The following is a 57,671-nucleotide window of genomic DNA, read 5'->3' on the forward strand; positions in this document are numbered from 1 at the left end:
AAAAAGGGGGTCAGCTTAACGCGGAACTAGGGGACCAGTTTGCGCGTATTCTCCATTAAGACAGCGCTTTCGGGTAAAGAGGGAATTAAAATGGCCATGGCCGAATCGCCCGATGTTATCCTGCTTGATTTGTCTATGCCGGAGATGGACGGGTTCGAAGTGTGCAGTGTCATTAAAAAAGATGACCAATTAAAGCGTATTCCAGTTATTGTGCTGACAGCACTTAGAACAGACTCATTGAGCAGGGTAAAGATTCTGAGCCTTGGCGCTGAGGCCTTCCTGTCAAAACCGATTGACCGTACTGAGCTGGTTGCCCAAGTTTCATCAATGGCCCGCATGAAGCAGTCGGAAGATGTTGTAAGAACCGAGAAAGCACTTTTGGAAACTGTGGTAGCTGAACGCACCCGCGAACTTTCGGCAGAGCTTGCAAAGAGAGAAAAGACCGAACATGAACTTAAAGCTCTGATTAGAGAACTGGACGAGAGCAGAGAAGCTGCATTTAACCTTACCGAAGATCTTATTGCCGAGAATAAAGACCGCAGACTGGCCGAGGAAAATGTACTAAAACTCAATGAAGATCTTGAAAAAAGAGTGTTGGAAAGAACGGCCCAGCTTGATGAGGCAAATAAAGAACTTGAATCTTTTTCATATTCGGTGTCTCATGACCTCCAAGCTCCGCTAAGGCACATTAACGGATTTGCCGATATGCTGGCAAGCGATTATAAAGAACAACTGCCGGAGGAGGCACAGCACTTTCTTGATACGATAATGCGTAACGCCAAAATGATGTCGTTATTAATCGATGGACTGCTCGATTTTTCCAGAAACAGCAGAAAAGAACTCGAGGCAACAGCCTTCGATATGGGAAAGGTTGTGGAAGCTGCCCGCCTCCAAATTGTAGAGATGTCAAAGAAAAACAACATTTCATGGAATGTGTCTGAATTATTAACGGTAAATGCGGACTATAATCTTATAATGATGGTTTGGATGAACCTTATCAGCAATGCTGTTAAATATTCAGGCGAGCGGAGCCTAGCCATTATTGATATCGGATGTTTTGAAATTGAAAGTGCCGTAATTTTTTACATACGCGATAATGGAATTGGATTTGATATGAAATATGCGCAGAACCTTTTTGGGGTGTTCCAAAGATTGCACTCATCAAAAGGATATGAGGGAACGGGCATTGGATTGGCAAATGTGCGCAAAATAATTATTCGCCACGGCGGTAAGATATGGGCAAAATCTGAACCAGACAAAGGCGCCTGCTTTTATTTCTCACTACCTAAGGCTAACAGCCTAAGCTGATTATCAATATTCAAAATACATGATAAACAGGTCTATTAGCTCGTTTATATGCAAATAGATATGTAGTACCTTCATAAAATATTAAAATTTAATAATTTATAATGAAGTGAATCAATTATAGTAATGTCCGATTGAGAAATGAATTTTGTGTCAAGCGTGAACCATTATTTAAGCACTACAAAAATTTCAATTTTAAAACAGGGAACACATTAATAATTAAAAAGGAAAAAATGTTAGAATTCTTTTCAGCCAGCACACGAATGGTAAATGCCAGAAGAGGCATTACCGAATGCATGGAAGTTGCCATGGGCAACAAATACAGTAGCTGTGATTTGGTAATTTTACACGCTTCTGTAGGACACAATTTTCCGGAACTGACTGACCAGATAAAACAATTGGCGCCAAATGCAAAAATTGTCGCCTCATCATGCTGTGGTATTGTAGGCAGAGAAGGCGTAAGCGAATCTATGAAAGATATTGCGATTATGGCAATTCGGGGAAAAGAATTCGCTGTTTCCCACGCCGACGGAGTTTTTGGCTATAATTCCTATGAAAAGTGTGTTGAAATTGCTCAGGACCTTTATAAAAAAGATGCCGGCGTAAATATGATCTATTTCATGGCTTCAGGAATAGATATTGCAAACGACCAATGCATAGCAGCCATAGAATCTGTTTTCGGGTCAGATGTTACAATTTTCGGGGCAACATCATCCGACAATATGCACGGAGCAATCAGCTATCAGGCCGTTGACAACACCGTTTTTGAGCACGCTGCCTTTATGGTTGGTTTTTCCGATCCAAGCTTAGTGATAGATACCCAGGCAACGCATGGATTTGTTGCCGTTGGGGAACCCATGACAGTAACAAAAGCAGATGGATACAGAATCTTAGAGTTGGATAACAAACCCGCTTGGTCGGAATTTATACATCGACTTGGATTACCTGATACGGCAGGCTGCGGAGATACAATTCCGATCGGGGCTCTTGCCGAACAACTTTCGCCGGAACTGGCAGCGGAATACGGAAATCAGCACATTCTCAGGGTAGTAACCCGGCATAAAGATGAAGCCATCCTCTATCCTACCACCATCAGCGAAGGAACTAAGTTGTGGCTGACAACGCGTAACGAAATATTGATATTCAATGAAATGGATAATATGGTGGAGTCTATGATTGAACGCATGAAAGGCAAAACGCTCGTGGCAATGTTCCATGCCGATTGCCTTGCACGTGGACGCTTTTTATTCAACAGGGTGCTTAAAGAAGAAATTGTGAGTCGCATGCAGACACCATTCAGCGAGAACGGAGTATGCCCGCCATGGCTCGGAATGTATGGTTTCGGTGAGTTCGCACGGTTGGGCGGAAAAAACACCTACCATAATTACACAACAGCATTGTATGCAATATACAGGAAATAATGGACGGGAACGAGAGTACTGATATTCGCACATTTATACCCATGGAGTCCGAGGGAGCGCGGGCGGAGCTCATCAGGCGATATAATGAATTGCAGCTTAAAGTTACCCGCTTTTCAGCCATTGAGCAAGAACTGATTAATACCAGAAATAGCCTGGATAATGAGATTGTTATACACAAACGAATGCATGCGTTCAACAGGAATGCTCTCAAAGAAATATCGGACGGCGCATTTCTAAAATTAATAGCAGAGGCAATCGTTGATATTTTTGAGGTTGAAACAGGATTGGCTTTCTTTGGCAATTTTGATGAGCCGGCGTCCATTCTATTCGGTATAGAAGGTGCTTCGGTTGCTGAACATGAATATTTGAAAATAAAATCTGTTTTAGTTTCATTGTACCGCATCCTAGGTCAGGGAAAGATCCTGCAGCCGTTACCTGCCGAAATGCAATTGCTCGGACCCGATTTTCCTTTATCAGAAGCGTATATAACGCTTCTTGATGAACCGAAAAATGGTATTTCGCTAATGATTGTTGGCGGTAATTTGGTAACAAACAATGTAATTTATGAAAAGCTGGAGGAAGAAAGGAACATCATTTTTGACGTGTTTGGCCAGCAAGTTCTTGCGCAAGCAGTGAATCGTAAGAAGAACCGCGAGATACTTGAAGCCAGAGAAAGTGTACGAAAACTGAATGAAGAGCTGGAACAGCGCGTTATTAAACGTACTGAACAACTGGAACTTGCCAACAAAGAACTCGAGTCGTTCTCCTACTCCATTGCGCATGACCTGCGCACGCCTCTGAGGCATATCAGCAGCTTTGCACAGCTCATAACATCCGAACATGCCAACAATATCCCGGAAGAAGCACAGCATTTTTTGGATACCATCGTCAGAAATACGAATCTCATGTCGTCTCTTATGGACCGACTGCTCGAGTTTACAAAGAATAGCACGCAACCGCTGGTTACAACTCAAATTGAAATAAAGAAAATAGTTGAAACTGCACGCATGCACGTTGAATCAATAGCCGGCGATGTAACCGTAGAATGGCGTATTGCTGATCTGCCTGTAATAAAAGCTGACAACGCATTGTTGCATTTTGTATGGATTAATCTGCTTGACAACGCCTACAAATTCAGCAAAGGCAGAAATCCTGCAATTATTGAGGTGAATTTTTATGAAACAATTGATGATGTTGTCTTTTATGTTCGTGATAATGGCGTTGGGTTTGACATGAAGTATTCACAAAAACTTTTTGGTGTGTTCCAACGACTGCATTCATCGGTTGAATTTGACGGAACCGGAATTGGTCTTGCAAATGTTCGTAAAATAATCACACGCCATGGCGGTAAGGTGTGGGCTGATTCTGAGCTTGATAAAGGCTCGACTTTTTATTTCTCAATACCGAAATAACAGTATAACTTTAATATCATGAAAACACTCGTACAGCATTCAAAATCAGATATTATTGGTGTCTTTGAGGGCTTAAATGTTGCCGTCCTACTTTTAGATAAAGATCTGAATATCATGCAATACACAAGCTTGATTCGGAATTATATGAATATCAGTGCCGATGATATCGGGCAGCCCTTTATGAATGTTATTTACATTACAAAATATGCCGAGATTGGGACCGAGACACGCAGTGTAATGAACTCAAAAATTCCCTTTCAAACCAAAATTGAACTTCCTACTGAAAAGAACGTATTTGTGAGCATAATGCCCTTGACGGGACCCAGTAATGCCCGCGATGAAATTCTTGTAAGCTTCAGTGATGAAAAAAATACGAATATTCCAATGGGCTCGCCGACATCCATAGAAACCCGTTATAACAACGTACTTTCAACCCTCAATGATGGGGTAATCATTTTCGCACCTGATTCAACCGTTATTTCGATAAATAATCAGGCGGCCAAAATATTCGGCGTAACCGAGCAAAATATGGTTGGCAAATTAATGGCCGACTCGGAATGGAACATGTTTTTCAAAGACGGAAGGCCGATTCCTTTGGAAGAAAGTCCGTATGCCATCGCCCTAATGACCAAAGAACCTATTGTAAATCAGGTAATAGGAGTTCAGGCGCCGGACAGCAGCGAAATAAAATGGGTAGAGGTCAATGTTTCTCCTGTTGTTGACGAACAAGGCACTGTAATTGAAATCATCGCCGGATTTAATAATATTTCTGAAATTGTTAAACTTCAGGATCACTATCAGGCCACAGAAGAGCGTTACCGGTCCTTCTTTCATACGAGCCGGATCCCCATGCTTGTGATAGAAACCGCCAGTGGCAGCATTGTAGATGCGAACGACGCTGCGTGCAAGTTTTACGGTTGGACAATGCAGAAAATGACGAACAAGAATATTTCTGAAATAAATACCCTTCCCAGGGCCGAGATTCTCAAGCAATTGGCTCGTGCCGGAAATTCACAACAGAATCATTTTTACTTTCAGCACAAAGTGGCATCAGGCGAGATCCGCGATGTTGAGGTTTTCACAGGGCCCTATGAAATAAATGGCAGCGTATTTATTCAAACAATCATTCATGATATTAGCGAACAAACCAATATAAGAAAAGCCTTTGAGGAAACAACCATAAAGTTGATGAATGCGAACAGGAATGTTTCAAAAGTTCAGAAACGGGGTAAGATCGGTTCATGGATTTTCCAGCCCGACACCGGCTATTGTCATGGTTCGGAAGAAGCCATCCGTCTTTTCGGTCTCGGAAGCAACGACAACCTCACCTACGAGAAGATTCAATCCTGCATTCAGGAAAAAGAAAAAATTCATCAGGACCTGATGAATCTTATTGAGCATGGAGTAACATTAAACGACGAGTACAATGTATATCCCGCCGATGGATCTGCTCCACGGATTATCAGGGCAATTGCCGATTTGGACAAAGAATTCGAAAATGCAAATATTACGGTCGTCGGAACCATTCTGGATGTTACCGATGTAAAGGCCTCGGAAGCGATGTTGGATCAGTCGCGCAGGAATTTTGAAACCCTGTTCAACACTATTGGTGAAATGCTTTTTATACTTGACGAACAAGGGATTATTAAACACGTGAATGACTCTGTATGCAAGCGTCTTGGATATACCATTGAAGAAATTACCGGGCAATCTGTGTTTAAGATACATTCTCCTGAAGACAGAGAAGATGTTGCACAGGTTTTCGCTGAAATATTAAGCGGGATACGAATGAATTGCCCGTTCAATTTAATTACTAAAACCGGTGAGCCGATAGTTGTTGAATCAAGGGCTTACAAGGGCACATGGGATGGAAATCCTGCTATTTACGGAATAACGAAAGATATTTCGGAAATAACACTTTCGGAAGAGAAATTTTCAAAAGTATTTCATTTAAACCCGTCGGCCTGCGGATTTACGGATCTGGCAACGGAGAAATATTTAGAAGTAAACAAGGCATTCTACGATTTACTCGGATATGAGGAACATGAAATAATTGGGAAAACGCCGCTAGAGGCAGGAATTATGACGATGGATGACCTCATTGCAGTGACGGCTCAAATACCTCCCGGGGCATCGAAAATACCCAAACTGGAAGCAACACTGACAGCCAAGAACGGAGATAAAAAAATGGTAACATTGGGTGGAGAAGATTTCAACATCAACGGAAAAAGATTCAGGTACACCGTAGTCAATGACCTGACGGATTATAAAAACGCCATAAATTCACTTCATGAACTGAACGACACACTGGAGCAACACGTTCAATCGCGCACCAATCAGCTTGAAAGTGCCGTGAAAGAGTTGGAAGCATTCAGCTATTCCTTGTCGCACGACCTCAGGGCACCACTCAGGGCCATCAATGGATTTTCGGCGGCACTCATCGAAGATTATGACGCCCAACTTGACGAAACAGCCAGAAACTATTTGAACCGCATGGCAAGCAGTGCACAGCGCATGTCGCTATTAATCGACGACCTGCTGAACTTGTCTGTAATTACCCGCAAAGAAATTGAAATCGGTAGAATTGATATAAAAAGACTCGCCTCCGACATCATAGAAACAACGAATTCCGAGAATAATTTCGGCGTCGAAATTGAAGATGGTCTGATAATAAGCGGTGACCATGGCCTGGTGCGTATCGCATTCGAAAACCTTATAGGAAATGCCATAAAATATTCGGCTCAAGTGAGCTCACCAATGATAAAAATAGGCCGCATCATAAAAAATGGGAAAGAGTATATCTATATCAAAGATAATGGAGTTGGGTTCAACATGGAATACGCTTCAAAGCTTTTCATCCCATTTCAGCGGTTGCATGCCGATACTGATTTTACAGGCACAGGTATAGGTCTGGCCATTGTTTGGCGAATTGTGAATAAGCATGGGGGCGATATCTGGGGCGAGTCTGTTGTGGGTGAAGGCGCAACATTTTACATACGTCTTGAAAGATAAACAGAGGAGTGCTCTGATATATTTGAAAATATAAGGACTCTGGCCGGCCGTTGCCAAGAAAAGTTTTTTCTGGTTTAAAACTGCCAAACATCAGCCGACCGGTCTTTAACATACTATTATTCAAAACAATATGCATATGTTGTTTTTGATAAAAAATAAGAATAATTATATTTACCTTTGTATTATATTATTATGAATACAATAAAAAATACGAGCGGATTCCGAAAAGCTATATGAGTAGGAATAATTTAATAATGAGCGTATTATGAAATTTTCTGTAAGAATATTTAGTGCTTTTTGTGTGATGCTGTTTTTTACGGCTTTTTCACCTTTTGAAAAGTCAGGGCCATCAGATCCCGGAATAAATCCATTTAGCAATGGTGGGAACGAGCGGAATATGATCGTTGTTATCAGCGATATTCATCTTGGTGCCGATATTGCCTACGCTGAGTGTAAACATAACCTTGAACATCTTGAAAAACTGCTAAAACAAATCAAAGAGTCGCCCAATGTTAAAGAGCTGGTTATAGCCGGAGATTTGGTTGATGAATGGTTTGTGCCGGCCACGGTTAACACTTATCAGGGAAAGGATCAGGCCGATTTTGTAAAGCGGGTTGCAACCACCAACAAAGTCGTAATTGACGCTTTAAACAGCATCATTCAAGAAGGTAAGATTTTGGTTACTTATGTGCCCGGAAATCATGATTTAACCATTTCACCAGCAAACATTGAAAGTGTTCTTCCGGGGATAAACCAGGCAAGGGATGCAGGCTTGGGCTTAGGCACTTATTCTCCGGTTGACTATCCCCAAATAGCTATTGAGCATAGTCACCGCTATAATTTTTTCTGTGCGCCTGACCCGTTTTCAAATCAGGATATCGCACCGGGCAACATAATGCCTCCCGGATATTTTTTTACAAGAATAGCAGCACTTTGGGTAGTACAAGGGCGCCCGGCACCAAGCAACATAATACCATTGGTTGCCCCGAATATTTCGGGTAATGAAAGCCAGGATTTATTGTTTCGCTATTGGAAGGATTGGGCATTAACCTTGAATTTCTTCCCGGTTGCAAATAAATTTGATGAGAAAATTATTGTAACGAATGTTAATGGATACACAGGGACTTATTCTGTAAACGACCTTCTTCCCTATCAAACGAAATCAGGCGGATTGATTGATGTGAATTTTTACAAGGGAATTCAAGATAATTGGGACGCAAGACAAACGGCCAATTATGTAGCTGTACATACGGGCGCTTCTCGTGCAATCGATTCAGTAATGTCAGCTACCGAGACCGACTATCAGTCAAGTTTGCAGTATTTTATGAATCCTAAATCAAATAAAAGGATCGTTGTATTTGGTCATACGCACGACCCTAAAATTGTCGGGGCAAAAAGTTATGAAAACAAAAAATGTGTTTATGCGAATTCGGGAACATGGATTGATCATAACCCGGGCAAGACCACTATGAATTTTGTAGTTATAACAGCACAGAAAAAGGATGCGACTTCTCAAACATTTGTAAAGCTTTATAATTTCGAAAATGAAGTTGTAACAAAAATGGCCCAAGACTCATTACGCTATTAATAGAACACGCACACACCTTGTTTGATATTGGCAGTGATACTTATTGATACTTATTTTATGAGCATGCAGGCAAGAAACAAGCCTAACAGATAAAAGATAATGAATGAGGTTAACTGCAGACGAAATCCGCCTGTGGCAGAACGAAAAACAAATAATATCAAAAGAAAACAAGATGGATAATAGTTTCCGAGATTTTTTCAAAAATAACATAGACTTTCTTTTCATACTTGATATGGAAGGAAATATCATTGAAATAAATGATGCCGTGACCAAGATTCTTGGATACTCATCAGAAGATTTAATCGGAAAAAATGTATTGTTGGTGCATCCACCCGAATTCAGGGCACAAGCAAAAATTACAGTGCTGGATATGATTACTGGTAAAGCGGCAAGTTGCCCCTTGCCGCTGCTTGCCAAAGACGACAGTTATGTCCCTGTAGAAACGAGAGTTTACAAGGGTATATGGAACTCAAAGGAAGCTTTGATTGGCGTTAGCCGGAACATGACCGATTTGAAACTGTCTGAAGAAAAGTTCTCAAAAGTATTCAATTTTGCGCCGGTACTCATGGCCATCAGCACACATAGCAGTGGTGTTTTAATAGATGTCAATCAACAATTTTTGAAATCTACCGGCTATACAAAAGACGAGGTTATCGGCAAAACTTCAAAAGACTTAAACTTGTTTCACGACTACTGGCAAAGGCAGAAAGCGCTTGAGCTGATTGCTAAAAAGGGTGAAATACGGAATCTTGAAGTTTCCGTGAAGACCAAATCAGGCGAGCTGATGGACTGTTTGTTTTCAATGGACAATATTAAAATACAAACCCATGAATTCCTGTTAACTTCGGCTATTGACATAACTTCCATAAAACAAGCAGAGAACAAAATCAGCCAACTGTTCAAAAAGCAGAAAATGATGGCCGATATTCTGATGTTGCTCAACGGTTCAACCAATGTTGATTATGCAATTCAAAATATCTTAAATCTGATATTGCAACAGAACGAATACAGCAGGGTTTATATTGTACAGGATTCGCCGGATATCGATTTAGATCCGACTATTATGGAGGCATACAATCTGCGCACTTCCGGCCAGACCAAGAATTTGCTTAAATTGAATACGGTGGCCACGGATGAGTGGAAAGAAAAACTGATGAAAGAGGGCGTAATCTGCTATAAAGATATTACCGCGCTTCCGCCCGATTTTTCGAAATTACTAAGGCAGAGGGGCGCAAAATCTGTGGCGTATTTCCCTTTGCATATCCAGAATACCTATTTGGGTTATTTAGGTATTGACATTTCGAATCCACTTATTGAATTCACCGATTCCGAACTTATTTTTGATAAGACCATTACCAATGTACTTTCGAGTGCCCTGGAGCGGAAAAATGACATTCAGAAAATAAAGGACAGTGAATTGAGGCTGAAGCTTGCCATTGAAAGCGCCAGAGAGGGTATTTGGGATTGGAACAACGTGACAGGTCATGTATATTTTAGCGATACATGGTGTAAAATGCTTGAATATGGAACGGGAGATATCAAGCCACATGTTTCGAGTTGGGCTAAATTGGTTCATCCTGACGATTTGCAAAGTGTAAATGCAGAACTGTCAAAGCATCTCAAAGGCGAAACGGAATATTACGAAACGGTGCACCGTATTCTGACAAAAAGCGGGAAGTGGAAATGGATATTGGATCACGGACGCGTTGTTGAACGGAATCACAAAGATCAGCCGCTGCGGACAATGGGAACCCATATTGACATAACCGATCAGAAACATACTGAAGAGTTGCTTATTGAGGCACTGAGCACTAAGGATAAGCTGATGTCTATTATTTCACATGACCTCCGCGGGCCGATCAGCAACCTTTTGCCCACGCTTGAGCTGCTTACCGATGGTGTTAAACTGGAGGAAGGCAAAAGAGCCAAATATATGCTCAGCTTAAAAAGTTCGGCCTTAGGCACTATGGAACTGCTTGACAACCTAATGACGTGGTCAATAGAGCAGGCAGATGCGATTCAATTAACACCAGAGCCCATAAAAATCAGTGACCTTATTGATGAATGTGTTGCCCAAACAGCACACATGCAATTCCAAAAGTCAATAACCATAGAGTTGAGGTCGCCCAAAGCGGTAAAAGTATTTGCAGATCAGGAAACAACCAAGATTGTTCTCCGGAATCTGCTTTCAAATGCGCTTAAATTCTCGCCTAGCAAGGATACGATTATTATTTCAGTCAGAAACTGCGGAGCCTACGCGGAAATTGAATTTGCTGATAACGGACCGGGAATGTACAAAGATGAAATCGAGAACCTATTCAAATTAGTGCCTGCCGATGAGGGTGCACAGCGGTCAAGTAAAATCGGAACCGGTTTGGGCCTGTATTTGAGCAAGGAATTTACAGAAAAGAACGGTGGAAAGATACACGTAAAAAGCGAGCCCGGAAAAGGCAGCAAGTTTACTTTTTCTTTGCCTGTAGCTAACTCATCCACCTCCCAACTCTCGCATCATATATCCTTGCACCGAAGTCATAATCACTTCCAGTAACTCCCGTAATTTCATCATCTTTTTCCTGGCCATTGAAACCGAAACGGTAGCTATTAGATGAGGACGACCTTTTTTGCATCAACATGCCAAAAGGATAATAATCCTGCGACGATATTTTAACTGCCGAATACGCTGTGACGAGCCCGCCATTGGAAGTCCCGTAGGCATACCTGCTATCAGAAACAGTGGTCAATATATTTCCCAAGTGATTTGCCAATTCGTAATCCTTTTTGAACGGTAAATATAATGAAAAATTGTTAAACTATCTAACGCCTGATTGTTTTTACACCAAGGCTTTAGAACCATAGTGGGTCATACTTATAATTTAGGGCGAGTTTGCCTCCAGTTGAAACAAATATTGAATCGATTTTTCCGTCGGTGCGCTAAGCTATTGCCTTAATACCCAGTTTGCTTAGCTGTTAATATTTTCAATTTCATCATACTTGTAATTGCCTTCACTCTGATTATCTCTATCGGAGTTATTGTCATTGCTATGCGCCGCATCTGCAATACAGTCCAATCGGCCAGTGCCATAGTAGTTATAACATTTTTGGTAATCAAAAGGTCCTCCGCTCATTTCTCGCTTTAGAGTCTCAATATTACCGTTAGCATCATAAATGTATGATGCGCTGAAGGCACCGTCTGTTTGAATGGTCTTGCTATTGCCAGTACGAAGATTTCCTGAAGCATAAGCATTCATTTTCTTAATCCTGTTTAGTTGGTCATATTTATATTTGCGAAGCAACGGCATCATATTTTGTGACGAGCCAATCGGGCAAATTAATGACACCATTGCCTGGATATTTCTATTGTAAAGATTATTGGTACGATGGCCTCACTTGCAATGAAATGATCGACAGTAGTAAAGTTTTTCCACTCATCCCTTGACGGTATTCCACGGCATTATTCCTTCCCCTGGATCTGCATCAAATATTTTATATTTTCGGCCCTTCTCTAAAAAGCGGTTTTTAACTGTTTCAGCAATGCCACCTGACACGGAAACCGCAATATCTGAATCATGCACTATTTCATATGAGCCACGCATTTTTCCTTCTTTGGTAGATTGGGAAATAGTGACCAACGCAGAATTCATATAGAGCTTGCGGAGTTCCTTAAGTTCTAATGCCCCGATGCGCATGTTATCCAGACTGTCAATAAAGATGAAGTTAAAGGTGTTAGGCTTTACCTCATTCACCAAATCCTGATAAGTGCGCAGGTCGGCCAGAAATAGGTTTTCCGTTGCTGCATTGTTATTGATGAACTTGTCTTTCATGGTTTTGGAAAAGCCCTCTTCGCCACTGATATATATAACCCTTCCAAAGTTTACTGCTAGGTAATTAGCAAACTGTATGGCGAAAGTGGATTTGCCTTCACCGGCCATTCCGTGCAGGGCGCAATGGAAGTTCAGTGATGGCAGACCAAAAAAATACTGCCAGCGGCCTTGAAAATTAAGTGCCTGATATTCCATTTCAGTCAAGTGGGCACTGCTGATGATTTTACTACCTGGATTAACGTTATCAGCCGTCTTTGCAGGAGTTGTTAGCTGTTTATAAACGTTTAGCTCACGTTTCGGCGCGGTATTTACGGCAGATTTTTCAAGTGGGAGGCGGAGGTTCGGGACAGTTTTTATTATGACTTCTTTTTCGATAGTTAATAGCCGCTTAGTCTTACTCAACATGGCTTTCAGCTCATCAATTTCAGTATCAAGTAACGTTAGCTTAGCGTTTATATCCTGAATTCTAACGTTTAACTCACGGATTTCCAATTGTTGCTGCTTTTCGCGACGCTCTTTGGTCAGCAACTCAAACGCAATACCACTAAGGCACCCCCAAATTCCACCTTTAAATGCCCCGGCTAAACGTTTATTTGGGTCACGCTTATCTTCTTTAGCGTGGCTATAGCCAATCAAAGTTCCTGCACTTGCGCCAAGGAGCACAATATTGCCTGCCCCCATATTCTTTAGAATTTGTAACTCTTTGGTAATTGCCATCTTTTGCTGCTGCAATTTTTTAGCATCTTCTTCCTTTTGTTTCAATTTTAATTGCAGGGCAATGAATTCCTTATTAGGGACTACCTCAGTAATCGTTTTTATGACTGGCTCTGGGTTGTCATTCACTAGCCCTTTCAATTGCTTCTGGAATTCTTCTTCTGCTTTTTTTTGAGATTTGTTATTTTGCCAGAATAAAGACCGGCAGGACGAGCTGCAAAAACTTGCATCGTCTCGCTGTGCAGTAAACTCTTTGCTGCAACGTTTACATATTTTTGTTTTCATAATTATTATCAATTATCAAGAAGGCGGGAGCAAACATGTGTCACTCCCGCCGGTTTATAATTATAGTTACTCATCATCGGATACTGCAAGCTCTTCAAGCTCTTCTATGGCACCACGGTCATTTTTGTTGTAATGCACATCAATCAGAAGCTCGCCTTCTATCGTTGCTCCGGTGATTTCATTTTCCAAATCGTGAGCATTCAGTATCTCTGCAAACTCAACGATGTTGTCCGTATGGACTGTAAATTCAATTTTCATATTTTTAAAATTATAAGGTTATATATTCGAATTATTTCCGGGAAACTGCATTGTTTGCTGGTGGCGATTTGTTGGATATGGAATAATTGAAGTTTTTCATAATGGGGATTTTAAGCTGAATTTTTATGTGTGCTGCTTTTTTTAAAATTTCTGCGTCCTTACGTCCAGTTTTAAGGGTTTAGGTTGGACTCAGAAATGGATGTTTTAAGTTTTGTATAAATCGCTGATTATCTTCTTTTAATATTTTTTTGGATTTAGTGGACGTAGAAAAATAAAAAAATATGATACACTCTCAGGGTGGTGGAAAAGTAATATACCGTACATTACCGCTTTTCCTTTCATTCGCATCGGGATCCACAGCAGAGAAATGCCCGGAGTACTTGGCATAAGTTCTTAGGCACTCGGTAAATCGTCGCTGTTTGAAACTCTTGATATCGGCAAATTCAGGGGATTCCAACAGAAAACGGTCAAATAGTCCTTTTTTGTCATACTCGATTCCGGGCTTGATTTCGCCCTCTTTCACTTGACTGTCCATGAATTCAACAAACTCCTGGTTTGTGTTTTCAAGAAGTTTCCGCCGGTTCAGATTTACCGGAGCGGCCACAACGATTCCAGTTTTTAAGTATGAACTAATGCAAAAAAGACAGAAGTTGAAAAATTTCATCCATTCCGTTTCGTCCCAGTCGCGAAAAAACCAATGGTGAAATTCATCTTCCGGACTAAATTTTTCATTGTAATAGTCTGCAAATTCAAACTCAATAGCTCTGTCACGGGCGCTGGCTCCTTCAATGCGGATGGTCTTGTTTGTGGAGATGATCATTTTTGCTTTGACCTTAAAAGGCTTGATATTCTTTTTATCGACAACAATGCCTTCGGTAATATCATTAAACAGACTTTCAAAGTCAAAGCTCTTTTTAACATCGTTCAGGTGGACGATCTGCGTATCAAGATCTAATTCCTGATACTTGTGTTTATTGGCAGAATCAAAGTCTTTCCCGTTAAGCTCAGTGTATTTTTTGGCATATCCCAGCCCCTGCCCAAGTAGGGTCTTTCCCGTTCTTCCGCTGGGCACGTCCGAAATCTTACTGTCGGTTAGGACCACTGCTTTGAGCTTGCCAGAAAAATGGCTATGAAGCAAATAGCCGATGATTGAAGTTAATGATTCGTAGCGTTCAGGGTTTTTGCCGCATAGGTTGAAAGTAAAAAATGAAAACTCGCCCTTTTCTTGTGGCGACGACGACATAAAATCCAAAAAGGTAAAACCCCGGTCAACTATCTGATTTTTCCATATCAAACCGGCTAGCTGTTCATATGGTAATAATTGGTACCCGTCACGTGTGCAGCGGACAAAACCATTTTTAAAGTAGATAAAGCATGTGTCTTTTGTATCCTCTGTAAATTGAAATTGCTCCTTTGGCCGTAGAAGATTCAATCTATTCTCGCAGAAATAGTGGGATGGATTACGATAGATTTTGCCAATCAGAAATTCCCTCGAGACACCGCCCGGCAGATTTTCAGGTAGGCTCTCAAGGAAGTGTATGAACGCATCCTGAATATGCGTCACGCTAACTTCTTCAATGATCTGATCAACCACCCTTACAAATACGAAGTTTTTACCTATATCAAACCTGCGAAATCCAAGTCCGTACAATACTTCAATCCACTTCGTATAATCAATTTTTAGGTCTTTAAGGTTCCCGTCCTTGTCGTAGGATGGAGTATAGAATATTATGTCTTCAAGTGGCTTTATTCCTCGTGTTACATCAGGAATTTTTGATTCTTGCTTGCCGAGTTTACCCGTAACAAAAGAGATCAGGCTTTTTATTGATATATTTCTACTCCCGGATTTCATGCACTCGTGATACTGTTTTGAGCAATCTTTCTGGTTGTAGCCGGGATAAAATTTGCTGATTCGGTGAAAGTATTGTTCACCGGCGGCACCGAAAGCGTCGGTAAGTGCAAATGCCAGCATGATCCAATCATTGTAGTTTGTGGTAACATCAATGCTTGCAGCTTCTAATTTTGAAATGAGGTGCTCTATATCTGGCGTAAGCTTTTTTGGACTGTCATCTGGCTTATTAACCACAGCGACAAATTCGATGGCGTTATCATTTATGAAGATATCTGGATCATAGGAGTAAAAGCACAAGCGGCTTTCGTCCTTAACCTGTTTATCTACCTCAATAGCATATTGCTCCTTAAAATAACTGCAAATGGATTCAAATAAGTGATTAGGAGGGGAGCTGCCAATTTTCAAGATACACTTCAACCCATTACCGCTTGGGCTGACGAACATTATTTTAATAAATGGATCATCCTTTAACTGTTCCTTCTTCTTGTCGACATCTTCTAGCTTATCAATATCAATTTGAATAAGTCCAGTTGTGCTTATGATATTAGCTTTTTTGTGCCCCCCTGAACATTCAGCGGAAAGCGTTACCGCAGGAAGAGTCCGTTTGAGTTTAGATCTTTCGTTGCTATCTGCTGCGCTTCGGATATGCTCAATGGTTTTTTTTATTGAGCGACCATGGATTTTCCCAGATTTGATGGATCTAACAAAATCATCAATACTAATAGAGGACGGATGCTTATCCGCGATGCTTTCAAAATGTGATATTTTTTCAAATTCTTCCATAGGGCCTATTTAATTAATCCCAGCTCTGAGGCCAGATCTTGGGTGTGCATTTTTGAAACGTCTCTAATTCCTCTTGTTTTTGGCGGGTAGTTGTACATTTCTTCCATCAAACAATTGAAGAAATTTGCCAAGACTGCAAGATGACCGGCCGGCATTTCGTAGTGCTCAGTAGCCTTGGTATAGATGTATTTTTCAAAGGTCCGTGGGTTTATGCCAAGTAGTTTTGGCAGAATCCTTTTCGCCAGTACGTATTCGCCATGAGGGAAAAAATCAATTTTTTCTTTGATTTTGTACTTTAGTACACTTTTATTACGTATCTTTGTCATGTTTTACGAATGTAATTTCCAAATAATGTAAAATATATTCGTTACAAATGTAAAGTATTATCTGTATATGGCAAGATTTAATTTGCTTTTTTATTAACAATAAATCATAAAATATGAATATTGGATTAAAAATCAAGGAAGTAGCAGATAAAAAAAATATCTCCGCAAAAGATCTTGCTGATCGCATTGGAAGGACCCGTCAAGCGGTTTATGATATATACAGTGGTAAAGTATCTATAAATGTTACATTACTTGAAAGTATTTGTAATGCTTTGGGAATCGAAGTATATAGCCTCTTTACAACAGAAAATACGCTACCGAAATCAAAAGAGGAATTAAAGGAGTTAATTGGTACAGTATTGGGAGAAGTCATTAAGAAGAACTATGTTGATCTGACTACTGTGAAAAGTCTAGTCATGCGATTATTATATAAGGCTCATGGAGGTGACGGAATAGTAAGTCTTGGTTTGGCGAAAGACAAGGAAACTGGCATGTACGTATTTTCGGAAGAGTATCGTCCTTTGAAAAGCAAACTTAGCGATAAGGAATTGGCTGAGTTCGGAAAGCAATACTTTGGCAATTTTTTCGGTGGAATTAAAGAGCAATTAGATTATTCCGAATATAGTAAAATCATTTCCGGCTATATTGATCGAAAATTCGGTAGCAATTAACTTTGGCTATGGCCGTACCTTCAAGGTGCTGATATTCAATACTGCGTCAGTTGCGTCAGTGCAAGATTATTTCGAGTCCTATTAATGACCTGTAAAACAACAATATAACAATTACTAAATCAATGAAACTTATAGACCCGTCTTCCACCCTTAAATAGAAAAAGCGCCTCAAGGCGCTTTTGTCGTTTTTAACCATTCGTCAACGTCTTTATCGGCCTGCTCTCCGGTAATAATTTGCCCATTTCGATATTGGACTTGCGATTCGGCAATCGCATTTTTTTGTTCGTCGGATAAGGGGAAACTAGTATTGTCGGTCTCCTCATTTTCAAGGAGTCGGTATACCTCTTCAAGTATCCTGTTGTTTTTTGTATGATTAATCTTTTGGATTAAACGCTGTTTTAATTCAAATACTGTCATGGCAGTTTTTTTTAGCAAATATACAAAAATGCAGAAAAAGCTCAAAACAATCCTCAAATTGTTTTCCGGTATGTGGCTTAATCAATATTACCTGAATCTGAGTTACGGTGCCTCAGCCTGTTTCCGCCACTGGAAAGTTATCATCTATTATTGAGACAATACTTTCATAAATTTTGAAAATTACTTCTGTTATACCAATCAGCAATTAATGGAAACTATTTATTCGCCATCGCGTTCTGATAGGGAATGCGGTTCAGTATGGAGCGTCCAAGGGTAACTTCATCGGCAAACTCAAGTTCATCGCCAAACGAAACACCGCGCGCAATACTGGTTACCATGATATCGTAGTCGCGTATCTTTTTATATAGGTAGAAATTTGTTGTGTCGCCTTCTATGGTAGCAGGAAGCGCCAGTATCATCTCTGCATATTTTCCTGATGCAGCCTTTTCAATGAGTGTATCGATATTCAGTTCCGAAGGACCTATGCCGTCCATGGGTGAAATAATTCCGCCCAAAATATGGTACATACCATTGTACTGGCTCGTATTCTCAATAGCCATCACATCGCGGATGTCTTCAACAACGCAGATTACCTCATGATTACGGTTCTTTCCCGAACATATTTCACAGGTTTCTGTTTCGGAAATGTTGTTGCATGAAGTGCAGTACTTTATTTCATTTCTGAGCCGAACAATGGTGTTCCCGAAGTTTTCGACAATGGCAGCGTTTTCTTTCAAAAGGTGCAATACCAGACGTATGGCCGTTTTGCGACCGATTCCCGGTAAACGGGAAAACTCATTGACGGCCTGTTCAAATAATTTGGAAGGGTAAGTGTTCACGAACATATTATTTAGTGTACAAAAATACGCAATCACCCGGTGTTTTACCAATGATATTTTGCACTTTATTAATAATACAGTGTTAATAATAAAATATTGTATCGGACTACGGCAGTATGCAGTTGTCTATTTTTGTTTCATGACACCCACACTCATTCTTATCTGTTTTCTCCTTTATACCGCCATGCTGTTCGTGGTTACGTGGTTTACGTCGCGCAAAGCCAACAGCGAAGGCTTTTACCGCGGCAATAAACGTTCACCCTGGTTTGTGATAGCTTATGGAATGATTGGCGCTTCGCTTTCGGGTGTTACGTTTATGTCTGTTCCCGGCTATGTGGGCGGCACACAGTTCAGCTATCTCATGGTTGTGTTCGGCTACCTTTTCGGATATTTCATAATCGCCAATGTATTGCTGCCGCTGTATTACAGGCTCAATCTCACTTCCATTTATTCCTATCTTGAACAGCGTTTCGGCTTTTTTACTTATAAAACAGGTGCTTTCTTTTTTCTGTTATCACGAACAATAGGCGCTTCCTTGCGCATGTTTCTGGTAGTATTCGTACTGCAGCGCTTTGTGTTCGATGCGCTGGGCGTTCCGTTTTGGGCTACGGTCGTTATTTTCATCACTTTAATAATACTTTATACGCTCAAAGGCGGTATCAAGACCATCATCTGGACCGATATGCTGCAAACCACGTTTATGCTGCTGGCCGTGGGGCTTTCGATTATTCTTATCACCAGACGCATGGACATGAGTTTTGCAAGCCTTGCGGGAAATATCTTTCACAGCGATTATTCAAAAGTAATTGTTACCGACTGGGCATCGCGCAGCAACTGGCTGAAACAGTTTTTCAGCGGCATGTTCATTACCATTGTAATGACCGGCCTTGATCAGGAAATGATGCAAAAGAACCTCAGCTGTCGGAATCTGAAAGACGCTAAAAAGAATATGATTTCATTCAGCTTTGTTCTGGTATTCGTGAATTTCATGTTTCTGTTTCTGGGTGCCGCGCTGTTTATGTATGCCCAGAATTCAGGAATTGCACTGCCCGCTCAGAGCGATGAACTGTTTCCTATGATTGCCATTCAGTATCTCGGACCTATTGCCGGACTTGTTTTCGTGATTGGGCTGATTTCGGCTGCCTATCCCAGTGCCGACGGCGCATTGACGGCACTTACCACATCGTTTTGCATTGATTTTCTGAGTTTACCGAAAAACGAGAAACTCAGCGAAAAGCAGAAAACAAATATCAGATACGTCGTACACTTGTCTTTCGCCCTGTTGCTGCTGCTATGCATTATTCTGTTCAGCTTTATTTATGACCGTGCACTCATCGATAAATTATTCACCATAGCAGGCTATACCTACGGTCCGCTGCTTGGCCTGTATTCGTTCGGTTTGTTTACAAAATACAATGTCCGCGATAAATGGGTTCCTTTGGTAGCAGTGCTTTCGCCTGTTATCTGCTATATTGTAAGTATGAACTCCGAGCGTTGGCTGGGCGGTTATAAGTTCGGTTTTGAGTTGCTGATACTGAATGGTATGCTTACCTTTGCAGGATTATTGATTTTGAAAAAGAAGCGGATTGTACCTGCCGGAGTCTGATAAATAATGATTCTATAATTAGATTTAAAATTAGGCTGATATGTTCAAACAGCGGTCATACTTACAGAAACTCGTTGACCGGGGCGAAGACCAGCAACTTGATTTTAAATTCGAAGTTTCAGATTCGAAAAAGATTGCCAAGACCATGTCGGCTTTTGCAAATACCGACGGCGGAACATTACTGATAGGCGTGAAAGACAACGGCACCATAGCCGGCGTACGTACAGACGAGGAACTTTACATGGTAGAAGCGGCAGCCAATATGTACTGCAAACCCGAAATTCCTTTTACCACCCGGGCATGGGTGGAGGCAGGGAAAACGGTTCTTGAGGTAATTATTCCGAAAAACAATGAGGAAATAGTTACAGCGCTTGACAGCAGCGGAAAATGGATAGCTTATCTGCGCGTTAAAGACAATAATTTCATGGCCAACACCGTCATATTACAGGTTTGGAAACGCAGGCGCAGCGGACTCGGCACCTTGTTACGCTATACTGATAAAGAAAAAATATTGCTCGATTACCTGAATGAATTTGAATCGGTTACCATTTCAAAATTTGGACGCATTGCCCTGATAACACGAGAAATTGCAGAACATGTGCTGGTGAATCTGATTATGCTCAATATTATTGAAATCGTATTCGACGATCAATCCATCGTTTACAAACTTAAAAAGTGAAACTTAAAATAACTGACAACTCTATAATCATGACTCATACCCGAAAACTCCTGTTTGCCTTGATATTAATGGCGTTCTGCATCCCGGCAAGGGCACAGAATGAAGAACCCAAAGAGCTAATAAAGTGGCTTACGTTTGATAAAGCACAAGAGCTGAACAAGACACAGCCCCGTCCGTTTTTTATTGATTGTTATACCGACTGGTGCGGCTGGTGTAAATATATGACAAAGACCACTTTTTCAAATCCGGACATTGCCTCTTATATCAATAACTATTATTATCCTGTCCGTTTCAATGCCGAAGGTTTTGATACAATTACTTTTATGGGCGAAAAATACTTCAACAAATCAACGCAGGCTCGGTCAACACACGATCTGGCTCTTAAAATGCTTGAAGGCAAACTTTCATATCCTACCATCGTTTATTACAACAACGATTTCAAATTTAAGCTGCTGGCGCCGGGTTATATGAGCTCGCAGGAGATTGAGCCATTTCTGGTTTACACTGTTGAATACGTTTTCAACAGCCTGGGTGCGCAGGATTTTGCTGTTTGCTACAAACGTGCCTATCATCCTGACTCAACTTTTGCCGATACCGCCACTATGAAGTGGAATTCACTTTCAAAGGCCATGGAATTGAATAAAGTAAAGCCTAAAAAATTACTGATTTTTACGGGTGCCGGATTTTGCAACAGCGGAAAAGTCATGCTGGGCAGCACTTTCAGACAAAAACAAATTGTGAATTACGTGACCAGGAATTTTTATCCTGTATATTTTGACGCGCTTTCTACCGATACGATTCATTTTGCAGGACAAACCTTCACGGGTGCCGGTAATGGCGCCGTTCATCAGTTTGCAAACTATATTTCCGGCGGAAAGCTGTTTTTGCCAACCATTTCTTTTCTGGATTCTGATTATAAACTCATCACCAATGTTCCTCAGTTTATGGTGGCAGAAGCGCTGGAACCTGTGCTGCACTTCATTTTCGACGATTCTTATAAAACCGTGAAATTTGAAGATTATTCAAAGAATTTCAAGAGTGAATTCAGAAAACAATAGAACTTTCGCAGGGCTTAAGTGTTGCTGAGTATGTATTTGTGAATATCGAATTTAGTTTTGCAGCCGTTATAGCTCATATACCTTATTTTGCCGTAAACCGGACGGTTGAACCACGGTCTGTCGTGCAAGCCGCCTATACTCCAGAGAATGCCCGCATAACCATTCGGATCGCGTCCATCGAGTGAGTACTTATCATTAAGGTAAATGGCTGTTGCAATTGCTTCTTCGGGCGATGAAGACCATTCCAGTATTTTTTTTGCCCAGTACATGCGCATGTAGCCATGCATCTTTCCCGTTTTTTCCATCTGTTTCTGAGCAGCATTCCACAGCTCGTCGTGTGTGGCTGCATTTTCAAATTCGATAGCTGTGTAAATATGTTCCCGCTCATCGTTTCTGTGGGCATTCAGGGTTTCTCTTGCCCAGTTGGGAAGACCGTCAAATGAGTCGTAATGCTCATTGTATAAACAGAAATTATCACTCAGCTCGCGTCTGATAATCAGCTCTTCCAGAAATGATTCCTTTGCTGATGCGGGTGCGGCGGCTTTTTTAACTTCAATAGCGATACGTAATGCCGATATTTGCCCGAAGTGCAGATAGGGCGAACATTCACTCAGCACATCGTTGTTCGGGTCATTCCTGGTCTCATAATTCGCCAGTCTTTCAGAGATAAATGAAGATAGTATTTGAAATGCCGCACCGCTGCCGCTTTTAATATGTGTTACAGGACCGGGGCTGCGATTGCATTTAATGTCCGTTACAATGCTTTGCCAGTCAATTTTATTAAAAGGAATTTCTGGCGAATACGGGTGTGCAATGAGTGCGGGCGGCTCATGAAGAAAATCCGCAAGCAGGCGGTTAATCTTTGGTCTGAGCGTATAGGCGCCATATTCCTGTTTTACTGATGCATGGCGGCATGGAACAATATTGTGCGCATCGGCTTCAATAAATGAAACAGAAATATTTTTCGCCACCTTATCTTTCCAGGAACGGTTTATGCGAAGTGGATTAAAGTCGGTGACCAGTAATCCGGCACTTATCATTTTCAGGAACGACGGTATTGTCTGATGTGGTTCGCCCTGCAGAACAACCATAGTGATGTTCAGCTGCGACAGGTCTTGTTCCACTTCTTTCAGGCCTTCTGTCATGAAATGATAATGACGAAAGGGTGCATCGAGGTAGGGTGCATACAGGTTGAATACCACCACAAGCGGTTGTTTTAACAAGAGTGCCTGCTGTTGAGCGAAATACAGCGCGGCATTATCGGCAACGCGCTGGTCGCGGCTCATCCAGTAAACCACCTGACCGGAACGGATTTCCTTGTCGTTCAACTTATACAGAAAGGGCGGCAGCAGTCCGTGGTTTGTAAGTTCCATGGTTAGTTCAAGCGGATTTTAACCTGGTATGATCCCGTATTGTTTGCATTAAAAACGGTTTCGTAAATGCTGAAGTACAGTAAACCTGATGCAGTGGCGGTTCCTTTGTACGCTGCTCCGACTTTGGTCATGCTGCCATTTTCACCGATTTTAAATACTACATTTCCGTAGCTCGGGTAGGTGGTTGCTGCCGATTCATAATCTAATTCGCTGTTATTATAATCGGGGTCGGTGCCGGTTCCGGTGGTATAACTGCCATCCGGATGATATTTATAATTAGACAGGCTTGCCAGAACAATCTCTCCGCTGGCACTGATGCTGAATTTCTGTCCCACTTTTACCATGATATTGGTCTTAAGCCAGCCACCGTTTGTATTTCCAAAAACATGTTTATTTGCCATGAGTGTAAGCGACATATCTGTGGATGAGCCGCTGCTGTAGTAAACATCGGCATTGAGGATTTTTTCCCTGGGAATCTGCAGTGTGCCGTACTCTGTTTTTACCGTGAGATCTTTGAGTGATGATGTGCCGCCTATGCGGTAGCCGTTATCAAGCACGATTATATCTTCACGCTCATAATTATCGGTCAGGCCAAATTTGGATTTAAGGTCGCCTAAAGCGGATTCGGGAGTGAAGTCGGTGCTTGTAGATGGAACATAATCCTGTGATGCCATAAAATCTTCCAAAACAGGAATTGCATTCACAGGCATACCGTATAACTCATTATAAGCGGCTTTGCGATTGTCGGCATTGGCATCATTCATCTGGCTGCACAGCTTCTTTATTTTTTCTTTCAATGAATTGTCGCCTGAAATCCCGATAGAAATGGATGCGATATTTTTGATAGGAATACTCAGTTTACCGTATGGTGTCATCAAATCAAGGCTGTTCACCTGTGTTTCGCCCGTGAACACATTGCCATCGCGCAAATTGAGGTGGAACTCAACCTTATCTTTTTGTGCGTAAATATTCAACACTGAAAACAGCATCGCGGCAATTAAAACAATCTTTCTCATATTGAATTGGTTTTTAGAAGGGTTAAATTTTGCAAATCGGAGGCATACCAAAAACTGTGCTATAGTATTAAAATATATTCAAAAAACAGACGAATGTTACCAAATGTACGTTGTTTAACATCTTCAGCCAAAAAATAAGTATCATGTTTTTTCACATTGCATATGGTTCAAATTGTAGTATATTTGTGACAATAGTTTTCAGAATTAATTGCATAATTGATGGAGATATGCTGCGAATGAGCCATTTATAAGGTGGTTTGGAAGCGCATACCTCATACTTTATTGTAAAGGTTCATTTTAATTAACGGAGTTTATAAATTAAAACATTCCATCATGGTATCATGTCCACAATGCGGGGCTTCGCTTAAAGAAGGAGCCAAATTTTGCCACGTATGCGGCTATCATCTACCCGAAACCGAGCAACAACCGCCAAAGCAGGAAGCGCCTGCACAGGAAACACCTAAACAGGAAGAGTTTGACGTTAAAACCTACACGAATGTAGATGCAAATGAGGTTTTTGACTCTGTAAAAAGTGGTGGATTATTCAAACGCGCCATTAAAATCATGTTCAATCCTAAGCAGGAATGGGAAGTGGTGGCAAAGGAAACACCAAAAGTTCCGATGCTTATTTTTGGTTATGTGCTTATTCTTTCCATTATTCCGCTGGCCTCCATGTTTTTGAATGGCATGCTGAGCGGGCTGATTTGGGGCGGATTTGGGTATTACATGGTCACAGGGATTGTCTGGGGAGTGATATACTTAATAATATGTGTAGCTGCAACGATAATCAGTGCTGTAATTATCAATGCTCTGGCGCCTGCATTCAAATCGGAAAAGAATCTTGGTCGGGCCATGCAGCTGGTAGCGTATTCAATTACACCTATGTTTTTTGGCGGACTGCTGTTCATTTTTCCCTTCATAAGCTTTCTTGGATATCTTGCCGGTTTCTACGGTATTTTTATTATGTGGAACGGTATTACGCCTATTATGAAAACCCCGAAAGAAAGACAGGTTGGTTACTTCTTTACATCGGCCGGAATCGTTTATGGCGTGTTTTGGGCACTCTGGCTCATTTTCTGGCTCATCGCTACACTCATTTTACTGGCAGGTGCCATTGGATACGTTAGACATTTTTAAATAATTTCACAATTAATAATTAACGATTAATAATTGTGAAACTGCTAAGTTTAAGTGGTAAACTTACGCTTTAAGTAAGTTATTATAAGTATTTAATAAATAAAATATTAGAAATTAAATAATGTTCACTTTGTCATCAGTTACGAAGCAGCAGTGGGCGGCAATTGCCTTTTCAGTTCTGGGCATCGTTGCATCCGTAATTCCGTGGGCTGAGATGCCTATTGGTTTGCATTCAACAGCCAGTTGCAGCGGGCTCCATTTTTTTGTCGGATGGATTGCCTTTCTGTGTTACATTGCAATTATTTTCCTGCATTTATTCAGGCGTGCTGCAGCTATTGAAGATGCCACAGCCACAACACTTTCAAAGGTATGTTCTCTTGGAACGGGTTTATTTACCTTGTTATTCATTGTGGTGCACATTGGCGATTCATTTCTTGCCGGACCGTTTATTTCACTGCTGGCGTCAGCGGGAGCAATCACATTTTCACTCGAATTTGTAAAATTAAAATAACAGGGTATGGAAAAAATTCATGATCTCTCTTTTTGCCCTTCATGCGGCTCAAAACTGAATGGCGATGAAACTATCTGTCCCTTTTGTGGTTACCGCCTTCTTGAAGCTGATAAACAATTTGGTATCAAAGAGCCTGAACCGCCCGCGACTACGAACCAGCCGCCACCGAGTGTAGCGGAACCTCCTGCGGCACCGGTGATTGAAGAAAAACCTGAGCCCATTGTGGAACCTCCGGCGCCACCGCTGCCTGTGGCAGAGAAAAAACATGATTTGGCTTTTTGTCCGGAATGCGGTGCAAAGCTTGATGGCAACGAAGTTGTTTGTCCTATTTGCGGATTCAGATTGCTTGAACCTGCCGACAGGCACGACGAAATTCCACAGGAACCGATAGAGGAGAAGGCTGTTGAAGAAATTATCGCACCACCGGTTATTGAACCGGTAATAGAAACAATTCCTGAAATTCCACCAATAGCCCCGATTGCGGAACTTCCCAAAGAAAAAGTTGTAGAAAGACCTCCGGTAATTCCTGCTGTTTCTAAAAAGAAGAAGCACACCGGATTGATTATTTTCCTGATTCTGCTGTTTTTAATTTTGGCGGGAGCGGGCACGACTGCTTTTCTTCAATATACCGGAAAGATAAATGTGCCGCTGCTTTCGTTCATACCTTCAAATAAACCGCTGGCGGTTGTTTCCAATGTGGAAAAGAACTATTATTTTTGCTACGCGCCGAATCACACGATGAAAGATCAGATTATTATCATTTCAAGTGTGTTCATGCAAAGTGAAAATGGTAACTCAAAAGTTACTGCTACCAACGCATTCAAGAAATTAGTAAATATTCAATATCCGAAAGATTGTTTCTATTTCAGCCATGTAATTGCCATGAAGTATAACAATTTTGAAGAAGCGATGAAGGTGAGGGAATCAACAAAACAAGATTATCAGAAAAGGCAATACAAAATCAGATATATAGAAATACATTAAAAACTTAGAGGAGGATTTATGGCTTTTAATCTTAAAAACAGAAGTTTTTTGAAGCTGCTGGATTTTACACCGGCAGAAATCAAATTTTTACTTACCCTTTCAATGGACCTCAAAAAGGCCAAATATGCAGGCACAGAGCAGCAGATGCTGAAGGGAAAGAATATTGTTTTATTGTTCGAAAAAGATTCAACGCGCACCCGCTGCGCTTTTGAGGTGGCAGCTCTTGACCAGGGCGCACACGTTACTTATCTGGGACCTTCAGGCAGCCAGATGGGTAAAAAGGAATCGATGAAAGACACTGCGCGTGTTTTAGGTCGCATGTATGACGGTATTGAGTACCGCGGTTACGGTCAGTATATTGTTGAGGAACTTGCAAAATATTCGGGCGTTCCTGTATGGAACGGACTCACCAATGAGTTTCATCCTACACAGATACTTGCTGATTTTCTCACCATGACCGAACATTGCGACAAGCCTTTGAATCAAATGTCGTTTGCTTTTGTGGGTGATGCACGCAACAACGTCGGGAACTCGCTGATGGTTGGCGCCGCAAAAATGGGCATGGATTTCAGGGCAGGTGCGCCTAAGGAATGCCAGCCGGAAGATGCGCAGGTAGCTCAATGCCGCGAAATAGCCAAAGAAACCGGTGCCAAGATTACCCTTACCGATGATGTAAATGCAGCCGTAAAAGGAGTTGACTTTATTTATACCGATGTGTGGGTTTCAATGGGCGAACCTGAAGCCGTTTGGGAAGAGCGTATCAAGTTACTGAAGCCCTATCAGGTGAATAAAAAACTGATGGAAGCAACCGGAAACCCGAAAGCGAAATTCCTGCACTGCCTCCCGGCCTTCCACAACCGTGAAACCACAGTAGGAGAGCAGATATTCCAGAAATACGGCATGGATGGACTTGAAGTTACCGAAGATGTTTTTGAAGGAAAAAATTCGGTTGTTTTTGATGAGGCAGAGAATCGCCTTCATACCATCAAAGCTGTGATGGTGGCCACCTTGGGTTAATCATTGCGAAACGTATAAAAAAAGAGCCGCACGTTATCAGTTGCGGCTCTTTTGTTTTTATCGCATAAACTGCTATAAAAATTAATTCGGCAGAATTAAAATATCGCTGTAATTGGATTCAACATTATTATAATACACGAATTTAATGCGTGCAAAATAGGTCTCGCCGGGCTTAAGATCGCTGATATAAACGCTGTTGCTGTCGTTGACCTCAACTACCTTCCATTCTCCGTTCTTCTCGCGATATTCAAAAAGAATTTGTTTTGCCACCACATTTGTAAATTCATTGTATTTGAACTTGAAGTTACCGCTGGTTTCATCTATGCGTGAATATTCGAGTTTACAGGGGGCTTCGAGCGATGTTGTAGAATGAAAACACAGCGGACCAATCAGGCTGTTCCGGCAAACCGTATAAATACATACATCGTACGAAACTCCGGGCAGCAGCGAAATCAGGTCGTAAGTAGAGCTGTGTTCGTTGGCCGAAATCTGAAATCCTTTTACGATGGTTGAAGTGTCAACATCTTTATACCAGTTGGCATTATTAGACTGACTGAAATAGGGTTTTGCTTTAATCTGAAAGTAGTGTTCATATTCAGGTACACCTTTAGTGGGCCAGTATTTTTCGTCTATCAAAGGGCGCCAGAACTGAACCCTGAGTGCTGAAGTGGAAAGCACTGTTAAGTCCATTCCTGTAACTGCTCCGCCGCAATCGTTCTGAGCAAAAGTCATTTGCCCGAAAAGTCCAAAAATAATTACAAGTAGAAATTTTCTCATTTTTAATATTTAAAATGAAATTATTGGTTTCGTTCACGGACACAATTAAAAACAGCGGTTCCGCATTTTTTGCAAGTGTCTTCATACCAATGGAAGGGCTCGTTGCATTCGGCGCACTTCCAGCGCTTTTGTTGCTCCTCCGTCCATTTTTTATATCCTGATTTTTTTATTTCTTCAAGGTTATTAATCACGAAACTCCGATGCAGGTATTTGTCGTTTTTAAATTCTACCAGATGATTGCAAGGATAATCAGGGCATTCAAAACAGAACTCCACATTATTTTCCTGAGCGCATGGTTTTATGCGACAGCTTTTAGCGCAGTTGGAATTTACTGACGAACGGCAGCCATTGCAGGTGACGTCGTCCGGTTTGAGGCCGAACTCGTCGGTCAGACGCGTTGCGGTACCGTTACAATTTGCCTGATACACTACACAGGCACCGCAATACAAACCGCAATAGGTATCTAAACGGTTGGGAGTAGTAGTTTTATCCATCAGCATACACCTAATTAGTAGCCCAAAAATACGGCATGCAGTAAGCTATTACAATGATTTATATCAATTTAGTAAAAATTTAACAGCCTTGAAGCTTTATCTAGCTGATAATAGCAAGGGTAAGTATATTTGCGTGTCGTTTGGATGTGGTCAGATTTGTTAATTTGCAAAAATAACCATGGCAACTGCAGTGCAACTGAAGCGGATTTTCAATAAATTACACCAACAATATAGTTGAAAATAGTTATTTACGTGAGGCAGACGAACATTTTATCGGCAGAATCTGTTCAGGAATTCGCCCGATTTAGGATTGCCCATTTTTGATGAAATATGCCAGTCGGCGCAGGCGCCCTGCATATCCTTAAGTTTGTATTTTGCAATACCGCGGTTATGATAGGCATTATTGTAATCGGGGTCGAGGCTGATAGCTTTGTCGAAATCGGCCAATGCCTGCTGAGCCTTGCCAAGATTGGTTTTCAACATTCCGCGCGTGCAATATCCAATGGCAAATTTATCGTATATTTTCAGCGATTCTTCAATGGCTTCAATGGCTCCCGTGGTATCGCCCATTTCGTATTTCACGATTGAAATATTATTGTAAGCCCCGTAATAATCGGGTTTCAGTTTTATAGCTTTTTCATAATCGGCCAGCGACTCTTTGTACTGTCCTTTTTCCATGGAAATAACGCCACGGTTGTAATAAGGCAATTCCCAGTCGGGATTACGCTCAATACCCTTGTTGATGTAGGGCAAGGCTTCATCAGAACGGCCTGCCCAGTACAATGAAAGCCCCATATTAACCAATGCCCGTGGCTTTTCGGGCGATTTTTTCAAAACGTCGGTATAAAGGGTAACTTCATCTTTCCATATTTTATTCCGCTCAACGGTAAGGTATGAGTTAATGATAATGATGAGGAAGAGAACAGCCATTCCGGCTTTCTGATAGGCTTTCGGCAGATAAAAAATAATTGCTGTCAGGAAAATGAAAAAGCCGATGCCCGGTAAATAGGTTCGGTGTTCAAAGATTACATTGGGAATAGGGATGATGCTGGATTCAATTGCAGAAGTAATGAAAAACCAGAAGATACCGAATGAAAGCAGCCGGTATTTGCGGAAAAGGAGGATTCCGGTAACAATGATTGCCAGAAGTATCAGGAAACTGGTTAATGTTTTTACTTCAAAAAAACTCGCGGAAATAGAATAATCATAATCAAGATTTTGTCCCACCGGAACCAACATGAGGCTGATGTATGTGATGAGAACTCGAAACTGGGTAAGCAGGTATGTGAATGCTGTAAGACTATACAGATTGCCCTGCTCTCGGGGAAGATCTTTAAATATCCAGAATCCGAAATTCAGAAAGAACAGTACGGCTGCAACAATGCCCATGCCTGCAACTGCCCACAGCCGCCAGTCTTTAATGTTGATTCTGAATTTTTCCGTTTTGAAAAAAGTGAATTCGTACAACAGTATGATGAAGGGTAGCGTAAACGTGATTTCTTTGGTCATCATGCCGATAATAGCCGACAGTGCCGAGCCGCAGAACATCAGCACCCTGTTTCGTTTTTCCCCGGTGTACAGACGTCCTTTAATATAAAGAAACAGGGAAAGCAGATAATACAGGGTTGCAAGTGATGCCAGTCGTTGAACAATGTAGGTTACCGCCTGTGTAGCCATCGGGTGGGAAACAAAGAGCAGTGCCGCCAGCAGTGCAACATATTTATCCGTGCCGCTTCCGGCTGATTTCTGAAGCACTGGCGTTTTAAATGTAATCATTACAAGCGCAAAGACAAGCAGGGCATTTATGAGATGAATGATAAGATTAACCAGGTGATATCCCCACACATCAAGTCTGTTGAAATAGTAGTTGAGAGCAAAAGTGAGAGTGCCGAGCGGTCGGCTGGGGCTGTAGTTCCACCATGCATGAATATTGCTCAGGTCTTTGATTTCCGTATTATCCCTGATGTTCGCGAAATCGTCAAAATGAAAACTGCAATGGAAGGAGTTTGAATACACTATGATTCCGAGCAGTATGATTATAATTGCCGAAAAAGGCAAAAACGCACGACCGGTTTTTATTCCGGGTGTTGCGGTGTTTTTTCTCGATTTCGGTTTTGGGATATTCTTTTTCGTTTTTTGCATGTACCTTGATTTATTTTGTTTGCCTGTTATAATCACTTTCCGCAGAACTGCTGCAGAAAATCTTTGGCTTCCTGTTTGCCTAGTGAATCGGCCACTTTCATATCGGCACAACCACCATTTTTATCACCTCTGAAATACTTCATTTTCCCGCGGTTGAGCCAGGCGTCGCCAAAGTCTTTGCGTGCCTGTATTGCAGCGTTCAGGTCGTTGTAGGCGCCCAGTGTATCTTTGTTCATGATGCGTATCAACGCACGGTTATTATAAGCTTTGAAGTTGGTGGTATCTGTTTCGATGGCGCGGTTAAAGCACTTCAGTGCCTGAACGTAATCCTGCAATCCTAAATATGAAACGCCCAAATCGTACTGCGGCTCAGCCCAGTCAGGATTATACTTGATGCTTTCGTTATACCACTTTATTGATTCCGGTATATTTCCTTTGTAATAATAACATAATCCAAGGTTATGAAGCGGTCGCGATTTGTGTGGCGATTTCTTTACAACATCCGTCCAAAGCGACATTTCGGTCTTCCACACCTTGTTTCGTTCAAACGTAAGAAAACTGTTGACAACAATAATTATAAGAAGAAAAGCCGTTCCATAGACAATATTTTTTCGGGATAAATAGAAAACAATAACCGGCAAGAATATGAAAAAACCAATGCCAGTAAGGTAGGTGCGGTGTTCGAATATAACATTGGGAATTGGGATAAAACTTGATTCTATGATAGAGGTAATGAAAAACCAGAAAATACCGAATGATAGCAGCCTGAATTTTCGGTACAATAAAATTCCGGCAATTACGATTCCCAAAAGCATCAGAAAACTAAACAGCGTTTTGAGTTCAAAAAAACCGGTTGATATTGCATAGTCATAATCAAGATTCTGGTTCAGCGGCAGCAGCAATAGTCTCAGATACGTGGTAAGAACGCGGAATTGTGTAAGCAAATAGGTATATGCCGTAATGGTGTAGGTGTGGCCTTGCTCGGGCTTAATATCATTAAAAATAGTGAGGTTGAAATTTTTAAGAAATAACAGGATTCCGATGAGTATAATACCTGCAAATGCCCATATTTTCCAGTCGCGGAATGAAATGCTGAACCTGTTGGTTCTGATAAATGTAAATTCATAAAGCAGTATGATAACCGGAAGTGTGAAAGTATTTTCTTTGGTCATCATACCCAATAATGCCGCAAGCGCGGAAAGTACAAAAAAGACAATGCTTTTCTTCCGCGTTTGGCTTTCCCGCCCATTTACATAAAACAAAAGAGACAGAATGTAAAACATGGTTGCCAGCGAAGCCAGACGTTGCACAATGTAGGTTACTGCCTGAGTCTGCAATGGATGCGTGAGAAACAGCAGAGCAGCAAAGAGTGCAATGAGGTTACGGTGTTTGAATACAGGCGTGCTTTTAATGCGTGGTGTATTAATCGTGCTGATTACAAGCAGCAGAATTAAAATCGAGTTTATAAGGTGTATGATAAGATTAACGAAATGATAACCCCAAACATCCAGTTTATTGAAATGGTAATTGAGGGCAAATGTCATGGTGCCTAGCGGACGGCTCGGTACGTAATTCCACCATGCGCTCACATTGCTGAGATTCTTAATTGCAGGATTGTCGCGGATATTCGCATAATCATCGAACTGGAAACCACAATTGAATGAATTGGAATAAATGATGCTGCCAACAATTACAATAGTAACAATGGCAAAGAACAGAAGTGTTTTACCGGTCATAAAAGGGTTTTCCGGCCGTTTCCTGACCTGTGCAGGCGATTTTCGTAGTTTAGAGTGGGCATTATTTTTCATGGCATTCGTTTTTTTATCCTGATATTCATTTCATCAATAAATTATTTTTCACTTCAGGAATTGTAAAGATAAAAAAAATCCGGATTTACAATTTGTTAAGATTGTTTTCAAATAATATCAATACTGTTGACTAACTTTGCCTCTGTTAAGGTTTATATACGGGCAACTTGTATGCAACAGCGAAAAAAAATAGTCCTGTACAATCCGAAAGCGGTTTTTTTCGACATGCCGCTTGCGCTGCTTGCCGTTGGTTCTGCCCTTGATACTTCACGTTATGAGGTCATCATTATTGATGGACGGATTGAATCTCACATTGACGAACTTCTTGCCCTTCATCTTCCTGATGCCCTTTGTTTCGGAATTTCGGTAATAACGGGCGCGCCATTGAATGATGCCCTCAAAACATCCAAGACTGTTAAAAAGCATTTTCCCGGACTGCCTGTAATTTGGGGCGGATGGCATGCGTCATTGTTTCCCGAGCAGGTGCTTGCGGATGAATCTTGTGTGGATATAGTGGTTCGCGGGCAGGGTGAAATTACTTTTACGGAACTGGTCGCAAACCTGAGTAATGGCCTTGATCTTGATTCAGTCAAAGGCATTTGTTATCGTAAGAAGGATGGCACGGTAATGTGCAATCCGCTTCGGACACTTAGTGCGGTAGAAGCGTTCAACAGAATCGATTACAGTTTTATAGATGTGGAAACTTATTTTCATAACAAGGGCAACAGGCAGTTTGATATAATTACTTCAGCAGGCTGTCTTTTTCGCTGCGCCTTTTGTGCAGATCCTTTTGTATATGGAAGAAAGTTCAGTGCGCTTCCGGCAAAACGACTCGCCGATGACATCGAATATTACTACCATAAGTATGCTTTCACCGACCTGAATTTTCAGGATGAATCGTTTTTTACGTATTCACAACGGGTGCACGATTTAACAACGGAGCTTATTCAGCGAAAGATTAAACTCAGCTGGGCGGCCACCATGCGTGCCGATCAGGGAGCAAAGCTCAGCGATGAAACCTGGCGATTGTGTAAAGCCTCAGGATTGAGGCGGCTGCTGATAGGGGTTGAATCGGGTTCGCAGGAGATGCTAGACACGCTTAATAAAGACATTAAACTGGAGCAGGTTTATGCCTGCGCAGAAAAGTGCAGAGAGCTGGGCATAGCCGTTATATTTCCTTTTATAATCGGTTTCCCTGGCGAAAGTGATGAAAGCGCGGAAGCCACTGCACGGGTAATGAAAGAATTGAAATCAATGAGTCCATTGTTTGAAACTCCTGCATTTCATTTCAGACCGTATCCCGGATCAAGGCTTATACATGAGGCGGAGGCGGGTGGGTATCGGCTTCCTGCCACGACTGCAGCCTGGGCAGAGTTTGATTTCGTTGATTCGGTTGGTCCGTGGGTGTCGAAAGAGAAAGCGGCGTATTTTGATGCATTGGGTTTTTATCTCAAACTGGCATACGGACGCAGGCGGTTGCTGCTATTGCCTTTTCGGTTTATTGCCCGATATCGCTGCCGTTATAATTTTTTTCGATTTCCCTTGGCAATGAATATTTTCAAACAATTATCTAATTAATAGGAAATCAAGCAAAGGCGCGAAGAATATTTATATTTTTGTTTTATTTTACTGCCGGGCGGACAGGCATATCAAATTATAAATTCACACACAGGCGCGAAGACGCAAAGAATATTATTAATTATTTTCAAATTGACTTAATTTCAAATTATCAAATATGAACCGTTTCAGCGTAATCTTTTTTTTGTTATTATGCATTTGTTATTCTTCACTGTACACTAATCATTCTTTTGCACAAGGAACTGCTATTAATGCAAGCGGTAATCCGCCTGATCCTTCGGCAGGTCTTGATATTAGCTTTAATAACAAAGGGTTGCTGATACCGCGAATGAGCGATACAGAGCGTAATGCGATAATCAATCCGGCAAACGGGCTAATTATTTTTAATACGACTACCGGGTGCTTGAACTATTATAACACTGGTAACTGGTATCAGTGGTGCGGTACCTGTATACCTCCATCTGCGCCTGCTGTATCCGGTAATTCTCCGATTTGCGCCGGTGATTCTCTTAAACTTTTTGCTGCCACTATTCCTAATGTGACCTACAATTGGACCGGTCCAAACGGTTTTACGTCGTCATTACAAAATCCCATTATTCCTAACGCGGGCACTGCAAATGCCGGCGTCTACAATTGTACTTCGGGCATAAACGGATGTTATAGCAGTGTATCAAGCACTACAGCAGTAATCAATACGATTCCAGTCTCACAATTCACCTGGTCGCCCTTGCCGGCAGTATTCAATTCAGATGTTACATTTTCACCAACTACAACCGGTGCATCATACGCATGGACATTCCAAAATGGCACACCTCTCACAAGCACGGCGCAAAACCCTTTGGTACAATGGGCAAATACCGGCAGCTATAATGTTGTACTCGTTGTTTCAAACAACGGCTGTTCTTCTACAACTACAAATTCAGTAGCAATAACAAGCTGCACGCATGGCACACAGACATTTTCTTACACAGGGAATATGCAATCATTTACAGTTCCCGGCATTTGTGGGACGACTATCGATATTGAGGTTTGGGGTGCGCGGGGTGGTAATGCCTCAAATCAGAATGCTGCTGGTGGTCTTGGTGCAAGAATGAAAGGGACATTTACAGTAACTTCCGGGCAATTGCTTAATATTCTTGTTGGCCAGTCAGGTGCCGATGCAAGTTGCACTGCCGGTGGTGGTGGCGGTACTTTTGTTGTATCAAACAATGTCCTTCTTATTGCAGCAGGCGGTGGTGGTGGCGGAGGAACCTATAATAACACCCCGTCAAGTGTGAAGGATGGCACGGCGAATAATAACGGGAATACGGGGTATAATGGAAATACCTTAACGCAAAATGCGGGGGGCGGTGGAAGCGGAGGCAATGGAGGCGGTTGTGTAACCGGAAGTGGTGGTGGCGGTGCAGGATATTCCGGAAACGGATCAACTTGTAACGCCCAAGGTGGTAACTCCTATATCAATGGTGGGGCAGGCGGCGCGGTTGGTTCCCTTGGTGGTAATACAGCAGGAGCGGGCGGCTATGGTGGTGGTGGTGGTTCAGAGTGCTACTGGGATGGAGCCGGCGGCGGCGGTGGATATTCGGGTGGCGGCGGTGGTTACTATTATGGAGCCGGCGGTGGCGGCGGATCATATAATTCAGGCACTAACCAATCAAATGCTTCCGGTGTCCAAAGCGGCAACGGGCAGGTGACAATAACCTGGTAGTTTTTTTATTGAAATTGCACATGTATTTAAAATCATTGTCAAATTTTCAAATTGTCTCATTTTCAAATTAATTATTATGACTCGCGTAAAACCATTCTTCCTGTTTTTAACATGCATTTGTTATTTTTCATTGTTCAGTTTTCATTCTTTTGCACAAGGAACAGCTATTAATGCAACCGGTAATCCGCCTGATCCTTCGGCAGGTCTTGATATTAGTTTTAATGACAAAGGTGTGCTGATACCGCGAATGAGTGAAATTGATCGCAATGCAATCGTGAATCCTGCGTCGGGACTTATGATATTTAATACGACAACGAATTGTTTCAATTTTTATAAAAATTCCGGGTGGTTCGAATTCTGCGGTAACTGCATTTCGCCGGCTCAGGCAATTTCGGGCAGCAATTCTCCGGTGTGCTCAGGCGATACCTTAAAGCTTACCGCAAGCAGTGTACCGAATGCTTCGTATTTATGGACAGGACCGGGAGGATTCAGTTCCACATTACAAAACCCTAAGATTCCGAATGCTCAACTAACCGGAAGTGGTATCTACAGTGTCGCAACATCTGCTAACGGTTGTTCCGGTATTCCTACCACTACTTACGTGAACGTTATACAATCGCCTCTGGGCTCTTTTACATTTTCACCTGCAAGTCCCGCCATTGTTTCAAATGTAACGTTTACACCTACCGTAAGCGGAACATCTTATGCATGGACGTTTCAAGGTGGAACTCCGGCTACCAGTACTGCCCAGAATCCGGTGGTACAGTGGAGCACAAGCGGCACTTTCAATGTGAGTCTGCAGGTTAGTCAGAACGGCTGCAATTCTACAACAGTAGTGAATACAATTACCGTTACTGCCTGCGTTCATGGAAATATTACGTTTAGTTATACGGGGGCAGTTCAAACCTGGACGGTTCCTGCCAATATTTGCTCACCCGTTACAATCGAATGCTGGGGTGCAGAAGGCGGTGGCGCCGGTTGTCAGTCATGGCCCGTAGCATCCGGTGGACAGGGTGGCTACAGTATTGGTCAGAGGAATGTTGTCACAGGTGAAACGTATAATATCTATGTTGGAGGAGCCGGAAAACACTGTAACAACGGTAGTAATGCCGGTGGGTGGAATGGTGGTGGCCCCGGTTGGACCAATTATGCCGGAAGTGGTGGCGGCGCTTCTGATGTGCGCACTACTGCCGGAACATTATATGACCGTATTATCGTGGCCGGCGGTGGCGGTGGCGCAGGATTCGTAAGCGGTTATGGCTACAATGGCGCTGCAGGCGGTGGTTTGACAGGCGCTGACGGTGGCTCATGTTCATCGGTGAAAGGCGGTGGTGGAACTCAAACGGCTGCCGGTTGTTGCCTTTATGGTACAGCTGCATTTGGCGTTGGGGGCGGTGTGCCCGGTGGCGAAAGCGGTGGTGGCAGCGGATGGTACGGCGGCGGATCCGGAAACGGAACTCCGGGTGGTGGTGGCAGCGGCTATATTGGCGGAGTTATCAACGGCACGACCCAGCAGGGAGGCAGAACAGGCAACGGGCAGGTGACCATAACCTGGTAACTGCTTCCCGTAGTTATTTTATTCCTGATATTGAAATTATCTGCGAAGCCAGCTCATCAGCGGGAAGGGAGCCATCAAGCCAATGAATGAGGTAACCGTTGCGTTCCATGCGGCGGAACCACGTCATCTGCCTCTTGGCAAACTGGTGAATGGCGGTGTTGAGCAGTCGGAACATTTCATCAAATTCTATTTCCCCGTTCACAAACATTGTGAGATATTTATATTCCAGACCGTAAGTTTTCAGCCGGGCAGGGGCAAGGCCTGAATTAAGCAGTGTGCGCACTTCATCAATCATTCCATTATCAAGCCTTTGCTGCAGTCTTTTTGTGATGCGTTCGCGCAGAACATTTCTGTTCCGGCCGATACCGAATATTGTTGATTCTATTCCCGGCTGTCGTTTTACCTTTTCGGGATGTGCATGGTGAAATTCTTCAATCTCGATGGCGCGGTACATGCGTTCGCGGTCGGAAGTATCTGTAGTGCTGTGCAGCTTTTTTAATGATGAAAGATGAGCAATGAGTGCTTCATCGCTCATGGAAGCCAGGCTTTGCCTCAACATTGCATTGTTTGGTACATCGGCCATGGCGTAACCACCCAATACGGTTTCGAGGTACATACCGCTGCCTCCGCATAATACAGGGCGTTTTTCCCGGGTAAGGATATCTTTATAAGCATTCAGAAAATCGCGCCGGAATTCAAAGATAGAGTATTCATAACCTGCATCGCGGATATCGACCAGATAGTAAGGAATTCTGATTCCGTCAACAGTATAATCATCATAGTCTTTTCCCGTGCCCAAATCCATACCACGATATACCTGCCTCGAATCTGCACTGATAACTTCACCGTCAATAAGTGCTGCAAGCTTAGCGGCTACCGTGGTTTTTCCACTGGCGGTAGGACCAAGAATAGTTATCATACTACCTGCCATCATAGATTAATTGTTGCGGAATGAGGTTTATTTTAGGTGCGTTTTCCGGAATGAACGGTTTCTTCAATTTCCATCATCATCCGTCGCAGTTTATCAAGATATTCTATAGAAGACTTATTGAAATCGAGGTCAGCAAGGGCAATACGGGCAGCACGGAGTTCAGGTGCATAGAAAGTGTAGAGGAATTCTCTTAAGTTGACTTCATCAGAAGAATGTTTAAGTCGTTGACGGTATTTCAAAAACTGCAATATCCGCAAGGCATCAACCTTTTCATGGCATGCTCTGATAAAGCGTTCTTTTGTCTTATGATTTTTACGAAGCGGCTTCCACAAGATATCTTCTTTTAGAATTCGCTGGAGAAACAAAGTCATAGGAGTTGGAACCTCTTTTTCGAATAAGGTTCCGAATGCATCTGTGGTCTCTGCAACTTCATCAAAATAATAATAATGATACATCGGATAACTTTCCCAATCACCCTGAACACCTTTAATAAGCGCAGGACCTGTACCGAAGAAAACCCTGTCGCTGTAGCGTGTTGCAGGATATACCTTTACAGGATTATGGCTAATCACTTTACCATGTTTACGCAATTTCATCAAAAAATAGAAATCTTCGCCCGACGGTTTTGGTGCAATACCTTTCACCGCGCGGTAAACCTTTGCTGTTGTTGCCATGGCGGAGCCTATCGCGGTAAACGCATATGGGCTCTTGATGCGCAGCATATTGAGTGCATAATTGCGCATATAAATCTCGTAGTGCAGCATGGCGCGGTCAAGCGTTTCATCTCCCGTAAGGCGATGAAAATAAGGAACAGAAAGTGCTGAGATATGAGGGTTTTCAGTAAAAGTATTTACAACAGATGAAAAATAATTTTCCGGAAATATCGTGTCTGCATCAAGGCATAGAATGATATCACGGTCTTCGGCAACTTCGGCAATTTCATCCATGGCCGTTTTCCGCGCCCAGCCAACACCGCTGCGTTTGCCTTTCCATCCTTTTCCCGGCGATGACCGGTCTATCACCTTAAGATCAAAATCCTTAACCTGCCTCAGATACCCCAGCGTTTTTAAGTTATCAACGCAAACGTGTTTTTTCTCGGGCAGCGTGTACCATTCGTCGGGTTGATTCAGACAGATAATAACTTCAAAGTTCCGATAATCCTGTGCGCGAATTGCATCGATACATTGAGGCAGGTAATCGAATTCCTCCATCACCGGCAGGGCAACATATATTTTAACTGGCTTAATCATCGACGCAAAAGGCTATTTGGTCACAAATATACAAAAAGCCACTGATTAAAGGCTTCAACGGCTTTCTGCACCGTATTTTTTTATTCTGTGAATTGCTTTTTAATGTAAATTTGAATTGCAAAATAAAAATAATCAGGAAATCAGAATCGTATATGAGCATATTAGTTAATAAAGATTCGAGGATTGTAGTGCAGGGTTTTACCGGCAGCGAGGGCACTTACCACGCTACTCAAATGATAGAATATGGAACGAAGGTTATCGGAGGCGTAACTCCGGGAAAAGGTGGTCAGCTGCACATTGATTTGCCTGTTTTTAATACAGTACAGGAAGCTGTAGACAAAGCCGGTGCGAACGTTTCTATTATTTTTGTACCTCCGGCTTTTGCCGCTGATGCAATCATGGAAGCCGCTGACGCAGGCATTGGCGTTATTATTTGTATTACAGAAGGAATACCGGTTCAGGATATGATAAATGTCAAAGAATTTCTGCTGGATAAAAAATCGCGGCTTATCGGACCAAACTGCCCGGGCATTATCACACCGGGTGAAGCTAAAGTAGGCATCATGCCGGGATTTATACATAAACCGGGCAAAGTGGGAATTGTTTCCCGCTCGGGAACTCTGACTTACGAAGCTGTTGACCAGCTTACACGTCTGGGTTTAGGACAATCTACGGCTATTGGTATTGGAGGCGATCCTATCATTGGTACCACCACAAAAGATGCTGTGATGCTTTTTATGGAGGATCCACAAACCGAAGGTATTGTGCTGATTGGTGAGATTGGCGGGAATATGGAAGCAGATGCCGCCGAATGGATAAAGTATAATTCGAAAAAACCGGTGGTGAGTTTTATTGCCGGCGCTACAGCACCTAAGGGCCGTACTATGGGACACGCAGGTGCTATTGTTGGCGGTAAGGCCGATACTGCCGAAGCGAAAAAAGAAATTTTACGCGATGCCGGTGTATATGTAGTGGATTCTCCTGCCGACATTGGGAAAAAGATGCTGGAACTGCTGAACGGAAAATAATTTATAATTATTTCTTCTTGCCGAATGCTCCGATATTGGTGCTTATCGTAAAGGTGTTGGGTGCACCTCCGGGATGGTATTTGGCCCAGGCATAGCTGAAGTTGAACTTCGAAACTCTGAATCCGAACCCGAATGAAAAGCCTACAATTCCTTTCTTTCCCTCAACTCTGAGTTCGCGGCGGCGTTGGTAATTATATCCCATACGAATCGAGAAATTTTTTGTCGGGAAAAATTCACCACCAATTACCAAATGACGCATGGCTTTATCGGCAAACTTTCCCAGTTTATTCTCCTTAATAGAATCGCCTGTAAGCGGGTCGACCAATGGCGTAGGATTATTGGGGTCGGAGTAGGTTAGGTCAAATTTTTCGAGATGGTCGAATAATATTGAAAAACGAAAAGGCAGATGCGAGAACTGCTTTGATAAACCCAGTTGTATTTCGAAGGGCAACGATTCGGGATTGCCTTTAGTGTATGATGTAAGCTGCCTTCCTATATTGCGGAACAGCAGTGTGGTCATAAAATTTCCTTTTTCATGATAATAGCTGCCCGCAACATCAACGGCTATACCGGCGCTGCTGTATTTCTCAAGTCCCGAATAAACAAGCTTCAGATTGGCGCCTATTAAAAAATGCGGATCCAGTTTGCGTCCCCAGCCAATATTCAGTGCGTATTCACCGGCAGAAAAGTTGCCATAGGTTTGTCCGAACTCATCGGCCTCAATAAAATGACCGTAATTAATATACTGCATAGTGGCTGCAAAACTGCCTACCTTTTTAAAGGTACGGCTGTATGCTGCAAATCCATAATTGATATCGGAAAAATAATCGACAATGCTCAATGCAAGGTGGTTGTGCATGCTCTCATCAATGATGCTCGGATTGGCGAGGGCCAGCGTAATATCATCATCTTTAATAGCCAGGAAATTGCCGCCCATGGCTGAAATGCGTGCTGAATTCGGAAGATTCAGAAATTCATAAGTATGGCTTCCGCCAATCTGGGCACGACCGGCTAGCGAAATGAACAGGAGTGAGAGAAATAGCAGTTTTCTAATCTTCACGTAAAAGGAATTATTGGTACACAAAAGTAATTTATTTTATTAAATGACGGCAGAGGCGCATTTGTTTCGGTGTATGCTGTTCTGATCTATTTTTTGCAAAACGCTGATTACATATTATTATTGTGGTAATTTTGCGTTCGTGCCAATACATGAACAATATATGCGCCGCTGCCTTGAACTGGCAGTGCAGGGAGCCGGAATAGTGTCGCCAAATCCAATGGTGGGCTGCGTGATTGTTCATAACGGCAGCATCATTGGAGAAGGCTATCATCACGAATTTGGCGGCGCGCATGCCGAAGTGCTGGCAATACGGAATGTAAAAGACAAAACATTGCTGACGGACTCAGTCTTATACGTGAGTCTGGAGCCTTGCTGCCACCACGGTAAAACACCACCGTGCAGCGATTTGATTATCAGCTCCGGTATTAAAAAAGTGGTGACCGGTGCCACAGATCCAAATCCGAGCGTTGCCGGTAAAGGAATTGAGCAAATGCGTTCCCACGGAATTGAGGTTTTGACGGGTGTCCTCGACCAAGAATGCCGCCATGTGAACCGTCGTTTCTTTTGTTTTCATAATGAAAAACGTCCTTACATTATATTAAAGTGGGCAGAAACGGCCGACCGTTTCATTGACAGTGTGCGCCTGCCCGGTGAAGTGGCGCACGCCAACTGGATTACATGCGAAGAAACCCGTGTGCTTGTTCATCGCTGGCGCACCGAAGAAGATGCCATCCTTGTTGGTACGAACACCGCACTGCTCGATAACCCTAAGCTGAATGCACGCGACTGGGTCGGGAAAAATCCGTTGAGGCTGACCATTGACCGGTTTGGCAAACTGCCACGCACGCTGCATCTGTTTGACGGCAAAGCACCAACGCTTGTATTCTGTGGTCCCATCGGAATGGTGTATCCAAACGCCGAAGTGTGTTCGCTCGATTTTTCTCAGAGTATTCTTCCGGGAATCATGAAGGAACTCTACAGAAGAAATATTCTTTCACTTATTGTGGAAGGCGGAAAAGAACTGCTGGATTCATTCATTTCATGCGGTCTGTGGGATGAAGCACTTATTTTCAGTGCACCCATGCGTTATAATGCCGGAACCAAAGCACCTGATATCAGCGGCGAACAGATTTCTGAGGAGAGCTTCGGCACCGACGTGCTTCAGAAACTTGTAAATTTGAATAAAAATCAGTCTGCAGTTTAGTGTGGGGCGTCGTGTATTTTAAATCCGGAATAGCAGACAACATTATTCTTTAAGATTTGTAATGACATACTGTTCTGATTATCAATAATATTCTGACATGATGTACATCCGGAAACTTATAAAGGAATGGTTTTATTTTTTGCTTCATCCAGGAGATGTGTTTCCAGACGAATCTGCCAGAGCAAAGACCGGTTCATTTATTTTTTATCTCATATTTATATGCATTATCTCGACTGTATTTTCTTTTGCTGTACAGTACCTGTTTTTGCAGCTTTTTAAATGGCATATAATTTCATTACCGGTTATTCTCAAACCCGATTACCACCAGGTTTCTATTGTTGGTATGGTTGTGATTGCTCCAATAGTCGAGGAACTTCTGTTCAGATTGAATCTTCGCTATCGCTCAGTATTTATTTCATTTATCCTGACACTGATTCTGTACTCCATTTTTGTTCGGATTGTATTGGGGCTTCTTCCCTTTTATTATTTGTGGGAATCCATAGGGAATATAGCGATAATTATGGTAATCTCAGTTTTTGTTAATCTGTTTATCAGACGCTTTAACAAGTCTCTGGAATGGTTTTGGATAAAGTATTTTCGTTTGATATTTTATAGCTCGGCAATTATTTTCGGCTTTATGCATTTGGGAAATTACTGGATACCAAATTATACAATTGTGCTGTTAAGCCCGTTTTTTCTGCTTCCTTTCATGTTTGCAGGACTCAATCTGGGCTATATCAGGCTGCGATATGGAATTATTTTCAGCATCGTTTTGCATGCCTTCAATAACCTGATGCCTTATATCTTCCATTATAATTTCAGATAATCAATTTCCAATTTAATTGCTTAGTAACGCTATGAAATCGAAACAATCAAACTTCAAAAAATGGTCAGAAATAATAAATGAGCAATTCGGCAAGGCAGGTACACCGAAGCGCGATGAGATGGAAAGGGAATATGAATCTTTCAGAATCGGCATATTGCTCAGACAGGCCCGTGAAGCAAAAAGTATGACACAGGAACAACTGGGGGATGCCATTTCGCGCAAGAGAAGTTATATTTCTCGAGTAGAAAATGATGGCAGCAACATCACGTTGAAAACACTGTTTGATATTGTTGAAAAAGGCTTGGGCGGTAAAGTGACCATAGGAATAAAAATTTAAAATTATCTTTGTCTTTTAAAACATTGAAACCTTGGGAATAAATATAAGTACCGGTCTGCCGGCATGGCTGGCCATTTTTTGCGTGATACTGGGCATTGGATATGCCGCACTATTGTATTATAAAGAACGCGGCACCGACTTTAAAAAGAAACTGCGCATCCTTCTTTTTACGCTGCGCGCTCTTGCTGTTACGATTATTGCCTTCTTGCTGCTTTCGCCGCTGGTAAAGATTATTGCTCGTACAACGGAAAAGCCATTAATTATCATTGCACAGGATAATTCACAGTCGGTTGTGATTGGCCGCGACTCGACCTTTATGAAAAGCGATTATCGCAACAAGCTGAAAACACTCACCGACCGGCTTGCAGAAACTTACGAAGTCCGTTCGTTCACATTCGGCGACAAAATCTCCGACAAGCCCGAGTATTCGTTCAATGAGAAACAAACCGATCTCTCGGCACTGTTCGATGACCTCGCATCTCGCTATGCAAATCGTAATGTGGGTGCGCTGATTCTCGCAACCGACGGACTTTACAATAAAGGCGCAAGCCCTGTCTATGCCGCTGAAAAATTCCGTTTTCCCGTGTATGGCATTGCATTGGGCGATACCAGCATTCAGAAAGATGTCATCCTTACAAAAGTAAATTACAACCGTATCGTATACTTAGGCAACGATTTTCCGATTGAGGCAGTTGTAACAGCCAATAAATGCGGTGGCTCCAAATCAAATCTTACGGTTACAAAAGATGGCAAAGTGCTTTTCACAAAAACAATTGACATCACCGGCGAAAATTATATAGAAACGGTTAATCTTCAGCTTGAAGCGGCTACACCCGGCGTTCAGCATTATCGCGTAAGTTTGAGCCCGGTTACCGGAGAAATCAGCCATCTGAACAACAGTGAAGATATTTTTATTGAAGTGCTCGACGGCAGGCAGAAAGTGCTGCTGCTGGCGGGTGCGCCTCATCCCGATATTGCCGCGCTCCGCGAAGCGATTGAAAGCAATAAAAATTATGAAGTTGAAGTGGCGTTTGCCAATGATTTTAATAAACCGCTTTCAGGTTACAATCTGGTAATCCTGCATCAGCTTCCTTTGCGTAATGCGCCCATGCCGGCGTCATTAGCGAATATGGCTCAGGTGAAAGTGCCCTTGCTTTATATCATCGGTAATGCAAGCGACCTGTTAAGTTTCAGCAATCTCAAAACAGGACTTTCCATTGTTCAGTCCACTCAAAAAGCCGACGAAGCGCAGCCTTTGATTAGCAACGATTTTGCGTTGTTTACCATCAGCGAAGCCGCCCGCAAAGTCATCCCGAACTTTCCGCCTCTCAGTGTGCCTTTCGGCGATTTTAAAACTTCCAATTCTGTGAATGTGCTGTTCTATCAGAAAATCGGAAGTGTGTCAACGCGCAAACCACTCATCATGTTCAGTGAGCAGCCCGAATCCCGCATTGGCATTGTTGCCGGCGAAGGTCTCTGGAAATGGCGCCTCAATGATTACCTGCAAACGGGCAATCACAACACATTTGATGAACTTTGTGGCAAAATGGTACAGTTTCTCTCGGTTAAGGAAGATAAAGGTTTATTCCGGGTAATTTGCAAACACTCTTTTGCGGAAAACGAAGCTGTTGAATTAGATGCTGAAGTCTACAACGACAGCTACGAACTGATCAACGAACCCGAAGTAAGCGTCGTCATTCAGAATGCCGATAAGAAGAAATTCAATTTTACATTTTCCAAAACACAGAAGTCGTATCACCTGGAAGCGGGCATGTTTCCCGTCGGCGAATACGAATATTCGGCACAGGTGAAGGTGGGTGATAAAGTTCTTCAGAAGAACGGTGTATTTACGGTTTCCGCACTCAACGTGGAAGCCGTGAATCTGGTGGCAGACCATAAACTGCTGTATTCACTGGCCAATAAGCACGACGGAAAAGTAGTTTTTCCTTCCGATATGGATAAGTTGCAGGACATGCTCAAAGCTCGCGACGATATAAAATCGGTTTCATATACACGCAAGCGTTTCAATGATGTGGTAAACCTGTTCTGGGTGTTCCTGCTGATATTGGGACTGCTTTCTACCGAATGGTTCCTGCGTAAACGCAATGGCTCATACTGATCTGATAAAAATGAAATTAAAGCTGTTGTTTTTTGTCTGCCTGATTATTCCTGCCGCCTTCGTAAGCGCCCAGCAACCGGGCGATTCGCTGCATATCAATAAGGTATTTATCGGTGTAAATGCTGTGCCGAATATTTTTTCAAGCAGCAGCAGTATTTTCCCAAATTATACTTTAGGATATAAACGTGCCCTGAAAAAATTCACGCTGCGAACAGGATTATCAGGTAATGCAGGTGTTTTCAACGATTCCATGCGTTCAAAAAGAATGATTTTTGTTGCCAATGCAGGGCTTGAAAAGCGAATGAATATTGTGCGCAATCATTTTTTCGTAATTTTTGGATTTGAAGGCCTGCTGTCTTACAAAAACACCGTGTATGATGCCGCACGTATTGATTATTATGGATTCGGGGTCGGTCCGGTGATTGGGCTTGAATATATTTTCAGGTTAGGGAATTCGGAGTTTTCGGTATGCTCTGAAACCGGATTTTACCTTATGGAACAAGTATCTAAGCTGAACGAAAAGAATGTTCGTAAAAGCAATGATTCGCGCCTGGTATCGGGATTGCAGAAGCTCGCAGGTTTCACGCTGAATTACATTTTCTGATTTCTAATCTTTGAGAGAACATTTCACCATACCGGTATTTATCCCGCACCGTGCGTGCCCCAACCGTTGCATTTTCTGCGACCAGCAAAAGATAACGGGCAATATTGAAATGCCCAAAGCCGCGGAGATTCAAGCATTAATTGAGCGAAATCTTGCAACCATGCCTGCGGATGCGCATATTGAAATAGGCTTTTTCGGAGGTACCTTTACGGGAATGCCGCACCACGAGCAGGAATACTACCTTGCAACAGCACAACCATACCTTGAAAGCGGCAGGATTAAAGGCATACGCCTTTCCACAAGACCTGATTTTATTGATGAAGCAGTGCTTGAGCTGCTAAAAAAATATCATGTTTCTTTGATTGAACTGGGCGCGCAATCTATGGATGATGCGGTGCTTGCTGTTGCAGAACGCGGGCATACGGCCGATGATGTCCGCAAAGCATCGCATATGATTAAATCAGCCGGCTTTGCTCTTGGTCTGCAGATGATGGTTGGTCTTCCAGGCGATGATGCTGCTGCAGATATCCGCACGGCAGAATCATTTGCCGCACTGGAAGCCGATTGTGTGAGAATATATCCGGTTCTGGTAATCAAAGGAACAGCGCTCGAAGGTCTGTACAGAAAGAAAATATTTCAGCCACTTTCACTTGATGAAGCGGCTGAACGTACTGCCGTACTACTGGAATATTTTATTTCAAAAAACATTGCTGTTATCCGCGTCGGTTTGCATGTTTCGGAAGAAATGAAGGCAGGGCAGGAGGTGGTTGCAGGACCTGTGCATTCTTCGTTTCGCGAAATTGCCATGACAAAAGCATGGGCACGAAAATTTGCAGGTATCGCTCAAAGCAAACAAAAAAAGATAACAATTTTTGTGGGTGAGCAACAGTACAATACTGCCATTGGATACGGAGGCGCGAATAAAAAAAGTTTACAATTGAAATATCAAACGGTAAAATTCAGGACAGACAATAACCTTAACGGGATGGAATTTTATGTTGATTATAGCTGATAAACGTCTGCCGGCAAAAGTCATACAATCACTTTCAAAACAAGGAGAGCTGCTGTTGCTTGCTGCTTCAGGCATTGCCTATGAAGCTGTTTCAGGTCATCCCGATATTTTCTTTTGCAAGGTCAATGATGTGCTTTGTGTGTCACCGAATCTGAATATAGAAATTTACCAAGCACTTGATATTGCAGGTATTGCTTATGTGAAGGGCGAAAAAGGAACAACAAATATTTATCCGGGAACGGCAGCTTATAATCTTGCAATCTCCGGAAATACTGCCATTCATAATTTTGAACATACCGATTCCGTGCTGCTTTCAATGCTTGATGGCTTTAATAAAATTCAGGTGAAACAAGGCTACTGCCGATGTAATATTGTTCCGCTCGATGACTATGGAATTATAACAACCGATGCCGGCATTCATTCAGCAGCAATCGCTTCAGGTTTGAATTCAATGCTTGTAACTCCGGAATGTATTCTGCTCCCGGGATTTAATTATGGCTTTATCGGCGGCTGCTGCGGCGTTCATGAAAAATCAGTTTACATTACCGGAAGTTTGAGACATCATCCGCAGGGAAATGAAATGAGTGAATTCATGCTCAGAGGCGGCTTTTCGGTTACAGAACTGTACGACGGACCCCTGGTAGATGGTGGTTCACTCATCTTTCTTCCCTAGGTAGTCGCGATGTTCGTCTAAAGCGCTCAACCAAATTTTGCAATAAGGAACAATAATGCTAATTTTGAACGCATAATCGGGTATTTAAAGGATGAAGTTATCGGTCATTATTGTCAATTACAATGTTATCCATTTTCTGGAACAATGCCTTGTTTCTGTGATGCAGGCTGGCGCCGGATTGGATATGGAAGTTATTGTTGCCGACAATAATTCGGTGGACGGCTCCGTGAAGATGGTGAAAGAGAAATTTTCCGGTGTTAAGCTCATTGAGAATCACGAGAATCTGGGCTTTTCAAAAGCTAACAACAGGGCAATAGAGCAGTCGATGGGCGAGTATGTGCTGCTTCTCAATCCTGATACCGTAGTTGAAGAAGATACGTTTCGCAAGGTTACCCAATTCATGGATCAACACCCGGAAGCAGGCGGTTTGGGTGTAAAAATGGTAGACGGCAAAGGTGTTTTCCTGCCCGAATCAAAACGCGGACTGCCCACGCCAACGGTGGCTTTCTATAAAATGGCGGGCATGTCGCGGCTGTTTCCCGGGTCGCGTACCTTTGGACGCTATCATTTGGGTTTCCTTGATATGGATAAGATTCATGAGGTCGATATTCTGTCGGGCGCATTCATGCTGTTGCGCAGAACGGCTTTGGATAAAACAGGACTACTGGACGAAGATTTTTTTATGTACGGCGAAGATATAGACCTTTCGTACCGCCTGACATTAGCCGGTTATAAGAATTTTTACTTCCCGGAAACACGCATCATTCATTATAAAGGTGAAAGTACCCGCAAAAGCAGTGTGAACTATGTGCTGGTGTTTTACAACGCCATGATTATATTCGCACGCAAGCATTTCAGTAAAAAAAATGCGCGCCTGTTTTCATTCCTTATCAAAATAGCCATCTATTTAAGGGCTTTCGTTGCTATTTTATCACGTTTTATTTCGGCCATATTCCTGCCTGTTACTGATGTTGCAATGATATTTGCAGGCATCTGGTTCATAAAATCCTACTGGGAAACGCATGTACTGTTCACCCGGGGCGGCCATTACCCCATAGAATTCATTACGGTTGCAGTACCGCTGTATATTTTAGTCTGGCTGTTCTCGGTATATCTGAGTGGCGGATATGACCGTCCCGTAAGGATTTTGAAAATATTTCAGGGACTGCTTATCGGTACGGTAATTATACTTACCGTGTACGGTTTGTTAGACGAAACTATGCGTTTTTCACGTGCTATTATCATGCTCGGCGCTGCATGGGCACTTATTTCAATGTCGGCTTTCCGTGTGCTGATGCACCTTGCAGGGGTGAAGTCGTGCCGCATTACCATGGGAAAGAATCGGCGCTTTGCAATTGTTGGCGACAGCGAAGAGGCCGACCGCGTTGCAGCGCTTGTGCGCGATACGCACCTTGCTCCCGGATTCATTGGTCTGGTCAGCCCCGACAATAAACAGGCAGGCAACGGCTTTACCGGCAATCTCGGACAGCTTAAAGATATCATCGATATTTATAAAATTGATGAAGTGATTTTCTGTTCCAAAAACCTGTCACCACAGCTCATCATCGATAAAATGACCGGCTTTCAGAATTTGCAGGTGGATTTTAAAATAGCTCCTCCCGAAAGCCTTTCCATTATTGGAAGCAACTCCATCACAACCGGCGGCGATCTGTATGTGCTCAGCATTAATTCCATCAGTAAGACAAATAACAAGCGCGACAAATGGATGTTCGACCACATCAGTGCATTGTTGTTACTCGCGTTTTTACCTCTGGTCATACCCTTTATGAAAAGCCCGCCGGGACTGATTATTAATATCTTCAAGGTATTGGTCGGAAGGCGTTCGTGGGTTGGATATCACCCGCAGGATATTACTAACAATATGAAACTTCCTCGCATCAGGAAAGGCGTATTAAACCCGTCAGATGCAATACGCAAACAGGCATTGGCAAAGGAAATCATTACAAGTCTGAATATTTTATATGCCAAGGATTATAAAATTACCAACGACCTGAATATAATGCTGAAGGCATTCAGGGAGCTGGGAAGAAGGCAGGGAACAGGAAATAATTAACGATTAATAATTAATAATGCTTGTCCGTCTTTAGCCGAAACGACTGACCATCTCTGAATCGCTGCGTTGACCGATAATGCAAAGGTTAATTGATGATTGAAATTATCCCGTCAGGGATATAATATTTATAGAAATAGAGAAAACATACAAACCGGCGGCGCACGGATAATGAGTTTGAAATGTGACGAAAATGCATGAGCCGCAAGAGTAGGCAGTCGTAAGTAGAAAAAAACAAGTCGCTTTCACCGTTGCGGGGAAAGGAATTTAGGGATAGGGGCCAGACTAGTTATCAGTTATTTGTTTGTTAATTGATATGTTGCAGGAAATTAGCTTAAAAAAAATGACCAATTTTGTTTTACCTTTGTAATCCTATAGCATTTCTAGTATTATTAAATCAAAATACCGGATGTGATGAAAAAAATCTCTTTAATTTTATTACTCTTTTCTGCGATAATCGTTGTATCCTGTAAGAAGGAAAAAACCGACACAACGCCTGTTGATCAACAAACACCACTGGCATTTACCAGCCTTACAGCCACGGATACCATCATCAGAGTGAATATGCTTACAACACTCACTGCAGTTGCCACCGGTGATGAGCTTACTTACACCTGGGATTGCGAATACGGCTCTGTGCTGGGCTCGGGAAATCAGGTGCAATGGACGGTCTGCCACGCTGACAGGTTCTGGATTACATGCACTGTAACCGACAAGTATAAGGCTACGCAGAAGAAAACGATCTACATCAGAAGCAATGTATAAACGTGCGGCAATTATCCTCGCATTTCTGTTTCTTATTGCATCCGCTCATGTAAATGCACAATGCTGTTCTATGGGCAGTCCTGCAGGAGCATCCACTTACGTAGGCGTTCTGGCAAAAAATCATCTGCGTTTTATCACATTTTATCGCAATAACTTTCTGAATTCCTACTATAAAGCCGACCACAGAACGGAGACCACGAACTATATGAAGCGATCGTATTTTAATTATACGGGCATCACCATTTCATACGGTATTACCAAAAGGCTCACAGCAGAAGCCGAACTGGGCTATTTTATCAACAAGACTCGCATTTATGAATTACCGCTCTCAACAATCAAGCAGCGCGGTTATGGGTTGAGCAACGGTTATATCACAGCCAAATACGGTGCGCTGATAAAACCGCTGAAGAAGATAGAACTCACGGTAGGAGCGGGTTTCAAATTTCCGTTCAGCACCGAGCCATTATATGTTGATAATGTGCGCCTGCCCATCGATTTACAACCTTCCACACAATCATACGGTGCTATGGGACTGCTGATTTTCAGTAAGGACTTCCCGAAAATCAGCATGCGGCTGTTGTCGCTCAACCGCTTTGAATATAATTTCCCGGGCAAAACAGATTATAAATATGGAAGCTCATTATCCAATTCTGTTTTTCTGAGTAAGAAAATTGTTCGCAACCTTTTCGGGATTGTCATGGTACGCAATGAATACAAGATGCCTGATATGAATGCGGTTGCACAGGAAATCAACACCGGCAGCGACGTCACCTTTTTATCCGCACAGCTCAGCTATTCGTTGCTGGGCAAATGGCACATCGCCGGATTGTTCGATTATCCGTTGTACAAATATTATATCGGAACACAGCTCTCACCCAGATATTCCTTCGCATTCAGCCTCACCCGCGACCTCAACCTCAGCAAAAAGGTAAAAGAGCCGTCTGCTTCCGGCGGGAATAAATAACAGGAATAATTTATTTTGCTATTTTTACATTTATTAAGTAAATACAACAAAGTTGTTTGTTTTGCTATTGTTTGAAACTCAGGTGGAGAATTAATGTGCTTAAAAGGTTGGAAATTTTATTTTTTGTGGTATAGTAATTATTATTATTGGAGAGGACTCCTTTTATTTTGAAAATCTTTTTATTAAACAATTTTATATAAACTTAACGAAACAAATAAATCAAAAACTGTGAGCAACATCAAATTATTTCAAAACCGTCAAGTGCGTTCTATTTGGAACGACGCAGAAGAAAAATGGTATTTTTCTATTGTTGATGTAGTGGCAATCCTAACTGACAGTCCGGAGCCCGGAGATTACTGGTATCGAATAAAAAAAAGGGAAAAAGTTTCTGGCATTGAGTTATCGACAAATTGTCGACAACTGAAATTGGAAGCTTCCGATGGCAAAAAGTACCAAACCGATTGTGCCGATACCCGTGGGTTACTTCGTATCATTCAGTCTATTCCATCACAAAAAGCCGAACCATTCAAACAATGGCTTGCAAAAACGGGTTATGAAAGGATGCAGGAGATTTCAGACCCTGAACAAGGCCTTGTCCGTGCCAGAGAGAATTGGCAACGTTTGGGCAGAAGTGAAAAAATGGATTCAGCAGCGGATGACCGGGCAAGAAACGCGAAGTAAACTCACTGATTATTGGAAGCAAAGTGGTATTGAGAAGTCTGACGAATTTGCTTTTCTAACCAATATTATACATCAGGAATGGACGGGCCTATCAGTTAAAAAGCACAAAGTCCTGAAAGGGCTAAAAACGCAAAATCTTCGCGATCATATGAGTGAAGCTGAACTCATTTTCACAGCGCTTGCGGAACTTTCCACACGACAGATAGCTGAAACTGATAAAGCAAAAGGGATTGAGCAAAATGCTGATGCAGGAAAGAATGGCGGTCGAATTGCAAAAGATGCCCGACTGGCATTAGAAGAGAAAACAGGTAAACGAGTTATTACCTCAGAGAATTTCCTTTCACCGATGAAACAAAAAAAACAGATTAGTAAAAAATAAATCACAGCTCTCATCCAGATATTCCTTCGCATTCAGCCTCACCCGCAACCTCAACCTCAGCAAAAAGGTAAAAGAGCCGTCTGCTTCCGGCGGGAATAAATAACAGGAACAGCTGATTTTCGACTTTCGCCTATCTTTTAACAACCACCTTCACGGCTTGCAATTTACCGGACTGTTTAATCAAGATTTTATAAACACCGGCCTTCAGCATGTCGCTATTATAACGGTATTCAGTGCTGTTCATCGAAAATTCATCAAGCATTTTTCCATCCATATCATACAGGTAAATTTCGACAGGTGCCGAATCAATATATGCCGTTTTTATTTCAAAATATCCGGCAAACGGATTAGGAAAAATAGTATAATTCGCTGAATAGTCCGTCAATCGCTGGATTCCGGCAGGCCCCTGTGCACTCCACGTTGTTGAAAATTCGGAAGTGTTACCTGAGGAATCGGTTGCGGTGGTGGTAAGATAATCGCCTGATGACAATCCGTTCAGCGTGGCGCTCCAGTTTCCGAAGTTGTCAGGGTGAATTGTTTTAAGAAAGATTTTTCCTTCGCCATAGCCCGAATGATTTACCGCCGCTTTGAATAATTCAATAGTGGCATATTCCGGCAAGGGTGTGTCAAGAATTCCGCTGATGCTTGTCTGCCCGTTTCCCGAATCGAAAATGACCGTATCGATTTGCGGGAAGTTCATATTATCATTCGGGCCGCTGTCTCCGTCACCGGCATCATTGAGTGTTACGCCCGGCGGAAACAGGTCAATACCTAATATAGTACTGCTAAAAATACTGTTCCCTGAAATGCGGTTGTGGTCGTCATTAATATCCAGAATATTCACGCCGTTCATACCGTTGAAGGCAATAATATTGCCGCCTCCGAGCGTGTCGCCAATCACATTGTACTGCGGGCCTTCGCCAATGCGAATGCCATCCTCACCATTAGGTAACGGCAGCGTTCCGCTGATGTCCGTTCCAATTTTATTTTTTTTAATGATATGAAAATTAGTCAGAGTAATGTGAATGGCAATACCTGATTGCAGGTTGCCAGAAATAACATTCGACTCGATAGTATGCGCCGTAGCACCTCCGTCAATAACGATTCCAATGCCGTTGGGGACAGCCATGGTAGCGCCCGGATCGGTTCCTATATAATTGCCGGTAACGAAGTTATTCGTTGTTCCCATATTGTAAATAAACACGCCATATCCCGAATTTCCTGAAAGAATGTTGCGTTCACCCGCATTGAGACCGCCCACAATATTTCCTTCTGAGCCGTCGTCGAACAGCACTCCGTATGTGTTGGGAATTGCATGCGTGCCGCTGGTATCGGTACCTATATAATTTCCGAACACCGTATTTGAATCGGTTCCCGCACCAAACAACGGAATGCCGTAGGCCACATTTCCCGAAACAATATTTCTGAGTCCTGCCGCTGTTCCGCCAATCATGTTATGTCTGGCAAGTCCTTCAATGCTGATACCGTCGTAATTGCCAACGGCAGCGGTTCCTGTGCGATTCGTTCCGACATAATTGCCGCAAATGCTGTTGAATGAGCTGTTCACTGCTCTGATGCCGATGTGCCGGTTACCCGAAACGATGTTGCGGTCGGCTTTTACTGGACCCCCCACTATGTTGTTGTGCGTTCCGGAAAACATCTCAATGCCAATGTCGTTTCCGAGCGAGTCGGTGGCGCTGGCATTGGTTCCGACATAGTTTCCGGCAATCAAATTATTCTGCGAACTGGCACCGTATATCTGAATCCCATAATTGAAATCACTTACAATAAAACCACGCACCGTAACATTGGAAGCAAAAATAAAAAAGCCATAGTCTATTGTATCATCATTTCCGTTGAGCATTATCTCAGGTCCATAAATATTGGTGTTTCCCTGATGTGCAGTTTGCGAGCTGCCGTCCACCGTGAGTCCGCTTCTGGTAATATAGGGCAGGGGCGACAGCGGCTGAATAACCCAAACGCCATCCGTTGCATTGTATCCTGCATCCGTTTGCAAAATATTAAATTCAATGATGTGGGAACTTCCGGGAGTGCTGTTTGCCTGCGAAATGGCATCACGTAATGAACCGTTTCCGCTGTCGTTTGTGTTGGTTACCGTGAAGGTATTTGCCCGTAAATTTGACATGGTAATGCATGTCAGCAGCAGTACCAAAATTGGAATTTTATTGCTCATAAAATCAATGTTATTGAACAACTAATTTAATTATTCCTGCGGCTTCTCCTTTAGTTCTAACAATCATATAATAAACACCTTTATTAATATCACTTAAAGTAATACTATATGTATTGAAACCAGCCGGAAAACGACCGGCATCATGGCTGAAAACCAGACTCCCAAAACTGGAAAATACATCAACACGTAATGATGATTCAGCATCGAGATTAAACGATAAAGTGCCGTTTTCCGAAACCGGATTCGGATAAAATTCGATTCCTCCGAAGGTGTTTTCACCATGGGATTCAATGCCACTTACGACACTGAGATTCGCAGAAAATTCAGAGGTATTTCCCGTAGCATCGGTGGCTGTTGAAGTAATCGTCTGACCTGCCGGAACGCCGTCAATAATGGCCGAGAAATTACCGTCAGTGCCGGGATGTGCGGAACCGAGATAGGTTTTTCCCTGCCCGTATCCTAAAAATGAATTATCTGAGATGAAAAATTCTATAGTGGCATTTTCAGGATTAGGAGTATCAAGTGTTCCGGTTACCCAGGTTTTATTGGACGGAGCGTAGTAATGAGCCGTTGAAATCACAGGGAAATTCATCAGTGCATTGGGACCTGAATCTCCATCGCCGAAATCATTACCGTTGGGTCCCGGTGGAAATAAATCAATACCCATATACATATTTCCGAAAATTGAATTCCCGGAAATTTTATTGTTTACCGCTGTATTTCCGATTACCACAATGCCTCCCGAATCGTTGGCCGCGATAACGTTGGCGCTGTCAACAAGTCCTATCAAATTGTTGCTGCAGGCTTCCCCCAGAACAATTCCCGTTCCGCCGTTTCCCATAAGAGTGATGCCATTGGCAGCCATCCCGATAAGGTTCGATACGATGCGGTTGCTGTCAGCGTTGTTATAAAGCAGCAAACCAAAACTGTTATTACCTGAAATTACATTCTGTGCAATGGTGTTCGACGCAGGATTACTCACTACGCCAATTCCTCTTTTGTTGGGCAATGGCGTGTTTCCGGTGATATCTGTTCCAATAAAGTTACCACGAATCTGGTTATGCGATGTATGAACATCGGCAACTTCAATACCCTCATAATGATTGCCCGAAATAATATTCCGCTCGCCGGCGGAAGTGCCACCAATAACATTGTATTTAGTTCCGCCACCCAGCAAAAGCCCGATATCATTGGGAATGGTATCGGTGCCCGCCGCGTTGGTTCCTACCATATTTCCTGTAAAGCGATTATAATAAGTGCCGGTGGTAACGATAAAAATGCCGTAACTCACGTTGCCGGAAAGAACATTGTTTGCAATGAGGCTGTGATTTGACGCACCGTCTACGCATATTCCGGTTGCATTTTTCATTGCAATAGTTCCTGTGACATCGGTTCCGATATAATTTTCAATGGTATGGTTGTAGGA

At 42.5% G+C, this 57,671-nt stretch carries 47 protein-coding genes and 1 pseudogene (1 of these 48 running past the window's edge); 29 read left to right on the plus strand and 19 right to left on the minus strand.

The annotated features are described in order from the left end of the window. Positions 1 to 39 precede the first annotated feature (39 nt). The 6 genes from WCM76_08235 (at position 40) to WCM76_08260 (ending at position 11,286) form a co-directional block, all read left to right on the plus strand. Positions 40 to 1,308, plus strand: a complete 1,269-nt coding sequence (locus tag WCM76_08235) for an ATP-binding protein (protein MEI6765615.1) — start codon at positions 40 to 42, stop codon at positions 1,306 to 1,308. Between the two features lie 230 nt (positions 1,309 to 1,538). After that, on the plus strand, positions 1,539 to 2,726 hold the full coding sequence (locus tag WCM76_08240) for an FIST N-terminal domain-containing protein (GenBank protein ID MEI6765616.1): 1,188 nt from the start codon (positions 1,539 to 1,541) through the stop codon (positions 2,724 to 2,726). Continuing rightward, on the plus strand, positions 2,726 to 4,138 hold the full coding sequence (locus WCM76_08245; protein ID MEI6765617.1) for an ATP-binding protein: 1,413 nt from the start codon (positions 2,726 to 2,728) through the stop codon (positions 4,136 to 4,138). Before WCM76_08240 ends, WCM76_08245 begins: the two co-directional genes overlap by 1 nt. A gap of 18 nt (positions 4,139 to 4,156) precedes the next feature. Continuing rightward, on the plus strand, positions 4,157 to 7,150 hold the full coding sequence (locus WCM76_08250; GenBank protein ID MEI6765618.1) for a PAS domain S-box protein: 2,994 nt from the start codon (positions 4,157 to 4,159) through the stop codon (positions 7,148 to 7,150). 265 nt (positions 7,151 to 7,415) lie between these two features. Continuing rightward, a complete protein-coding gene (locus WCM76_08255) occupies positions 7,416 to 8,738 on the plus strand; it encodes a metallophosphoesterase (protein ID MEI6765619.1) in 1,323 nt (440 codons plus the stop codon). A 103-nt stretch (positions 8,739 to 8,841) separates the two neighbouring features. Next, positions 8,842 to 11,286 carry a PAS domain S-box protein gene (locus tag WCM76_08260; GenBank protein ID MEI6765620.1) on the plus strand — a complete coding sequence of 815 codons (2,445 nt, stop codon included), beginning with the start codon at positions 8,842 to 8,844 and terminating at the stop codon, positions 11,284 to 11,286. On the opposite strand, the gene WCM76_08265 is transcribed toward WCM76_08260, so the two are convergent. The 6 genes from WCM76_08265 to WCM76_08290 form a co-directional block, all read right to left on the minus strand. Then, on the minus strand, positions 11,219 to 11,371 hold the full coding sequence (locus tag WCM76_08265; protein ID MEI6765621.1) for a hypothetical protein: 153 nt from the start codon (positions 11,369 to 11,371) through the stop codon (positions 11,219 to 11,221). The two genes, WCM76_08260 and WCM76_08265, sit on opposite strands and share 68 nt — an antisense overlap. Positions 11,372 to 11,698: 327 nt before the next feature. Further along, positions 11,699 to 12,079 (minus strand): hypothetical protein, encoded by a 381-nt coding sequence (locus WCM76_08270; GenBank protein MEI6765622.1) that lies wholly within the window; start codon positions 12,077 to 12,079, stop codon positions 11,699 to 11,701. Between the two features lie 84 nt (positions 12,080 to 12,163). Then, positions 12,164 to 13,558: a hypothetical protein gene (locus WCM76_08275; GenBank protein MEI6765623.1), complete on the minus strand. Its 1,395-nt coding sequence runs from the start codon at positions 13,556 to 13,558 to the stop codon at positions 12,164 to 12,166. 66 nt (positions 13,559 to 13,624) lie between these two features. After that, the gene (locus tag WCM76_08280) at positions 13,625 to 13,816 is read right to left on the minus strand and encodes a hypothetical protein (protein MEI6765624.1); all 192 of its coding nucleotides are present in this window, start codon (positions 13,814 to 13,816) and stop codon (positions 13,625 to 13,627) included. A 292-nt stretch (positions 13,817 to 14,108) separates the two neighbouring features. Next, complete coding sequence (locus tag WCM76_08285) at positions 14,109 to 16,451, minus strand: BT4734/BF3469 family protein (GenBank protein MEI6765625.1); 2,343 nt, start codon at positions 16,449 to 16,451, stop codon at positions 14,109 to 14,111. Positions 16,452 to 16,456: 5 nt separating this feature from the next. Continuing rightward, positions 16,457 to 16,777, minus strand: coding sequence for a hypothetical protein (locus WCM76_08290; GenBank protein MEI6765626.1), 321 nt, complete (start codon positions 16,775 to 16,777; stop codon positions 16,457 to 16,459). 113 nt (positions 16,778 to 16,890) lie between these two features. Here WCM76_08290 and WCM76_08295 point away from each other — a divergent pair, with 113 nt between their 5' ends. After that, positions 16,891 to 17,448 (plus strand): helix-turn-helix transcriptional regulator, encoded by a 558-nt coding sequence (locus WCM76_08295; protein MEI6765627.1) that lies wholly within the window; start codon positions 16,891 to 16,893, stop codon positions 17,446 to 17,448. 168 nt (positions 17,449 to 17,616) lie between these two features. On the opposite strand, the gene WCM76_08300 is transcribed toward WCM76_08295, so the two are convergent. After that, a complete protein-coding gene (locus WCM76_08300; GenBank protein ID MEI6765628.1) occupies positions 17,617 to 17,865 on the minus strand; it encodes a hypothetical protein in 249 nt (82 codons plus the stop codon). Between the two features lie 215 nt (positions 17,866 to 18,080). Then, on the minus strand, positions 18,081 to 18,710 hold the full coding sequence (gene recR, locus WCM76_08305) for a recombination mediator RecR (protein MEI6765629.1): 630 nt from the start codon (positions 18,708 to 18,710) through the stop codon (positions 18,081 to 18,083). Positions 18,711 to 18,843: 133 nt separating this feature from the next. Between recR and WCM76_08310 the strand changes: the two genes are divergently transcribed. The 3 genes from WCM76_08310 to WCM76_08320 are packed head-to-tail and all read left to right on the plus strand — an operon-like array spanning position 18,844 to position 22,047. Next, positions 18,844 to 20,310, plus strand: coding sequence for a sodium:solute symporter (locus WCM76_08310; protein MEI6765630.1), 1,467 nt, complete (start codon positions 18,844 to 18,846; stop codon positions 20,308 to 20,310). Between the two features lie 40 nt (positions 20,311 to 20,350). Then, the gene (locus tag WCM76_08315) at positions 20,351 to 20,989 is read left to right on the plus strand and encodes an ATP-binding protein (GenBank protein MEI6765631.1); all 639 of its coding nucleotides are present in this window, start codon (positions 20,351 to 20,353) and stop codon (positions 20,987 to 20,989) included. Positions 20,990 to 21,018: 29 nt separating this feature from the next. Continuing rightward, positions 21,019 to 22,047 (plus strand): DUF255 domain-containing protein, encoded by a 1,029-nt coding sequence (locus WCM76_08320; GenBank protein MEI6765632.1) that lies wholly within the window; start codon positions 21,019 to 21,021, stop codon positions 22,045 to 22,047. Between the two features lie 14 nt (positions 22,048 to 22,061). Here the strand turns inward: WCM76_08320 and WCM76_08325 are convergent, their stop codons facing one another. Beyond that, positions 22,062 to 23,420: a deoxyribodipyrimidine photo-lyase gene (locus WCM76_08325; GenBank protein MEI6765633.1), complete on the minus strand. Its 1,359-nt coding sequence runs from the start codon at positions 23,418 to 23,420 to the stop codon at positions 22,062 to 22,064. 2 nt (positions 23,421 to 23,422) lie between these two features. Next, a complete protein-coding gene (locus WCM76_08330; protein ID MEI6765634.1) occupies positions 23,423 to 24,436 on the minus strand; it encodes a hypothetical protein in 1,014 nt (337 codons plus the stop codon). 333 nt (positions 24,437 to 24,769) lie between these two features. Here WCM76_08330 and WCM76_08335 point away from each other — a divergent pair, with 333 nt between their 5' ends. From WCM76_08335 to WCM76_08350, 4 genes are all read left to right on the plus strand, one after another. Then, a complete protein-coding gene (locus tag WCM76_08335; GenBank protein MEI6765635.1) occupies positions 24,770 to 25,573 on the plus strand; it encodes a YIP1 family protein in 804 nt (267 codons plus the stop codon). A gap of 121 nt (positions 25,574 to 25,694) precedes the next feature. Further along, positions 25,695 to 26,084: a hypothetical protein gene (locus WCM76_08340; protein ID MEI6765636.1), complete on the plus strand. Its 390-nt coding sequence runs from the start codon at positions 25,695 to 25,697 to the stop codon at positions 26,082 to 26,084. A gap of 6 nt (positions 26,085 to 26,090) precedes the next feature. Continuing rightward, positions 26,091 to 27,068 (plus strand): zinc-ribbon domain-containing protein, encoded by a 978-nt coding sequence (locus tag WCM76_08345; GenBank protein ID MEI6765637.1) that lies wholly within the window; start codon positions 26,091 to 26,093, stop codon positions 27,066 to 27,068. A gap of 18 nt (positions 27,069 to 27,086) precedes the next feature. Next, the gene (locus tag WCM76_08350) at positions 27,087 to 28,085 is read left to right on the plus strand and encodes an ornithine carbamoyltransferase (GenBank protein ID MEI6765638.1); all 999 of its coding nucleotides are present in this window, start codon (positions 27,087 to 27,089) and stop codon (positions 28,083 to 28,085) included. 81 nt (positions 28,086 to 28,166) lie between these two features. Here WCM76_08350 and WCM76_08355 read toward each other — a convergent pair whose 3' ends face one another. From WCM76_08355 to WCM76_08370, 4 genes are all read right to left on the minus strand, one after another. Then, positions 28,167 to 28,862, minus strand: coding sequence for a hypothetical protein (locus WCM76_08355; GenBank protein MEI6765639.1), 696 nt, complete (start codon positions 28,860 to 28,862; stop codon positions 28,167 to 28,169). A 20-nt stretch (positions 28,863 to 28,882) separates the two neighbouring features. After that, positions 28,883 to 29,356 (minus strand): DUF3795 domain-containing protein, encoded by a 474-nt coding sequence (locus WCM76_08360; GenBank protein MEI6765640.1) that lies wholly within the window; start codon positions 29,354 to 29,356, stop codon positions 28,883 to 28,885. A 270-nt stretch (positions 29,357 to 29,626) separates the two neighbouring features. Then, entirely contained in the window at positions 29,627 to 31,498 is a 1,872-nt protein-coding gene (locus tag WCM76_08365; protein MEI6765641.1) for a tetratricopeptide repeat protein, read from the minus strand. Positions 31,499 to 31,530: 32 nt separating this feature from the next. Further along, positions 31,531 to 33,306 (minus strand): tetratricopeptide repeat protein, encoded by a 1,776-nt coding sequence (locus WCM76_08370; GenBank protein ID MEI6765642.1) that lies wholly within the window; start codon positions 33,304 to 33,306, stop codon positions 31,531 to 31,533. A 171-nt stretch (positions 33,307 to 33,477) separates the two neighbouring features. Between WCM76_08370 and WCM76_08375 the strand changes: the two genes are divergently transcribed. The 3 genes from WCM76_08375 to WCM76_08385 all read left to right on the plus strand — a co-directional run bounded on the left by WCM76_08375 (position 33,478) and on the right by WCM76_08385 (position 38,147). Beyond that, positions 33,478 to 34,884, plus strand: coding sequence for a radical SAM protein (locus WCM76_08375; GenBank protein ID MEI6765643.1), 1,407 nt, complete (start codon positions 33,478 to 33,480; stop codon positions 34,882 to 34,884). A 157-nt stretch (positions 34,885 to 35,041) separates the two neighbouring features. Next, a complete protein-coding gene (locus WCM76_08380; protein ID MEI6765644.1) occupies positions 35,042 to 36,589 on the plus strand; it encodes a PKD domain-containing protein in 1,548 nt (515 codons plus the stop codon). 76 nt (positions 36,590 to 36,665) lie between these two features. After that, entirely contained in the window at positions 36,666 to 38,147 is a 1,482-nt protein-coding gene (locus WCM76_08385; protein ID MEI6765645.1) for a glycine-rich protein, read from the plus strand. Positions 38,148 to 38,160: 13 nt separating this feature from the next. On the opposite strand, the gene miaA is transcribed toward WCM76_08385, so the two are convergent. Then, positions 38,161 to 39,081: a tRNA (adenosine(37)-N6)-dimethylallyltransferase MiaA gene (gene miaA, locus WCM76_08390; GenBank protein ID MEI6765646.1), complete on the minus strand. Its 921-nt coding sequence runs from the start codon at positions 39,079 to 39,081 to the stop codon at positions 38,161 to 38,163. A gap of 29 nt (positions 39,082 to 39,110) precedes the next feature. Continuing rightward, positions 39,111 to 40,328 carry a glycosyltransferase gene (locus WCM76_08395; protein MEI6765647.1) on the minus strand — a complete coding sequence of 406 codons (1,218 nt, stop codon included), beginning with the start codon at positions 40,326 to 40,328 and terminating at the stop codon, positions 39,111 to 39,113. Between the two features lie 152 nt (positions 40,329 to 40,480). Between WCM76_08395 and sucD the strand changes: the two genes are divergently transcribed. After that, positions 40,481 to 41,356, plus strand: coding sequence for a succinate--CoA ligase subunit alpha (sucD, locus tag WCM76_08400; protein MEI6765648.1), 876 nt, complete (start codon positions 40,481 to 40,483; stop codon positions 41,354 to 41,356). Positions 41,357 to 41,363: 7 nt separating this feature from the next. Here sucD and porQ read toward each other — a convergent pair whose 3' ends face one another. Further along, on the minus strand, positions 41,364 to 42,416 hold the full coding sequence (gene porQ, locus WCM76_08405) for a type IX secretion system protein PorQ (protein ID MEI6765649.1): 1,053 nt from the start codon (positions 42,414 to 42,416) through the stop codon (positions 41,364 to 41,366). A gap of 139 nt (positions 42,417 to 42,555) precedes the next feature. Between porQ and ribD the strand changes: the two genes are divergently transcribed. The 11 genes and pseudogenes from ribD (at position 42,556) to WCM76_08460 (ending at position 54,051) form a co-directional block, all read left to right on the plus strand. Continuing rightward, positions 42,556 to 43,620, plus strand: coding sequence for a bifunctional diaminohydroxyphosphoribosylaminopyrimidine deaminase/5-amino-6-(5-phosphoribosylamino)uracil reductase RibD (gene ribD, locus WCM76_08410; GenBank protein ID MEI6765650.1), 1,065 nt, complete (start codon positions 42,556 to 42,558; stop codon positions 43,618 to 43,620). A gap of 265 nt (positions 43,621 to 43,885) precedes the next feature. Further along, positions 43,886 to 44,446: a CPBP family glutamic-type intramembrane protease gene (locus WCM76_08415; GenBank protein MEI6765651.1), complete on the plus strand. Its 561-nt coding sequence runs from the start codon at positions 43,886 to 43,888 to the stop codon at positions 44,444 to 44,446. A gap of 31 nt (positions 44,447 to 44,477) precedes the next feature. Further along, positions 44,478 to 44,783 carry a helix-turn-helix transcriptional regulator gene (locus tag WCM76_08420; protein MEI6765652.1) on the plus strand — a complete coding sequence of 102 codons (306 nt, stop codon included), beginning with the start codon at positions 44,478 to 44,480 and terminating at the stop codon, positions 44,781 to 44,783. Positions 44,784 to 44,814: 31 nt separating this feature from the next. Further along, on the plus strand, positions 44,815 to 46,902 hold the full coding sequence (locus tag WCM76_08425; protein MEI6765653.1) for a hypothetical protein: 2,088 nt from the start codon (positions 44,815 to 44,817) through the stop codon (positions 46,900 to 46,902). Next, positions 46,889 to 47,506: a hypothetical protein gene (locus tag WCM76_08430; protein ID MEI6765654.1), complete on the plus strand. Its 618-nt coding sequence runs from the start codon at positions 46,889 to 46,891 to the stop codon at positions 47,504 to 47,506. The genes WCM76_08425 and WCM76_08430 overlap by 14 nt, the downstream gene beginning before the upstream one ends. A 10-nt stretch (positions 47,507 to 47,516) precedes the next feature. After that, positions 47,517 to 48,518, plus strand: coding sequence for a radical SAM protein (locus tag WCM76_08435; protein MEI6765655.1), 1,002 nt, complete (start codon positions 47,517 to 47,519; stop codon positions 48,516 to 48,518). Then, a complete protein-coding gene (locus WCM76_08440; protein MEI6765656.1) occupies positions 48,502 to 49,191 on the plus strand; it encodes a DUF6873 family GME fold protein in 690 nt (229 codons plus the stop codon). The genes WCM76_08435 and WCM76_08440 overlap by 17 nt, the downstream gene beginning before the upstream one ends. A 91-nt stretch (positions 49,192 to 49,282) precedes the next feature. Further along, positions 49,283 to 51,265 (plus strand): glycosyltransferase, encoded by a 1,983-nt coding sequence (locus WCM76_08445; GenBank protein ID MEI6765657.1) that lies wholly within the window; start codon positions 49,283 to 49,285, stop codon positions 51,263 to 51,265. Positions 51,266 to 51,676: 411 nt separating this feature from the next. Continuing rightward, entirely contained in the window at positions 51,677 to 52,027 is a 351-nt protein-coding gene (locus WCM76_08450) for a hypothetical protein (protein ID MEI6765658.1), read from the plus strand. Further along, a complete protein-coding gene (locus WCM76_08455) occupies positions 52,020 to 52,991 on the plus strand; it encodes a hypothetical protein (protein MEI6765659.1) in 972 nt (323 codons plus the stop codon). Before WCM76_08450 ends, WCM76_08455 begins: the two co-directional genes overlap by 8 nt. A 228-nt stretch (positions 52,992 to 53,219) precedes the next feature. Beyond that, positions 53,220 to 54,051: pseudogene (locus WCM76_08460) on the plus strand (Bro-N domain-containing protein). Positions 54,052 to 54,181: 130 nt separating this feature from the next. On the opposite strand, the gene WCM76_08465 reads toward WCM76_08460, so the two are convergent. Continuing rightward, positions 54,182 to 56,245 carry a T9SS type A sorting domain-containing protein gene (locus WCM76_08465; protein ID MEI6765660.1) on the minus strand — a complete coding sequence of 688 codons (2,064 nt, stop codon included), beginning with the start codon at positions 56,243 to 56,245 and terminating at the stop codon, positions 54,182 to 54,184. Between the two features lie 10 nt (positions 56,246 to 56,255). Next, positions 56,256 to 57,671 carry the 3' portion of a right-handed parallel beta-helix repeat-containing protein gene (locus WCM76_08470; GenBank protein MEI6765661.1) on the minus strand. Its footprint extends 1,368 nt past the window's final position, so 1,416 of the gene's 2,784 nt are visible here — the last part of the coding sequence; its start codon lies off the right edge, out of view; its stop codon occupies positions 56,256 to 56,258.

The sequence above is a fragment of the Bacteroidota bacterium genome, assembly GCA_037133915.1.
GTDB lineage: Bacteria > Bacteroidota > Bacteroidia > Bacteroidales > CAIWKO01 > JBAXND01.

Coding starts and splice junctions, on each gene's coding strand:
- WCM76_08240 (MEI6765616.1), top strand. CDS start 1,539: ATGTTAGAATTCTTTTCAGCCAGCACACGAATGGTAAATGCCAGAAGA.
- WCM76_08245 (MEI6765617.1), top strand. CDS start 2,726: ATGGACGGGAACGAGAGTACTGATATTCGCACATTTATACCCATGGAG.
- WCM76_08250 (MEI6765618.1), top strand. CDS start 4,157: ATGAAAACACTCGTACAGCATTCAAAATCAGATATTATTGGTGTCTTT.
- WCM76_08255 (MEI6765619.1), top strand. CDS start 7,416: ATGAAATTTTCTGTAAGAATATTTAGTGCTTTTTGTGTGATGCTGTTT.
- WCM76_08260 (MEI6765620.1), top strand. CDS start 8,842: ATGAGGTTAACTGCAGACGAAATCCGCCTGTGGCAGAACGAAAAACAA.
- WCM76_08265 (MEI6765621.1), bottom strand. CDS start 11,371: ATGTTGATGCAAAAAAGGTCGTCCTCATCTAATAGCTACCGTTTCGGT.
- WCM76_08270 (MEI6765622.1), bottom strand. CDS start 12,079: ATGGTGTCATTAATTTGCCCGATTGGCTCGTCACAAAATATGATGCCG.
- WCM76_08275 (MEI6765623.1), bottom strand. CDS start 13,558: ATGAAAACAAAAATATGTAAACGTTGCAGCAAAGAGTTTACTGCACAG.
- WCM76_08280 (MEI6765624.1), bottom strand. CDS start 13,816: ATGAAAATTGAATTTACAGTCCATACGGACAACATCGTTGAGTTTGCA.
- WCM76_08285 (MEI6765625.1), bottom strand. CDS start 16,451: ATGGAAGAATTTGAAAAAATATCACATTTTGAAAGCATCGCGGATAAG.
- WCM76_08290 (MEI6765626.1), bottom strand. CDS start 16,777: ATGACAAAGATACGTAATAAAAGTGTACTAAAGTACAAAATCAAAGAA.
- WCM76_08295 (MEI6765627.1), top strand. CDS start 16,891: ATGAATATTGGATTAAAAATCAAGGAAGTAGCAGATAAAAAAAATATC.
- WCM76_08300 (MEI6765628.1), bottom strand. CDS start 17,865: ATGACAGTATTTGAATTAAAACAGCGTTTAATCCAAAAGATTAATCAT.
- recR (MEI6765629.1), bottom strand. CDS start 18,710: ATGTTCGTGAACACTTACCCTTCCAAATTATTTGAACAGGCCGTCAAT.
- WCM76_08310 (MEI6765630.1), top strand. CDS start 18,844: ATGACACCCACACTCATTCTTATCTGTTTTCTCCTTTATACCGCCATG.
- WCM76_08315 (MEI6765631.1), top strand. CDS start 20,351: ATGTTCAAACAGCGGTCATACTTACAGAAACTCGTTGACCGGGGCGAA.
- WCM76_08320 (MEI6765632.1), top strand. CDS start 21,019: ATGACTCATACCCGAAAACTCCTGTTTGCCTTGATATTAATGGCGTTC.
- WCM76_08325 (MEI6765633.1), bottom strand. CDS start 23,420: ATGGAACTTACAAACCACGGACTGCTGCCGCCCTTTCTGTATAAGTTG.
- WCM76_08330 (MEI6765634.1), bottom strand. CDS start 24,436: ATGAGAAAGATTGTTTTAATTGCCGCGATGCTGTTTTCAGTGTTGAAT.
- WCM76_08335 (MEI6765635.1), top strand. CDS start 24,770: ATGGTATCATGTCCACAATGCGGGGCTTCGCTTAAAGAAGGAGCCAAA.
- WCM76_08340 (MEI6765636.1), top strand. CDS start 25,695: ATGTTCACTTTGTCATCAGTTACGAAGCAGCAGTGGGCGGCAATTGCC.
- WCM76_08345 (MEI6765637.1), top strand. CDS start 26,091: ATGGAAAAAATTCATGATCTCTCTTTTTGCCCTTCATGCGGCTCAAAA.
- WCM76_08350 (MEI6765638.1), top strand. CDS start 27,087: ATGGCTTTTAATCTTAAAAACAGAAGTTTTTTGAAGCTGCTGGATTTT.
- WCM76_08355 (MEI6765639.1), bottom strand. CDS start 28,862: ATGAGAAAATTTCTACTTGTAATTATTTTTGGACTTTTCGGGCAAATG.
- WCM76_08360 (MEI6765640.1), bottom strand. CDS start 29,356: ATGGATAAAACTACTACTCCCAACCGTTTAGATACCTATTGCGGTTTG.
- WCM76_08365 (MEI6765641.1), bottom strand. CDS start 31,498: ATGCAAAAAACGAAAAAGAATATCCCAAAACCGAAATCGAGAAAAAAC.
- WCM76_08370 (MEI6765642.1), bottom strand. CDS start 33,306: ATGAAAAATAATGCCCACTCTAAACTACGAAAATCGCCTGCACAGGTC.
- WCM76_08375 (MEI6765643.1), top strand. CDS start 33,478: ATGCAACAGCGAAAAAAAATAGTCCTGTACAATCCGAAAGCGGTTTTT.
- WCM76_08380 (MEI6765644.1), top strand. CDS start 35,042: ATGAACCGTTTCAGCGTAATCTTTTTTTTGTTATTATGCATTTGTTAT.
- WCM76_08385 (MEI6765645.1), top strand. CDS start 36,666: ATGACTCGCGTAAAACCATTCTTCCTGTTTTTAACATGCATTTGTTAT.
- miaA (MEI6765646.1), bottom strand. CDS start 39,081: ATGATGGCAGGTAGTATGATAACTATTCTTGGTCCTACCGCCAGTGGA.
- WCM76_08395 (MEI6765647.1), bottom strand. CDS start 40,328: ATGATTAAGCCAGTTAAAATATATGTTGCCCTGCCGGTGATGGAGGAA.
- sucD (MEI6765648.1), top strand. CDS start 40,481: ATGAGCATATTAGTTAATAAAGATTCGAGGATTGTAGTGCAGGGTTTT.
- WCM76_08420 (MEI6765652.1), top strand. CDS start 44,478: ATGAAATCGAAACAATCAAACTTCAAAAAATGGTCAGAAATAATAAAT.
- WCM76_08430 (MEI6765654.1), top strand. CDS start 46,889: ATGGCTCATACTGATCTGATAAAAATGAAATTAAAGCTGTTGTTTTTT.
- WCM76_08440 (MEI6765656.1), top strand. CDS start 48,502: ATGTTGATTATAGCTGATAAACGTCTGCCGGCAAAAGTCATACAATCA.
- WCM76_08445 (MEI6765657.1), top strand. CDS start 49,283: ATGAAGTTATCGGTCATTATTGTCAATTACAATGTTATCCATTTTCTG.
- WCM76_08450 (MEI6765658.1), top strand. CDS start 51,677: ATGAAAAAAATCTCTTTAATTTTATTACTCTTTTCTGCGATAATCGTT.
- WCM76_08455 (MEI6765659.1), top strand. CDS start 52,020: ATGTATAAACGTGCGGCAATTATCCTCGCATTTCTGTTTCTTATTGCA.
- WCM76_08465 (MEI6765660.1), bottom strand. CDS start 56,245: ATGAGCAATAAAATTCCAATTTTGGTACTGCTGCTGACATGCATTACC.